We start from the raw sequence: 56448 nt of genomic DNA on the forward strand, positions 1-56448 counted from the left end.
CGCAGCAGCAAGCTAGACAACATATGTCATCACCACAAAAATATAATACATTGGCACACTATTGAGTTCTCAAACAACATTCGCACACCTCTTAGCAGCTGATCTTGGAGAAGATCTTGCCTCAAAGCGACTTTATTGAACTTACCTTAGCGACTTGATCGAGTCAAATCGTGGCTGTGAAGTTCTTATTTCGTTCCCTGCCTGGCAACCTTGCGGGAACCGTCTTGGCAACGCTGATTACTATACGAACACCACGACCTAAAAGACAAATCCGCTGTTCATCGACACTTTTTAGCGATACAAACCGCGACTTTCAGCGACTGCATCGATCAGTGAATGGACTGCCGTGCGAGATAAGTCCAGTTTGACCACCTCGTCGATCAACGGCACAAGATAGTCCTCAGCCAGCCTCGCCATCCGCTGAGAGATGATCTGCTCTCGTGCGCCGGCAGCCACGAACATCCCAATGCCTCGTTGCTTGCAGACAATCCCCGACTCCGTGAGCATTCCGATTCCCTTGAGCGCGGTCGCTGGGTTAATCGAATGGAAGGCAGCTAGCTCTGTAGTAGAGGGCACGCGATCACCCACTGCAAGCGAGCCCTCCAGGATGGAGTCCTCCACCAACGTGGCTATCTGGTGAAACAGTGGCGCAGCGGAGTTGTCCACGAGCTTCCTTAGCTATTCAAGAGTCCAGTTAGTTGGTCTACTAACAGACCATAGAGGCTTGAGAGACTTCCGACAATCCCCGAAAAGACGAGCACTTCCACTGCGACCAGCAGTCCCCTAGAAAGAGCGCGGTCCGGCGTCGACGCCCTGAGCCGGCTTAAGGCATGCTAGTAGGGAAGAAAACAAATTAGATACCTCAACAGATACGGAAATTAGGAGCCATGCTTGAGCGCACACTCGTCTTGGTCGACACCTCTTATCTCATTGCGAGTTTTTATAACTCCTGGGAGATGGGAGCTCGATCCCAGTTAGAGATTGATCTACCAGAAGTAGTCAATGTTCTAGGTTCCATGATTCAGGACCAATTAGGGCAACCCATCCATCGACAGCTCTGGTACGACGGCATCCCCGATTCTGGCCCTCACCGCTACCAACGTGCCCTTCGCACTTGCGATGGAGTCCAACTACGAGCTGGCCAACTTATCGAATGGGGAGAACGCCGGACGCAGAAGGCGGTAGACACCCGGTTGGTCGCAGATATGGTTTCTGCCGCCATCCGGCAGCAATTCACCGACATGGTCTTGGTATCCGGAGATGCTGACATGATTCCCGGCGTCCAGGAGGCAACCGGTAGCGGAGTCCGAGTCCACCTTTACGGGTTTGGCTGGGACTCTATGTCTTCTGCCCTGCGCCACGTATGCGATTCGACCACCATCTTGGATCCCCGGGAAGACTTCGCCGAAGCCATGCAGTTGCAGGTTCTCGAAGGCCCCCTTCCCCCAGTGGTTCGGTCGAAACCACTAGGAGTGGTCGAACCCCTCGAGGAACCCGGGATGACTGCAGTCCCCAACGGAGAGATCTTTTCTCCGGAACCCTCTGCCTCTAATAGAGCGAAGAGCTCTCCGGAACCTGAAATCCCCAGCGAACCACAACTGAAGCAGGAGGAAGAGACTCACCCGGAACAGGATGAGACGTCGATAAGCGAGCCAAGCGCACCGGCGACGCCGACCTCACAGGCAGAGTTTCTGCCTGAAGAATCCGTGTTGGAGGAGACCGCTGCAGAAGATCTAGAAGATTCCAACCCAGCGCCTCCCAAGCCTTCGATGATGGCGCCTCGGCGGAAACTGCGTTCGCGCTATGTGCCGCTACCAGAGGAAATGTGGTCTACCGCTGGGTTCCAGACCCCGTTCGATGTCGGCCAGCAATATGCCACGTGGTGGTTCGAAAATGCCGCGACCAAGGATCAACGAGACCAATCGCATCTGCTCTCCGGTGGCGGACTGCCCCCCGAGATCGATCGTCCGTTGCTGCAATTTGCCTGCGAGACTCTCCACGAGTACACCCTGAGCGAGACTCAGCGGGTCAACCTCCGCGACGGGTTTCATTCAGGAATTCGCGGGGTGCTGACCAACTACCGTATGCAGCCTTAACCTAACAACACCCCGGCAGACTAAGCCTCAGGTTTGCCGGGCTCTTGTGGTTGCTCCTTTTCCACAGAGTCCTCGGCGACCGGAGGATTCTCGGATTCTTCTCCGGCGTTGAGTTCGCCCTTGCTCGGACTCTCCATTTCGGCACGGATCTCGGCGAGCCGACTAGATGCCTTCAGATCCGCGCCAGACTGGGTGATCTCTGTCATCTGGGCATTTACTGAGTTCTGGGTAAGCTCCTGCGCACCGAGTGCACTGGCATAGCGACGTTCGATCTTTTCCCGCACCGAGTCCAGCGTCGGGACGTCCTGATCTGGTTGGTTGACGTTCAGCGAATCCATGGCATTGGTCGTTGCCTCTTGCATGGCTGCTTGATCCACCTGGGAGCGCAGTTGATCAATTTGGGTCAGCTGCTCTTTGAGCCGCAACTCAGACTCTTTTTGCCGCTGGCGGGCTTGTTCAGCAGCTTGGCTAGACTGCTCGTGCAATTTCTGGTTTTCCTCGATCTGCTGTTCCACAGCCACCAATTGGGAAGCGAACACCTCAGCAGTTTCATTGAACTGCTGGGCTTTATCCGCCGATCCTTCTGTGGCAGCTTCATCGGCTGCTTGGAGTGCCGCGAGAGTCTGCTTTTGGTGCTCATCCCGAGATGCCAGAAGGCGATTGAGCTTTATCTCTAGCTGTTTTTGATTGCCGATGACGGTGCTGGCTTGCTCCGTGATCTGTTGATGCTGTTGCTTACTGGCCTCAACTGCCTGCTCAATCTGAACCTTCGGATCAGCACTCTCATCGATTTTGGCGTCGGCGGCGGCCATGAGGTACTTCCAGCCTTTACTGAACGGATTAGCCATATCAGGAGTCTCGCCTTCTGGATTTTTGTACACGGATCAACTGGTTTTCCACTTCATACTTTACGTAGAAACCGAGCCAGCCGCTTAGCCCAAGCACACTAAAGACACACCTAAAGACGCAGAAAAGCCCACCTCCCACCCCCACTAGTTGGGGGAGAATCAGGTGGGCAGCACATCCCGGAAACCCGAGATTGAGGTTTTAGGCCTCCGGCTTAGCATCGCGCTCAGCGTTGGCTTCAGCCACCTGGCGGTGAACATCCGCCATATCTAGCCCCTTGACCTGTCCGATGAGGTCCTCCAGCGCAGCCGGGGGCAGTGCTCCAGCTTCGCGGTAGACCATGACGCCTTCGCGGAAGATCATCAGAGTGGGGATCGACTGGATTTCTAGGGCAGCAGCGAGATTCTGGTTAGCTTCGGTATCTAGCTTCCCAAATACCGCATCTGGGTGCTCCTCAGAAGCCTTCTCATAGGTCGGGGCGAAAGAGCGGCAGGGGCCGCACCAAGATGCCCACGCGTCAACGAGGACGATGCCGTCGCCGATGACGGTCTTCTCGAAAGTAGATTCAGTAAGGTCGATGGTTGCCAAGGTTATCTCCTGACTAGTGGTTTTGTATGGTCATATAGAGGACCATCGTTATCTGGTCTCGTTTTTCACAACTCTACCCGGCCTCTCCCTATTCCATCTGGATCTTGGGGCCGTCGGAAGAAAGGAACCACCATGATCAAACACTATGTCGTCGACGGTATGACATGTGCTCACTGCAAGGCCTCGGTAGAAGAGGAAATCAACGAGATTCCCGGCGCGCAAGGTGTCGATGCCGACTTCGAGTCCGGTCGCGTAGTTGTCACCGGTGAGATGTTCAGCGACTCTGACGTCGCCTTCGCTGTCGAAAACGCTGGATTCACTCTGCGTCAAGACGAAGAAGATGAGGCGACGTCTCAGGTCTAAACAACCTGGATCGCCTGATGGCCAACCCGACCGAAGACCTCGCCTCCAGCGAGGCTCGGAGGGTCATTTTTTATGTCTTGAACTGCCCCTCCTTTGCTCTCCTATACCCCATAGGGGTATAGGATTGGGACCACAAAGCCTTAGCGTTGCTATAGGAGGCAATCCCATGGTCCAGCAAAATCCCGCCCTCGATGTGCAACAAATTGATCTCGGCATAACCGGAATGACCTGTACTTCCTGCTCTGCCCGAGTTGAGCGCAAACTCAACAAGGTCGACGGAGTCCAAGCCACCGTCAACTACGCCACTGAATCTGCCAGCATCAATTTCAATCCGGCCACGACGAATACAGACGAGTTACTCGAGGTCGTCCGCGCTGCTGGCTATGATGCCTTTTCCCTCGCCACCGGCACCAGCAAAATAGCAGGTACCCAGAACGAGAGTCTTGAGAGTTCACCTCCCACTGCCGATAGGGAAATCAGTCCACAGGAGAGCGCTCGGCAAGGAAAGACTCAACAGCTACGCAATAGACTGATCATCTCTGCCCTGTTGACCATTCCCGTTGTCGTGTTGAGCATGATCCCAGTGCTTCAGTTCACCAATTGGCAATGGGTAGCCCTCCTGCTGACCACACCAGTGTTTTTCTGGTGCGGAGCCCCCTTCCATCGAGCCAGCGTGACCAATCTGCGCCACGGCTCATTCACCATGGATACGCTCATCACACTCGGCACCGGCGCCGCCTACACGTGGAGCCTATGGGCGCTACTTTTCGGCACCGCGGGCACCTCCGGAATGACGATGGAGATGTCGCTGTTCTCAGGCAGCTCAGGAGCAGATGAAATCTATCTAGAAACCACGGCGGTGGTCATTACCTTCCTATTATTGGGACGCTGGTTCGAGACCAGAGCCAAAGGACGCTCTTCTGAAGCGCTACGGGCGCTACTGGAGATGGGGGCCAAAGAAGCCTCGGTACTCCGCGATGGCCTAGAGATTCGTGTCCCCGTCGATCAGGTGCAGGTCGGTGACACAGTTATTACCTACCCAGGCGAGAAGATCGCTGCCGATGGCCGCGTCATCGATGGCCGATCTGCCGTTGATGAGTCGATGCTCACCGGCGAGTCAGTCCCAGTCGAGGTCTCCCCCGGCGCGACGGTTACGGGGGCGACTCTCAACACTTCCAGCCGGCTCCTGATCGAGGTCACCCGGATCGGCGCTGAATCAACGCTGGCTCAGATGGCAAAATTGGTCACTGACGCCCAAGCCAAAAAGGCTCCCGTTCAACGACTAGTCGACAAAATCTCCCAGATATTCGTCCCCGTAGTCATCATCGTTGCAGCGATCACTCTGATCACGCATCTGCTCTTGGGACAAAGCTTGGCTGCAGCCTTTACCGCCGCGGTGGCGGTCTTGATCATCGCCTGCCCCTGCGCCTTAGGCTTGGCTACCCCGACCGCTCTGTTAGTGGGAACCGGCAAAGGTGCCCAACTCGGCCTACTGATTAAGGGACCAGAAGTTCTCGAATCCACTCGGCGCGTAGACACCATGGTGATGGATAAAACCGGCACTGTTACCGAGGGCGACATGTCAGTCACCGAGATGATCCTTGCTGAAGGCTTCGCTACCACCAGGGTTTTAGCTCTAGCAGCGGCAGTGGAATCTTCTTCCGAGCATCCCATCGCCCGGGCAATCGTGGCTCGGGCCCAGACCACCGGGACTATCCCAGCTGTCTCTGAGTTTCTCAATCAGCCAGGCATTGGAGTCAGCGGCACCGTCGACGGCCACAGAGTTATGGTCGGCCGACCACACACCGCGTTGCCCTACGACTTGGAAACTGCCTTTAGTCGAGAACAAGACCAGGGGTCCAGCCCCATCCTCGTGCTTATCGACGACGTCCCTGCCGCAATCATCTCCGTTCGCGACACCCTTAAACCCACCTCTGCCGAGGCAGTCTCAGAGCTTAAGAAGCTGGGGCTGACCCCGATGCTGCTCACCGGAGACAATGCCGGAGCCGCGCACCTGATCGCTAAAGAGGTAGGGATTTCCCCAGACAATGTCATCGCCGAAGTCATGCCCGAGGACAAGGTCTCAGCGATCGAGCGTCTACAGGCACAGGGACATCACGTTGCCATGGTCGGCGACGGAGTAAACGATGCAGCGGCACTTGCTCGAGCCGATCTGGGACTAGCTATGGGATCTGGCACCGATGTCGCGATCGAAGCTGCCGACATCACCTTGATGAACAATGATCTGCGATCAACCGTTGATGCCATTCGGTTAGCTAGACGCACCCTGCGGATTATTCGCATCAACCTGTTCTGGGCGTTTTCCTACAACGTAGTCCTCATTCCGATCGCCGCGATAGGATTGCTCAATCCAATGCTCGCGGGTATCGCCATGGCAATGTCTTCGGTATTGGTTGTCTCCAACTCATTGCGCTTGCGCAGTTTTCGCTCCTTGCACCAAACAGGCTAAGACTGCGAGAGCGCACTTCACCTCAACTAACAACATCACCACCCAAAATCTAGAAGGACGTTGATGAGTGCACCGCTGAGCAGAAACCAACGGCTGGACCGACTACCGGTCACTAGGAAACACCGTCGTCTACTGCTTGGATCAGGCATCGGCTGGGCGCTAGATGCAATGGACGTCGGTTTGATTTCGTTTATCATGGCCGCACTCACCGTCCATTGGGGACTAAGCACGACTGAGACTTCCTGGCTGGCTTCTATTGGTTTTGTAGGCATGGCACTCGGTGCCACCTTCGGTGGATTACTGGCCGATCGTTTCGGTCGCCGCCAAGTGTTCGCGGTGACTTTATTGGTTTATGGCTTGGCTACTGGAGCCTCCGCACTGGCTGGTGGACTCGCGGTGCTCATCGTATTGAGATTCATCGTGGGATTGGGCTTAGGCGCTGAGTTACCTGTTGCCTCCACACTGGTCTCTGAGTTTGCTCCACGCCGCATACGAGGCCGGATGGTGGTCTTACTCGAGGCATTCTGGGCGGTTGGCTGGATCGCTGCGGCCATGATCGGTGCCTTCGTGGTCACCGCTTCCGATAGTGGCTGGCGCTGGGCCCTAGCGCTGGGCATTATTCCCACCTTCTATGGCCTCTACGTCCGGAGGAAGCTTCCCGAATCGGTACGCTTTCTCGAGCAGAAGGGACGCCATGAGGAGGCAGAGGCGGTCGTCGTTAGTTTCGAGTCTCAGGTGCCTGCGCATGAGCTTGCGCGTATCGACGCCGCCCCAAAGGTCGCCACTCCACGTGAGGATTTCAGCGAGTCGAGATCGATCTGGGCACAGGGCCTACGCCGCCGCACCGCCGCCCTCTGGACCGTGTGGTTTTGCGTGAACCTTGCCTACTATGGCGCCTTTATCTGGATCCCATCGCTACTGGTGGCCGATGGTTTTACCCTAGTGAGATCATTTACCTTCACCCTGATCATCACCTTGGCACAGCTGCCCGGCTATGCCGCGGCCGCCTGGTTGATCGAAGTATGGGGGCGTCGAATAACGCTCACCACGTTCCTCATTGGCTCGGCTGTGTCCGCCATGTTCTTTGGGACCGCCAGCTCGGCAACGATGATCCTGCTCGCCGGCTGTCTGTTGTCCTTTTTCAATCTCGGAGCTTGGGGTGCGCTCTACGCGATCGGCCCGGAGCTCTATCCCTCGCGTATTCGCGGGGCAGGCACCGGTGCAGCTGCCGGCTTCGGCCGCCTGGCTTCAATCATGATGCCGCTGCTAGTACCGCCACTGCTGTTTCTGGGCGGTACAGATCTCTTATTCGGAGTATTCGCCTTAGCGTTTGCCCTAGCCGCGGTAGCAACGCTGGCGCTGCCAGAGCAGCGGGGCAAAATTATCGACGACTAGGATCCACTAAGTGCCGGCAAGGATCAGCTGAAAGAGAACAGCTTGGCGAGACGACTGGCGAGGGTGGGCTTGCCCTCTACCGCGAAGGCATCGAGCTGGCGCGGAACATTGAGAATGACTGCCCGATCCGTGCGCTCAACGGAGACATGATCGGAAAATGCCACGGTCCTAGGGTTAAAGGTTCGACAAGTCATGGTTGCCTCCTTGATGCGATGGATTCCCACTGCTGTTGCTGGGATAGTGGGTCCAACCCTAAGCAGTTTTCCCAGCTCAAGCACCCTTGGTAAGGCATTCCTTGGTAAAGCAAGCCTAAAATAGGTAGCCCTAAGACCATTAAAACCGCAGGAAATGACTCCCCAAAATAGTGACCCCAGTCACTGATGGACAATTGTCGGGCAGATCTCCCACAATTGCCTGCCCCATTTCAGGGGTAGCCAGTTCTCAGCGTGCCCCCATTCATTCTCCTCGGAAAAGCTTCTCGCAGCCTCAAATCCTAAGAATTCGTCAACTCCTAGGTCAAACTTCACGTAGCGTGTGCCGATAGTCACAAAGTCGCCCGTGGGTTGAAAGGAATGCCATGAAGTCTAAGAGCTGGTTGGGCGTGGGGCTAGGCATGTTCATCATTGCCTTCGGTGCCAACCTTTTCGCTCCGCTGCTACCCGCATACCGAGTAGTAGCAAGTTTGAGTCAAGCCCAAGTGACTTTTCTCCTCGCTATTTACGTCGCCGGGCTCATCCCCGCACTACTGATCGGAGGACCGCTATCGGATACCCGCGGTCGGCGAGCGATGGTCCGACCCGCGTTGATTCTCTCTGGAATCGGATCACTGATCTTGGTCATGGGAGTGACGGGGTCTTTCGCCGTGCTCTCGGTGGGACGTTTTGTTGCCGGCTTAGCAGCCGGACTAGTCATGGCAGCTGGCGCAGCTTGGCTACAGGAACTCACGGTTGGACCTGCATATCTCGGCGCCCGCAGAGCGACAATATTTCTCTCCGCAGGGTTTGGACTCGGCCCGCTCGCCAGCGGCCTAGTGGCCGAATTCCTTCCCTGGCCAGACCTCCTGCCCTATCTGCTGCATCTAGTATTACTAGCGATAATCGCACCATTAGCGTGGCGAACCGGAGGGGGCGGTCCACGTCCAGGTGCAGTCCGAAGAAAGTGGTTTCCTCGAAGCGTCCTATCTCGCAGATTCCTCTGGTCAGTGGCCGCGTGGGCCCCGTGGGGCTTCGGAGTAACCACCACAGCTTTCGCTACTCTTACTTCCCTGGTCATCGATCAGGTGCAATGGCCCATCGCCTATAGCGGAGCAATCGCAGCAGTGACGATGCTGACCGGTGCCTTCATTCAGCCGCTAGCCACCCGATTTGGCAGCAATCTGGTCCCGCCCGCCATATTGGGGCTAGGACTGGTGGTCGCTGGCATGCTCGCCTCAGTTGCCGTGGCCGTGACACTATCCCCGTGGCTAGTAGTTCCCGCGGGAATCCTACTCGGGGCCAGCTACGGAGTCATGATGGTCTCCGGGCTGCGAGAGGTCCGAGCGATAGCTCCCCCGGAGGACCTTGGCGCAGCAACCGGCATCTTCTATTCCTTGACCTACGTGGGCTTTTTCGCCCCGTTTGCCATCGCCCTCATCGGGCCGATCATCGGCTACTCCACGATCTTTATCATCGGTGCTGTGATTGCAGCGGCCTCGATAGTCCCGGTTGCCAAGATCGCTGCCCAGGTAGATACCGAGAACCAACCGTAGGACTAGCCTCGGGCCAGATCCACAAACCTGGAGTAGTGAAGCTGATGGGCAACAGTGACATTGTCGATTGGCCCGCCACGGTGCTTGGCCAGAATAATATCGGCTTCTCCAGCGCGCTCGTTTTCCTTATCCTGGGAATCCGGGCGGTAGAGCAACATGACCATATCCGCGTCCTGCTCGAGGGAACCTGACTCACGAAGGTCTGACAGCTGTGGTCTCTTATCGGTCCTGGCTTCTGGGCCACGGTTGAGCTGAGAGATCGCGATCAGCGGAACATCAAGTTCCTTGGCCAGCAGTTTGAGCTGACGGGAGAATTCCGACACCTCCTGCTGGCGTGACTCAACCTTTTTGCCTGAGCTCATCAGCTGCAGATAGTCCAGCACGATCAACTTGAGATCATGCTTTTGCTTGAGCCGACGCGCCTTGGAGCGAATCTCCATCATGGTCAGGTTCGGGGAGTCATCGATAAACAACGGAGCCTCGGAAATCTGCCCAACTCGGCTAGCCAACTTGGTCCACTGCTCATCCGTCATCCGCCCCGAACGCATGTCGGTGAGTTTGATCTCCGTCTCCGCCGACATCAGTCGCATGACGATCTCTGATTTACTCATTTCCAAAGAGAAGATCGCCGAGGCTTTGTTGTTGCGAATAGACGCCGAGCGCATGAAATCCAGGGCCAGAGTAGATTTACCGACACCGGGGCGGGCCGCCACGATGATCATCTGGCCACCGTGGAGACCATTGGTGAGATTGTCTAGATCAATGAACCCGGTGGGGATTCCATGCGCGAGACCGCCAGTATTGGCAATGCTATCGAGTTCCTCCATCGTCGGCTCAATCATGTCTTTCAATTGGGCGTAGTCTTCGGTCTCGGTGCGCTGAGCAACAGCGAAAACCTCTTGCTGAGCCATGTCCAACACGGTCTCAACCTCGGCGCCCTCTGTTCCTTCATAGCCGAGCTGTACCACTCGGGTACCTGCTTCGACTAGGCGCCGAAGAATTGCCTTTTCTGCAACAATTTCTGCGTAGTAGCGAGCATTAGCCGCAGTCGGCACCGATGAGATGAGGGTATGTAGGTAAGTCGCTCCACCGATTCGCTCGCTCTCGTTGCGGCGATCCAAGTGAGCAGCAACGATCACCGGATCGATGTCTTTACTCTCACCAAATAAGTCGATCATCGCTGAGAAAATCAGCTGATGGGCTGGATGATAGAAGTCCGTGGGATCTAAGTCCCCGATGATTTCCACCACGGTGTTTGGGCTAAGCAGCATTGCGCCCAGCACACCCTGCTCCGCATCACGATCATGGGGTGGTTGGCGAAACTCCCCGAACCGAGCCGGAGCATTGTCGTTGTCCCTGGAACGACGGGAACCGCCACGACCAGAAGAAGCTTGAGCAACTGGTACGGGAGCCTCCTCCGGCGGTGGCGGATCTGCGGGGGGCACATAGTCGTCGTTGAAGCTAGCCCCACTGGATTCTGAGGTCATAGACACCGCCATTTCGTATTCATCAGGATCTTCCATCTGCTCTCCGGCAGTTTAGTCGTCGAATGCCTCTGTAGTGGTGGGGGCGACTAGGTCTCAGTGAGCGCTCCTTAGCCAACATTGCTCGTAGCAATCAGCTCTTTACACAGCATCAGCGAGCAAGTTATCCACAACCCTTGTGGACAAGTCCAGGTTAACGGCCGTCTTTTCCACTTTCCAGCACGCTTAGTTGTGGAATTCTTGTGGATAATCTTCATTCAGAAACCTCACAGAACCAGCATTCGCCCAGGTCAGGGCATTTAAACAGGCTGTGCACAAGTCTCTTAGCCCCGTGAATAACCTACCCAACCAGCGGGTTTGACAGGTGCATTTCAAGCGGCTAGGCACCCTATTCAAGAAGTACCTCGAGGAACGTGGGGGGAAAATCTAAGTGAACTACCCCCAGTTGTCCACATTTATCCACAGGAGAGCCTGTCGGAGACAGACCAACGGCCCCGACGGGGTCCGCGACTAAAAGTCACGAACACCCGGCGGGGCCGCCGGCCTGCTGTTGTCGTTGGGCCGGACCTCCCATTGAGGGATCCCAGCCGCCGTCTGTCGCGTATTTACGCGGCGACGACCTCAAAGTTGATCTTTGCTGCCACGTCGGCGTGCAGCTGAACCTTGACCTGGTAGGTGCCGGTCTTCTTCACGAGGCCCTTAGGGACCTCGATGGCACGCTTGTCAAGGGTTGCGCCGCCTGCCTGCTTCACAGCAGCGGCGATGTCATCGGCCTTCACAGAGCCGAAGAGCTTACCCTGGCCGGAGCTGCGAACAGCAACGGAGACGCCGGTAAGGGCCTCCAGCTGATCGCGAACTTCGCGGGCGTGATCGAGGTCGCGGATTGCGCGAACCTCTTGGGCACGCTTGATGCCCTCGATCTGCTTCTCGGCACCACGGGTGGCCACGATGGCCAGGCCGCGGGGAAGCAGAAAATTGCGTCCGTAACCGTTCTTAACCTCGACAATGTCGCCTGCGACTCCGAGGTTTTCAACGGCAGCGGTGAGGATCAGCTTCATGATCCCTGCCTTTCGTTGTGGGTCCCGCCAGTGTGCGGCCTTTTCGGGGCGCTAGGCGGGAAAGTCTGATGTGTGGGAAAATCTGCTCGATCAGAAGGGAGGGTCGTCATTGCCCGCATTGCCAAAACCACCGGCTGCCGGGGCTGAGCCCCATGGGTCGTTGGTTGGGGCTTGATTAGCCTGGTTTCCACCGAAGCCACCCTGCTGGGACTGTCCTTGGTTGCCGAAGCCACCTTGGTTGCCTTGAGGCTGAGCTTGGTTTCCACCGAAGCCACCCTGGGATTGGCCCTGAGGCTGTCCCTGGGACTGACGTTGGTTTTGACCACCGCCGCCAAAGTTTCCGCCGCCCTCGCGGGGGTTGCGGTTAACCTGTGCGGATGCGTACTTGAGGGAGGGGCCAACTTCGTCGACCTCGATCTCGTAGACCGTCCGGTTCTCGCCTTCTTTGGTCTGGTAAGACCGCTGACGGAGACGACCGGTCACGATGATGCGCATACCCTTAGAGATCGTCTCAGCGACGTTCTCTGCGGCTTGGCGCCACACATTGCACGTGAGAAACAGCGCTTCGCCGTCCTCCCACTGGTTCGTCTGTGAGTTGAACCGACGGGGAGTGGAGGCGATACGGAAGTTTGCTACCGCAGCACCCGAGGGGGTGAAGCGGAGTTCCGGGTCGTTGACAGCATTGCCAACGACCGTGATGTTCGTGTCTCCCTGTGCCATGTGTTCTTAAACCTTCCTGGTACGCGGTGGTTTTCCTGCAGTGACGTGCCCATTGCCAAAGGGGCAGCGATTGCTTCCCCTCTAGTATCCGCTCTTAAGCGTCGGTGCGCAGCACCTTGGTGCGCAGGACGGTGTCGTTCAGGTTCAGAACGCGATCGAGTTCGAGGACAGTCGCGGACTCGCAGTCGAGTTCGATGACGGCGTAAACGCCCTCTTCTTTCTTGTTGATTGGGTAAGCAAGACGACGCTTGCCCCACACATCAACCTTCACAACCTTGCCGTTATCCTTGCGGACGATCTCGAGGAACTTGTCCAGGGACGGGGCTACAGTGCGCTCATCCTGGTTAGGATCCAGGATGACCATGATTTCGTAGTGACGCACGGACCTCATCACCTCCTGTGGTCTAGTAATTTGAATCGGCCACACCCAGGTTGGGCATGGCAGGAGGGTCTGTTGCGTCAAGCAACCTTACTAAGGTACCGCACCCATGAGCATTCCCGAAATCACAGCGGCACTCTTAGCCAGTCATGATCCCCCGATGGTTCAACAAATAGGAACGCCAAACCTTTAGCGCCGCCTACTACCCTGAAATCGATCGAGGATCAGCCGGTGCTGTAGCAAAAAACACAGCCAAAAATACCGGCAGAACAGTGACAAAAATGAGGGCAGCAATACCCAGAACCACCGATAGCGCAACTGGCTTTTTATACATGTAGGAGGCAAAAGCCCCGGCTATACAAAGAAACCCAATGAAGATCGAGGCAATGCCGAGAACAGTCGGAATGGTCATAGTTTCATCATTGCGTATGAGAGGGCTCGACCGGAAACGCCAGGGGATCTTGACCGTCATGCGCTTCAAGTACTTTGTCCGGAAGCTTCCCCAACATCTGCCCCACTACGAGAACAACCATGGCAATGAGGAGAGCTAGGCGGGCGATCAGCACGACGTCGAGAAGCTCTCCAGGAATCCCCTTGTTTTCTACTCCGAGCATGTGCCACATGAGAAACGGCCATACGAGCGCATCGATGCTCATCCAGGTCAACAACAAGCGCCAACGCGGCAAAGCCAACACCGCGGGGACTACTAACCACAGTGAGTATTGAGGCGACCAAACCTTGTTGAAGATCAAAAACGCCACCAGAATAAGAAATACCAATTCAGCCACCCGAGGGCGCCGCTGGACCCGGAGACCAAAGATTCCAATGGCAACACATGAGCCAGCGAAGAGAGCGAAACTCACTGCATTGAGGATGGTCGGGGTAGCCCCGGAGGGGTCGAACCCGGACCACCCCGTGGACCTGCTGAACATCGCATAAATGGTTGTCCACTCCCAGCCACGTTCCCGGTTCAGGCGCAGGAACTCATTCCATGCCTCTGGGAAAACGAGCATGACCGGAAGATTGATCAGTAGCCACGTACCTGCGGAGGTAGCAAGCATGAGCAAAAATGGCCGATATTTGGAACTGCGAATCGCCAGCACAAGATAAGCACCCAGCAAGAAAAGCGGCCACAGTTTAAGAGCCACTCCCAGGCCAATAAACATCCCAGCTAAGCCGGGACGGCCACGACTAAAGGCATACATTGCAGCTACGGCTGCGGCAATCGCCGGGATGTCCCAGTTGGTAAATGCGTGAACGATGATCAAGGGAGAGGCCGCGACCAAGACGGTGTCCCAAATGCGGTTTCCAGCCAGCTCAGCGACCATTCGGATGGTGAGCACCCACAGTGCCGACAACGCCAAGGCCGTCAGCGCGAAGTACCAAGAAGCTTCAGGAATCGGTAATGACAGGGCTTCAACGATGGGGTAGGTCAAACGCGTCAGCCAACCCATATTGCCCTGGAACAGACCGGTCAAAACCGGGTATTCCAAATACCGAGTCAAGTCACCTTCGACCCAAGAATAGGCATAGGGAAAGCCGTCGCCGTCAAGACCTCGGCCCCCGTAGAGCGGCACGATGTCGTTGTAGCAAGCGGAGACGTATTGCCGATTCCCAGACCAATCGAGATTGATGACGCCGTCATCGCCTGGTGAACCCGCCAAGCAGTTGGCTTTAGACAAAAAACCAAAGGACAGAAACACCAACGCAATAGATACCAGCGTTCGCACTGGCGTCCACCATCGCTGGCGGCCAACCGCCGCGAACCTACCTACTGGCCCGCCAAGAAAATCCCCGAATCCGCGTGCTATCGATTCAGTTTCAATCGGAGACACCCTGGACGGGCGAGCATGCAGAGACGGGTCACTAGAGGTGTTGCTCATTCGGGTGAAGATCCTAACCAGTTAAGAAATCAGGAATGACCAAGCCAGGTGCGATCTCAATTCCTCCACCTTCGGGCTCGTCTGGAGTGGGAACCTCAGGTACTACGACCTCTGGGGCGGGCGCGGGCTCTTCTTCTACGGGCTCCGGCTCTGACGCCTCTTCCTCAGTGGGCTCGGCCTCCGCGGGTGTGGTGTAAGCTGGCGGGGTATAAGCGGGAACCGGGTCGTAGTAGAGCTGATTCGGCGCGCTGCCGAAGTTGATCTGACCGGGAGAATCGAATTCGAGGACTTCCTGCCCTTCCAAGGCGCCGTCGAGAGTGGACTTCCAAATGGCAGAAGGGGCGTTGGAACCGAACATGTTTCCGCCCCATTCATTGAAGATGGCAGAAGTGTTATCCGCTGTTCCAACCCACACGGCCGTAGATAGCTGAGGCGTCGCGCCAATCATCCAGGCATCTTTATTCTGTCCGGTATCGCCCAGCTGTGCAGTTCCGGTTTTAGCTGCTGATGTGCGTCCTTCAGCTAGCGCGCTACTGGAGTAACCAGCTATCGGTTCCATAGCGCTAAGCAGATTGGCGGCGACTAGCTCGGAAACCCGGCGCTCACCTTCGCCCACCTCATGCTCGTAGAGAACCTCTCCATCGCTGGTCTCGACTCGCTCAACGAAGTGGGTCTCATGCCATACGCCACCGTTGGCCACGGTAGCCAACGCCGTAGACATGTCGATGGCTCGGGACTGATACTGACCAAGGATGATGCCCTCATAAGGCTGGCCACCATTTTCGGTGAGAGTAGCTGGAACACCCGGTAGCGATCGCGCTACACCAAGAGCATGCGCCATATCTGCGGTGTCCTGGGTGGTGTTGTACAGATCATCTTGGAGGCGGATGAAGCTAGTGTTGTAGGACCTCTTCAACGCTTCCGCAATGGTGGTGTATCCGGAGTCGGAATTGTCCCAGTTGTTGACCACGATGTCACCGGGGAGGCTGACTGGCGATGAGTCATACATGGCCGACAGGGGGATTCCCTGCTGGAGTGCTGCGGCTAGGCCGAAGATCTTGAAGGTAGAACCAGTCTGCAAACCAGCGTTGGCATAGTCCCAACCAGTCGCGTCATCTCCACCGAAATAGGAACGAACCGCGCCGGTGCCCGGCTCGATGGACACGACAGCTGCGCGCGCGTCCTCCTGTAGGCCGGCTAGCTCGGCTTCTACTGAATCAAGGGTCGCCTCTTGTGTCTTCGTATCAATCGTCGTAGTGATCTGCAGACCGCGGGTGGTCATGTCCTCTTCAGTAATGCCCACCTCTCCTAGCTCTGCAATGACATTGTTCTTGATCATGCCGTTGGTTCCGGTGGCCTCGGTGTAGGCCGAGTATTCCGCCGGATCGCGGGTCTCGGGGAAGACCATGCCTTCGCGCTCTTCCGCGGAGAGCTCGCCCATCTCGACCATGCCGTCAAGGACGTAGTTCCATCGCGTCTCTGCACCGACTGGGTCATTCCAGGGATCAAGCTGGCTGGGCAGCTGGATAATCGCAGCCAGCAATGCGCCTTCCTCGACGGTGAGCTCAGAGACTGGCTTGTCGAAGTAGGCATGCGAGGCGGCTTCTATGCCATAGGCATTGCGGCCCAAGTAGACCGTGTTGAGGTAGGCCGCGAGGATATCTTCCTTGCTCCATTCGTTGGTCATTTTCACCGAATAGACCAGCTCACGAGCCTTGCGTACGTAGGAATAATCATCGCCCACCAGTGAGTTCTTCACATACTGCTGGGTGATGGTGGAACCGCCACCGGCCGAACCGTCACCGGTGAGTTGGCCGACAACTGCACGGCCAAAACCGGTCACAGAGAAACCAATATTGGTCCAAAACTCTCGGTCCTCGGCCGCTAGCACGGCATTTTGCACATGCTCGGGGACTTCCTCAAGCTCAACCTGTCGACGGTTGCCTTCTGGCGGCACGATCCGTGCCAATTCAGTCTCAGCATCCGAAGCATAAATCGAGGAAACCTGCTTCGAGGTCACTTCCTCTGGTTCCGGAACGTCATAGGTGGCGTAGGCGACTACAAACACTCCGAGCGGGATAAGAATCGCTGCCAAGAGCACTCCCAGCAGCACAATGCCCACGGAGCGACGGCGACTCGGCTTTTTCGAGTCGCTCGATTTATCCTTGTTCTTCGTGTCCTTAGTGGACTCGTTTTTCTCTTCAGACAATTGTCGTCCCCGCTGCTATCGCCGATCACTCCGTTATCACAGTGAACACTACTTCTTTATTATGCGATGAGGGAACCACTTAATGCCCGTGTCCTCGCATAGTTACTCTGCAACAGCAGTAACAGCCTTGAGCAGGTGATTCCATCTGCACTCCGGGCAAACCTCAACTGTGTGTACAGTCACCTCCCGGCCGGTAGCAGCGATTTTGGCAATCTCTTGATCACTTCGAGCGGTTCCAGACATTCGACCTAGCTGCTCCCCATGGATCCACTGGACCACGCGCAGCCCGTCGGCTCCACACACCGGACACACCCGGGGGGCTGGCGTGCCGTGGTATTTCGCAGCGGTCATAAGAAGGAATTCCGCATCGCAGATTTCCTCCCGGCGGATCTCACCCTTCTGCCACTTCCGGAGCAGACTCTGGCGCTGCCACAGATGGGACACTTCATTGCGATAAACAACCACGAGGCCGATCCTATCGCTTCGCGCTACTGAATCGATACCGTCAGTCGATAGGCGAAGTTTCCTTCATTTTCCGGTTTAGGATGGGCTTTCCAACATGGGAGTCTTTGCTCCACCGTCGGCGACGAGGCCCGAAGCCTGCGCCTGATTCTTGAGAAATGAAGGTTTTAATGAGCAAGGTTCGCGTAGCGATTGTCGGAGTCGGCAACTGCGCCAGCTCCCTGGTCCAAGGTGTCGAGTTCTACCGACATACCCCCGCCGAGGAAAAGGTTCCGGGGCTGATGCATGTCACTTTCGGCGATTATCATGTCAGCGACGTCGAGTTCGTAGCCGCGTTCGATGTCGATGCAGCAAAGGTGGGACATGATCTGGCCGAGGCCATTGATGCCTCCAATAACTGCACCATCAAGATCGCAGATGTTCCCGCTACCGGAATTAGTGTCCAGCGCGGGCCGACCATCGATGGCCTAGGCACCCACTACCGAGATTCTGTCGAGGAGTCTTCCGCCGAGCCAGTCGATGTAGCTCAGGCATTCCGCGAGGCCAACGTCGACGTTGTCGTGTCCTATCTTCCCGTCGGCTCCGAACAAGCCGATAAATTCTATGCTCAAGCTGCGATCGATGCTGGCTGTGCCTTCGTCAACGCACTGCCCGTCTTTATTGCCTCTGATCCGGTGTGGGCACAGAAATTTATCGACGCCGGATTGCCCATCGTCGGCGATGACATTAAGTCTCAGGTCGGCGCGACCATCACCCACCGGGTGATGGCCAAACTCTTCGAAGATCGCGGGGTACGCCTAGATCGGACGATGCAGCTCAATGTCGGTGGCAACATGGACTTTAAAAATATGCTCGACCGGGATCGTCTCGAATCGAAGAAGATCTCCAAAACTCAGGCTGTCACCTCCAATCTGCACGAGGGCCCCTTGGCTGGCAAGGTCCAAGACCGCAATGTCCACATCGGCCCCTCGGACTATGTCGAATGGCTTGATGACCGCAAATGGGCCTATGTCCGCCTCGAGGGCACTGCCTTCGGCGAAGTACCGCTCAATCTTGAGTACAAGCTCGAGGTCTGGGATTCTCCCAACTCTGCCGGAATCATCATCGACGCCGTCCGAGCCGCCAAGATTGCCCTCGACCGGAAAGTCTCTGGCCCAGTCCTGCCCGCCAGTGCTTACCTGATGAAGTCGCCTCCTGTTCAGCTGGGCGATGATGAGGCCCGTACCCAACTAGAAGCCTTCATCATCGGTGCTGCGGAGTAGTACTGAGTAATCAGTTTGCAAGAGCAGATTCGTTTGTCGGGCTAACCTGTCTATCATAGGAAATATGACCAACCCGACTCCCGAGGATTTAGCTGCCCGAATCCGCCCGGCTCTGACCAAGCTCTATGTGATGCACTTCCGGATCGCTGAACAATCAGATCTCACCGGACCACAGCTATCGATTCTGGCCCGTCTCAACGAAAACGGCCCTTCCCGTATCAGCCACATCGCGCGAGAAGAGGGAATCAGGATGCCCACCGCATCCAACGCGCTGCACCAATTGGAGCAGCGTGAATTGGTAGAGAGAATCCGGGACGAGACAGACCGCCGAGGGGTACGCGTCGCGCTAACTCAACTAGGCCGCAACGAGCTCCTGCGTGTGGGAGAAGAACGTAACAAGTACTTGTCAGAGATGTTCAGCACTCTCAGCGACGAAGATCTCACACGGGCAATCGAGCTCAGCGACATTATTAATAAACTCGCTGATAGCTACGGGGTAGAGAAAATTGACACTAAGGAGGGCTAAAAGGGGATAATGGGCTAGATAGACCATTTTTACCTCCTCCAACCCTCGTTAGTTGAATGGCATCTACTTTCACTTCCTCAATTTCCGAGTTCGATTCCCTATCCACTCCTTTGCGGGTGTTAGTCGCGTGGCGTCCAGACTCCCCTGGCCCTGAAGCGCTGGAGTTTGCAGCTTGGCTCAGCCGTACCACTGACGTGCGAATTCGCGTAGTCAGTACTTTCGTGCGCCCCTGGCCTGCCACCTCGCTGAGCAAACTAGGTGGCAAGTATCAGCGTTGGTTTCATCGGGAGGCCGAGCTCAGCGAGAAATCAGTCAAACAAGCGCTATCCGATGTTGGGGTGGCTCGCAGCTCCTGGGATAAAGAAATTTCAGTATTCGCTGATGGCCCCTCAGAGGCCATCCTCTTGACCGAGGCTGCCGATGATTTCGACGCTGACCTAATCATTCTTGGTTCGAATGCTGCCGCAGCCAAGGGACGTTTCCTCGCCGGATCCACGGCCGATGCGCTCCTGCATTCTTCTCCCCGCCCGTTGGGCTTGGCACCACGGGCGACCAAATTGTCCAAACGCGGAGTCACTCGCCTTAATTTCGCCTTCCTGGATAGCCACGGCGATGAAAACGATACTTCCCTACGCTTTGCCGCACAGAGAGCTGATGCGTTAGGGGTCCCACTTCGAGTCCTAGCATTTTCGCCTTCCGGAATCGCAGATTCGCCAGTAAACAAGAAGCTCGATTTCACCAGGGAACTGGTTGATGAATGGCGTGAGCATTCCTTAGCGATGCTGGATCGTGCACACGATATCGTCCATGACGCTTATCCCGAGCTATCCGTCGAATCCGAAATCGGTTCTGGATCAGGGTGGGCCGGGGCCATCGATGCCCTTAAATGGAAGAAGGGTGACCTGCTCATTATGGGCTCTAATCCAGTAGGTCCAATCGCACGAGTCTTCCTCGGTTCTACCGCGACGGAGTTTCTCCGACACGTCCGTGTCCCCGTGGTTATCCATCCCGTCCCAAGTCCTTAGCCCACGAGGCTAGAGTGGTCCACATGAGCGAACAACCACCGGATAAGGAGCAACCGACCTCTCGGGGCCGGGGTTGGCGGGGATTTCTCGAACACCCTGAAAATGACCTGACTACAGATGCCGACTTCGCAAATCTCCGTCCCCCATCACCACAGACTGCCGAAGATCTAGCGTCTTCCATTGATCCTGCGGTCCAAGCCGAGCGCAACCGTCAATCCAGCCGGCAGGCAATGATCTGGTTGGCGGCTATCCCCGGTATTACTTTCGGGATGGGTTTCCTGCTGCTGCTGATCACTCGGATGATCGGTGGACCAGAATGTACCACTGGTGAAGCCACCTGGCTATGTACCCGTAGCTCCCAAATTTGGTGGCCGATTGTCACCAGTATCGTGCCAATCGTTGGCGTATTCGGCACCGCGATCATCATGAACCGGAAGCTAAAATCCTATACCCGCTGGCGTACTTGGATGGGTGTGTTCTGGTTCATGGTCCCGTTTTGCATGATGTGGATGCTGACCGTGGGCCAGGTCCTGATCACTGCGTTAATGCCTTAATCGCAACCTCGGCGCAGTCAGCTCGCCCACAGTGCCTAGTTTCTGGCTGAGCGAAGCACTCAGCACAAATGAGCACTTGCCTCCGGCAGGTATCTTCGTTGACGCAATTGACGAAAGTATCCGTGGGCTTTTCGCAGTGGACACACTTTCCCAAGCGTTTGTGATCTTCTCCAAACTCCACGTGCATCCGTCGATCGAAGACGTAGAGAGATCCTTCCCAGAGGCCAGCGTTGCCGTACTTTTCGCCGTAGCGAACAATGCCGCCGTCGACTTGATAGACCTCGGAGAATCCACGGTTTTTCATCACTGATGACAACACTTCACAGCGCACCCCACCGGTGCAATAGGTCACCACTGGCCGGTCTTTCATCCAGTCATATTTGCCTGATTCGATCTCATCGATGAAATCATGAGTGGTGTCAACCTCTGGGACCACCGCATCACGGAAGCGCCCGATTTGCGCCTCCATCGCATTACGTCCATCAAAGAAGACGACATCGTCTCCGCGAGTGTCGACAAGCTCGTTGACTTCCTCCGGCGCTAGATGCACACCGCCGCCGATGACTCCATCCTCATCGACTTTGAGCTCACCCGGCGCGCCGAAGGAGACGATCTCATCGCGAACCTTGACCGAAAGTTTGGGAAAGTCCTCCGCTCCTCCCTCTGACCACTTGAACTCCATGTCATGGAATCCGGGGTATTCACGAGTTTTGCGGCGATAGCGTTTACAAGCGGCAATGTCACCGCCGACAGTGCCGTTAATACCGTGCTCTGAGACAAGGATGCGTCCGCGTAGCCCCAGCAGCTCGCAGAGGTCACGCTGCCAGAGCATGACCGCCTTCGGGTCCGCGATGGGGGTGAAGCGGTAGTACAGGAGGATTTTGCTGATGGACACGCTTCCAATTCTAACGGTCTCGCCCTAGCGCTAAGGCGACAAGGCTCCCCTGCGATTGCGAGAAATCTCTGCGTATCTCTGCGATTGGCTCAACCTGACTGCCCAGCCTTAAACAAACTCGACGGCCCGACGTAGTGACCCCGAGCTTGGATGACTAACGCTTGCGATACAGGCGCTTGCGCCAATACTCCGGCTCTGAGGTAACCAAGACACCAAGGTTGCGGAAAATGCTCTCATCCACCGAACCCAGGATGGTAGTGGTGTGCACCTCGCAGCCGCGGAGGTTTTTCAATTCAGCCAGCGCCCGACGAGCAGACTCGGATCCTGCTGCGGAAACCGATAGTGCAATCAGCACCTCATCGGTGTGTAGCCGAGGATTGCGAGATCCCAGGTGTTCGGTCTTGAGCGTCTGGATCGGCTCAATCGATTCTGGCGATAGCAAGTGTTCTTGGGGTTCAAGACCAGCCAGGTTTTTTAACGCATTGAGCAACATCGCCGCGGAACAACCAAAAAGCTCGGAAGTCTTGCCGGTAATGATAGATCTATCTGCCAGCTCGATTGCGCAGCCAGGCTCACCAGTTGACTCAGATACCGCCAAGGCCGGTGCCACCACTCGGCGATCATCTACTCGACAACCAGCTTTGCTCATGACCATGGCCACCCGAGAAGAGAGCATGTCATCTTGTTCTTCTCGGCGTTCCTCGACCAATGCCTTGAAATAGCGGCGGATGATCTCTTGGCGTGATGCCTCTCGGCAGACCTGATCACTAGAGATGCAGTAACCAGCCATGTTCACCCCCATTTCCGTGGGTGAAGCATAGGGGCTCTCCCCTGCCAACGTCTCAAAGAGTGTCTTTAATAGCGGGAAAACTTCAACGTCACGGTTATAGCTTGTAACTTGCTCGCCATAGGCAGCCAGGTGGAAGGGGTCAATAAGATTGATGTCATCTAGGTCCACGGTTGCGGCTTCATAAGCCAAGTTAACTGGGTGTTCTAAGGGGAGATTCCAGATCGGGAAGGTCTCAAATTTGGCATAGCCTGCCACTGTTCCCCGTTGATAGTCGTGGTAAATCTGCGAGAGGCAGGTGGCCAGCTTCCCCGAGCCTGGGCCAGGCGCGGTCACCACTACTAGGTCTCGGGAGGTCTCTACATACTCGTTGATGCCGAATCCCTCTTCGGAGACGATCCGGCGAGTATCGGTGGGGTACCCCGGGATCACCCGGTGGCGAGAGACCTTCAGGCCCAATCGTTCCAGCCGGTCGATGAAGCTCTCAGCGATCGAGTTATCGAAGGTCAACTGGGTGAGCACGACGTGTTCAACAAGGAAGCCGCGCTCGCGGAAGACATCGATGAGCCGCAAAGCGTCTTCTTCATAGGGAATACCCAAATCAGCACGAATCTTCTGCCGTTGAAGATCCTTGGCATTGAGGCAAACGACAATCTCGACGTCATCCTTGATACGTTCGAGCATCGCGATCTTGTTATCCGGGGTAAATCCTGGAAGCACCCGGGAGGCGTGCAGATCATCGAAGAGTTTGCCGCCCATTTCGAGGTAGAGTTTGCCGCCGATTTCTCGACGCCGAGCGTTAATGTGCTCCGACTGCAACTCGATGTATTTCTCGCGGTCAAAGCCGATCGTATGCGGCATGCTCTTGTGTCCTTCGATATGGCCCGAATATGACTTCCATCGACTCTACCGCGTGCTGTTCACTCTCTCAGGAAGTGCTTAACGACGCCGCCGATGAGCTGCTGGGCACTCACGTTCAGGTCTGCTGTGGCTAACTCGTTAGACTCTCCCCTATGCCTGAAGGTCATGTCATTCACCGTCTCGCGGAGACGCTCAACAATAGCTATCGCGGGCGAGATTTGTCAGTGAGTTCACCGCAGGGTCGCTTTGCGGCCCAGGCAGCAGTATTAGATCAACATCAGATAGACAAAGCAGAAGCTGTGGGCAAACACTTGTTCATTGACTTTGATGCACCCAGTTTGACGCATATTGTGCACATTCATCTCGGATTGATTGGCAAACTACAATTCGAGCCGGTCTCTGATCTGCATGGCCAGATCCGCTTGCACCTGGATAACGGCACGGAGGCCGCCAATCTTCGGGGACCGCAGTGGTGTCGGCTCATCACCGACGGTGAGTATGCGGCTGCGGTGGCCAAACTGGGCGAAGACCCGCTCCGCGGCGATGCATACCCGGCACGGCTGTGGAAGTCAGTATCTAGGTCTAGAAGATCGATCGGCTCTTTGTTAATGGATCAGAAGCTCTTTGCTGGCGTAGGCAATATCTATCGCGCTGAGACGCTTTTTCGGTTGGGCATCTCGCCTTTTCGGGCTGGCAATGAACTCACCAAAGCAGAGTTCGACAGCATCTGGTTGGACCTAGTGGGGCTGATGGCAGAGGGAGTTCGCCTCGGCAGGATCGACACCGTCCGACCTGAGCACACTCCCGAGGCGATGGGCCGCAGCCCGCGCAAAGATGACCACGGTGGCGAAGTCTATGTCTACCGCCGGCTCGGAATGCCGTGCTACGTGTGTGGAGCACCGATTGTGGAGCAAGTCATGGAGGGGCGCAATCTATTTTGGTGCCCGAGCTGCCAAAAGAACTAGTACTAGCGTTGCTTTCGGTCTCTCCTCGAGAGCTAGATTTCAGCGAACGCCTCAGGCCCTAGCTAGCTAATTACAAGACTCCGAATTCCGTTACCTCTTGTTCAAGCAATGTTCCATATGCGTATCAGCAGTCTCGTATTTCTATTTCACTTGCGTGCGGTCTAGTAGTGATGTCCCCAGAAAACGCCATGTCTTGGGCTATCGCACTGAACGACATGACCCTTGCATTGTCAGAAAGAAGCTGTTTTGCGTTCGCATACTATGCACAAAGTCACTGCTATCACTACCACCGCTGTTGTCCTTGGTCTCGGACTTACTGCTTGCTCCGCAGATTCCTCTGAGACAAACGCTCAAGATAACGATGTCATCCGTTTCGCCACCCTTCCGCTGACCGATGACCCGACCACTGAGACACCGGTTGAAGCCATCCAAGAGCTTCTGGAAGAAGAAACTGGCTATCGCGTTGAAGTCACAGATGTCCCGAATTACTCCGCCGTCATTGAAGCGATTCGCGCTGGCCACGAAGACATCGGGATGATGTCCGGCTTCCCCTCCGCGCTGGCAGTTAATACCGGCGAAGTTGATGCGCTAGTGGCTTGGCCAGGCGATGGAGAGCCGGTCTCCAACTGCATTGTCTTGGATGATTCCCCGCTGCAAGACCTCAATGACATCACGGCGGACACCACCATCGCCTTCGCTGATCCGGCATCAAGCTCCGGTTATTTCATGCCTATCCACATGCTCGACCAAGCCGGATTAACGATGGATGAGGACTACACGGTCCTACTCTCCGGCGGCCACGACCGTAGCTTCATGGCCTTGGAAAGCGGACAGGCTGACGTGGCCTGCACCTCGAATATCTTCATTGATATGGCCGGCCAAGATAACCCAATGTTCCCATTTGACGAGGGTGAGATCCGTTCCTTGGGTCAGTCCATTTCTATGCCGGTCTCCCTCGCGATCCTTGGCAATCAGGATATGAGCGAAGAAAAGCGCGACGCTCTCATTGAGGCGTTGCCCAAGGTCTATAGCCAGGAAAACGCCGATCGCCTCGGTGTGTACGCCGAGGGGATCCCCGAAGGCGTCGATCCAATCATCGAACCCGAAGCCGAGATTTTCCAGCCCTTCGTCGACATTGCAGCGGTTGCCGATGTCGATATCTCGGATCTTGGGTAAGGGGATATTCAACCATGAATTCTGCGATGAATACTCTTGAAAAGGTCTCTCCTAGGTCTACCAAGACTGTCAGGTCTACCAACCCTGTTTCTGCGGCTGAATCTTCTTTGATCCACATCCGTCAATTGCACGTTCGCTACAGCGCAGATAGCCCCATCGTCCTTGCCGGAGTAGACCTTGACCTCTATCAAGGCGAGGTTGTGGCGCTTCTTGGCTCATCAGGTTCAGGAAAATCCACCTTAATGAAGGCCTTAACCGGTTTCGCACCGATTACTTCAGGCACAGTCCAAGCCGGTCGTTTCGATGTAGCCCATGTTAAAAACCGGGAGCTCCGCGCCCTCCGTTCCGAGGTCGGCCAGGTTTTTCAGCAATTCAACCTAGTTGGACGCTTGTCAGTTCTGACCAATGTTCTTATGGGAAGCCTTCACGGCGCTGGAGCTCTCAACCGGATCGGCACCTTTCGATCAGCAGATCGTCAGCGAGCCTATGACTTGCTTGATCGAGTCGGCATTGCCCACAAAGCTCTAGAACCGGCTAGGTCGCTTTCCGGTGGCCAACAACAACGAGTTGCCATTGCACGGGCGCTCATGCAAAACCCCAAGTTCATTCTCGCTGATGAACCGGTGGCCTCTCTGGATCCACGGATGAGCGAGACTGTCCTGCACTTGCTCACTGATATCGCTCGCGATGAAAACATACCGGTATTGGTCAGCCTGCATGTGTTGCAGCTTGCTTTGGAACATTCAGACCGAATAGTTGGGCTCCGCCATGGATCCATTGTCATCGAGGGAAAAACTAAGAACCTGACTGCCGAAGACCTCTCCCCCGTATACGACATTGAGCAGGAAGCAGAGGCGGACTAATGAGCATCATCAATGCTCGCTCAACCAAACAAGAGCCCCAACAAAACGACAAGCAGCAGGCAGAGATCGAGCGTCAACTACAAGCATTCCGGGTCCCACGTGCCCGCGTGGCTACGGGATTGCTGATTGCCATTGGCTTCTTTTTCTGGTCCACCAACGGTGCACAGTTCAACTTCCTCATGCTGGGTGAAGGCGCCACCAATATGGTCGACTTTATTGGCCGGCTTTTTCCACCAGATTTCTCCCAGTTTGCACTCATCGTTGATCTATTAATTGAGACTCTCCAGATGGCCATCGTCGGCACCGTCCTTGGAGCTGTCTTAGCTCTAATCGCGGCTTTCGGTGCGTCGAGCAATATCGCCCCTAACTGGCTCTACTATCCCTGCCGTTGGATGATGAATATCATTCGTTCGCTGCCAGATCTGGTCATCGCTTTGATGTTTGTCTCTGCCGTCGGGCTTGGCCCCTTCGCTGGCATTCTCGCAATGACCGTCGGGTCTATCGGGTCAATCGGCAAAGTGTTCGCCGAAGCTATGGAATCCGTCGACCGTGGCCCAATAACTGCGTTGGAATCCGTGGGAGCCTCGAAACGACAAGTAGTGCAATACGCAATTCTCCCCCAGGCAATGCCGATGCTGACTAGCTATACCCTGCTGCTTTTCGAGGGCAATATTCGCGGTGCCACCATCCTGGGATTGGTCGGTGCTGGTGGCATCGGCTTAGAACTGACCACCGCTATGAATCGGTATGAATATGGGCATCTCAGCGCAATGGTCATCTGCATCATTGTCCTTGTCACCATCATCGATCAATTCAGCGCCATTATCCGAAAGAGGATCCAATAATGACCATGACCATTCCATCCATCACCCCATCCCCGTTGGCGAACCTCCGGGACTTAGGCGGTATCAAGGCTGCCGCAGGGCGCATCCGGCCAGGAGTCATTTGGCGTTCCGATGACATCTCTCTTATTGATGAGGATTCGGCACTCTCACTCGTAGATAATGGCCTACATTCCGTGATCGATCTGCGTTCGTTCGCAGAGGTCAATATGACTGGTCGAGGTGTATTGGGGACTCATCCCGTGAGCTACCACCATATTCCGTTCATGGCTTCGGTAAAGCAGTCGGTCACTTCACTCGAGGAAGTACTCAATCAGCCACGTTTCGAACAGATGTATATCCGCATTTTCGAGAATGCAGCTCCCCAAATCGTCACCTCCTTGGCCATCATCGCGCACTCCCCAGGCACGGTCGCGTTTCATTGTGCCGCCGGCCAGGATCGCACCGGTGTGCTCGCCGCTGCACTATTGCTCAGTGTCGGAGTAGAAGAACAAGACATCGTGGCTGATTATGCGCTGACTGGCCACAACTCAGCTGCCATCCGGGATAGATTGGCTCCCATAATGGGACCACTAATGACAGAGATGGGCATCAACCTCGATCAGGCTGCCCGCGCAGCTTTGCGCACAGAATTCTCTCCCGCGCCCATGATCGGTTTGATGAGCTACCTTCGCCGGACGTACTCAGATCCGCTCGTCCCGCTCAAGCGAGCAGGTTTGAGCGATTCTCTCATCGCTCAGCTAGGTGCAAAAGTGGTTATCTAATGCCCCTTATTAAGGAAAACCCACTGGGTCCTGGACGACCTCGCGTACAAGGGCATGATGAGCGGATTATCGCTGCTGCACTGCTGCTTATTGACAGCAATCAGAGAGTCTCTATCAGCGCACTAGTAAAAGAAAGCGGGGTCTCACGAGCAGCCATCTATCGCCGATGGCCTTCCTTGGCCGACTTGATCGCAGCAGCTCTAGATCAAGGGCGCAACTACCCAAAGGTCGATACCACTGGGGACATAAAAGAGACCTTGTTCACTATGATGTTCACCCATGGTGAAGAATCTCGCGGCAAAACCTATTCGCTAAGGCGCTTTCGCAAACGCCTCGAGTTGAGCTTGGCAGACCCTGATCTGCAGAGAGCCTATTGGAACTCCCATGTAAAGAAGCGCCGAGATAACCTGCTTGCCGCTCTTGAAACCGCCAAAAGACGAGATGAAATCAGAGCAGATGTCAATATCGAGGCTGCCCTCGATATGCTCTTAGGCGTGTTCTACTACCAACTAGTCGTCCGTGGCTCGAGTATGGACGATAGCGAGACTAAGCAGCGATGCATCGACGGTTTCGAGTTGGTATGGAAAGGCATGAAGTAGCTGGCGGATCCGTGTTGGTGTCAACGGTCCTCCTAAAGCTGCTGCCTAGTTAGAGAAATCCTGATCGGAGTAATCAAGTCTAGGCAGCTCATCTCTGGGGCCTAGTTCCACGGCCTCTCGTGGTCGCTCCGCCAATAGGTGCTGAGCTGCTTCGATCATGGATACCGCCCCGTTTGCATCGATGCGAACAGTAATAAAACCGGCGACCACTAACCCGGTGACCGCGTCAGTAAGCAATAGCGCTTGCTTGCCACGAAACCCATATGCCTGGACTCCCCTGCTCATGGCTTCATGGAGTTCGCTCCGATAGTCCACCAACACCTGCGCCATGACAGTGTCTCTGGCGATGGGTGCACTGGCTGCATTAAGTAGCAAGCAGCCATTGGCAGCAGCGATGGAATCCTGACCTGAAAATGCCTCAGCCAGCCCGTCAAGGTAGTTAGCCAGCGCGTTGTCAGTGACTATTTTTCGCTGCAATGGGGCCAATCGGGTACGAATAATGTCGCACACATAGCTGGCGACGGCGGCGTCGAATAGCCCCTTCTTTGAGCCAAAACTGTTGTAGATACTGGATCTGCTCAGCCCCGTGGCCCGCTCCAAGGCTGGCACGGATGTTGCTTCGTAGCCGGTCTCCCAAAACTGCGTTCGGGCCGCGGCTATGACGGCCTCTCGATCGAACTCTTGGGCGCGTGCCACGTGATCCTCCTTTGACTTTTTGGAATACTTGTTTCAGAATAGCTTGTAACGGTCGTTACAGAAAGTCCGTACCACATCCGCCCGGAGGCACTCATGATCATCGCTGGACTCGTTCTCACCGGAATCGCAGCATTGCTACACGTCTTCATCTTCTACATCCAGGCCATCGCGTGGACCGGAGAACGAGCCCGCTCCGTATTCAACAATTCCGAGCAAGAAGCACTCGCCACCAAAGAAATGGCCTTTAACCAGGGCTTCTACAATCTCTTCCTGGCCATTGCCATCTTTTCCGGCATCATTGCCTTCGCGCTCGGCAATACTGCAATCGGCGCTACCCTCGTGTTCACCGGTGCCGGTTCGATGGCCGCCGCAGCAACTGTCCTGCTGATCACCAGCCCGGACAAGCGTTCAGCGGCCCTCAAACAGGGGGTCATTCCCGCACTCGGCGTCATCGCGCTCGCCATCGGCTTAGCCAGTTAACTGGCCCACGCAATCTTTTAGTTCACCTCTCCACAGAAAGCAGGCACCACATGTCCAACGCTATCGCCACCCACATCCAACTCGCTTCCCGCCCCACCGGCTGGCCTACTCAGGACAACTTCCGCAGCGAGCAGATCACCTACCCCGAGCCCCAGGCCGGCCAGGTACGGGTCCGCAATGAGTTCATCTCCGTTGATCCCTATATGCGTGGCCGGATGAGCGAATCTCGCTCCTACGTCGCCCCCTACCAGATCGGCGAGACCATCGCCGGTGGCGCCATTGGTCGAGTTATCGAATCTGCTGCCGAAGAAATCCCGGTTGGCTCAGTAGTCCTTCACCAGCACGGATGGAGCGATATCGTCCAAGGCGAGGCTGCTGACTTCCGCGTTGTCCCAGAAATCCCGGGCCTGCCACTATCGGTGCGTCTACACATCATGGGTATGACCGGAATGACCGCTTATGTCGGACTGACTGCCGTGGCACAGATGAAGCAAGGAGATACCGTGTTCATCTCCGGCGCTGCCGGAGCCGTGGGCACCGCAGCTGGACAGATCGCGAAGCTGCTCGGCGCCTCCCGTGTCATCGGCTCCGCAGGATCCGATGAGAAGGTTGCACTGTTGACTGAAAAGTACGGCTATGACGCCGCTTTCAACTACAAGGACGCTCCCGTTCGCGAACAGCTGGCAGCAGCCGCACCCGAAGGAATCGACGTCTACTTCGACAATGTCGGTGGTGACCACCTCGAGGCTGCACTCGACGCCCTCAACACCGGTGGACGTGCGGCACTGTGCGGAGCGATTTCCGGCTACAACTCCACCGAACGGGCCGTTGGCCCTGACAACATGGTCAACATGATCACCCGCGGCTTGGAGCTCAAGGGCTTCACCTTGGGCAGCTACCTACACTTGGCACCTGAGTTCACCGAAAAGATGACCGGCTGGTTCAGCCAGGGTCAGATCGCCTATGACGAGACCATTGTCGAAGGAATCGATCACACCGTGGATGCATTCCTCGACATGATGAATGGCGCTAACACCGGAAAGATGCTGGTTAAGGTCAGCTAGTTAGCAGACGTTAGACCGTCACCGATAGGCCGGCTTTTAGGAGTCGGCCTATCGGCATAGTGCCATCCCTATGGAGTTGAGGTTCAAAAGAGCACAGAGTGGGGCCTCAGAGCTACCGCAACGAGGCCACCCATATTGCCCAACTCTCTGATCATTTTCTCCGGACATAGGCTTCATCGGTGCACACTATTTCAATCAATGACGATTCTAGGATGAACACTTTTCTGCACATTCAGGACTGGGGCTTGGCTATTACTAGCTGGCACCCACCCTGAATTAGAATATGTAGTTAATCTAAAGCAATGAGCCACTTCTACCCTGTTACCCGGATTCGCGCCTGTGAACAGTTGCTACTCGATGCCCAGACGGAGCCAGATCAGCTCATGAGGCAGGCGGCACATGCCGTGGCAGTAGCCGCTGCAGCCATGCTCGATGACTCCACCTCCGGACCAGTATTGCTACTGGTAGGTGCAGGTGGCAATGGTGGGGATGCTCTCTATGCCGGTGCTGAGCTGCTAGCAACCACCAGCGTGGATGCGGTTCTGCTCGGACGCGATGGGCGAGTTCATCCCCAGGCCCTTGCCGCGTTCAAACAGCAAGGCGGGCGTCTCCTGAGTGATCTTCCCACCTATCCAAGCTCCTATCCCCTCATCATTGATGGTGTACTCGGTATCGGCGGCCACGGTGGAATCTCGACCGATCTCCAGGAGTGGCTAGGAACAGTCCATTCTCGAGACACGCGGATCTTGTCAGTTGATGTGCCCTCAGGCGTAAATGCCGACACTGGTGCGCTGCCGACGCAGTCGGGATACGTCATTGCTGATGTCACAGTGACGTTTGGTGGCCTCCGCCCAGCCCATGGACTCTCCGCCAGTTGCGGAGAGGTCCTTCTGGCCGATATTGGCCTCAAAAAATCTAGTTTGGCTGCAAATCTACTCAAAGACGACGCTGGTTCCCCCGCTAGATGGACTGCCCGAGCGCTGACTAGCGATCATCGCCAATGGCCAGAACCACTCACATCTGTGGCACCTCTCGCCTACCGACATTCCCTAGAACCAGGTCCAGATGAGGACAAATACTCCGGCGGAGTGCTTGGTGTCTGCGCTGGCAGCTCGGCTTATCCGGGTGCAGCCGTATTGGCTACCGCCGCTGCCGTGCGCGCCACCAGCTCCATGGTCCGCTATGTAGGAAGTCAGAAGCTCGAGGTTGTTCGAGCGCTGCCTGAGGTGGTCATTTCCGATTCAGTCGCCGAAACCGGCCGAGTACAGGCCTGGGTAGTAGGCCCAGGCAGAGGAACCGGAGCAGCGGCCCGACGAGAATTGGAAGAGCTGCTCCACCGTCCGGAGCCACTACTGATCGATGCGGACGCCCTCAGCATCCTCGCCGACAACACCAGTATGCGCACTATTTTGCGCAATCGACGCGGCATTACCCTTTTGACTCCGCATGCCGGAGAGTTCCGCCGGCTCTCAGCAGCGCTCGATACATCAATCCCCGATCCCAGTTCGGACCGAATCGGAGCCGTACTAGCCCTAGCCCGAGATCTCTCCTGCGACGTGCTACTCAAAGGCCGCCACACGGTCATCACTACTGGAGAGGATGTCATTACAGTGGACGCAGGCTCATCATGGGCAGCAACTCCCGGCTCAGGAGATGTGCTCGCTGGGATCATCGGAGCATGGCTAGCGCGATCAGCCGCCAGGACAGAATCCGGGGCAGTACCACTAGCTGTCCAGATACATGCAACCGCCGCTTGGCTGGCTGCTCAGACCCCGGACGGACCTGCACCCACCTCCGCTTTCCGCATCGCGGAGGCAGTTCCACAAGCCACTGCCCGGATAACATCTGCATAGTTTTTTAAGATATCAGCAGCTTAGAAACTCGGTAGATTAAATGATTGATTAATACAATCATTTAACTGATCTACTTAGCCCCGCCAGTGACCTTTCCACCAGACACAGTAAACGCCCAACTCAATCCATTTTTCGTCAGCACCGATGGCCGGTGTTCATCAGCCAAAATCAATGACTTATCACCGTAACCCAGCAGAATCTCATCGAAGGCAGGGAGTGTGAACTGGCGATCAATAGCGTCCTGGAGCTCTGCCTCGGTGACATCCTCTTGCCACTTAGCCATCCAATAGGTTTGCCCAGAGACCTCAAAGGAGCAGACTTCTTCGGCCAGACTAGCCGCCTGCCTTACCTGTGCCATCTTCAATCCAGACCACCAGGCGAGGTCTTTAATCGAGGCTGGTCCATGAGAACGGAAATACCTAGTACCTAACTCCGCCAGCGCCTCATCACCAGAGAACTCTCGTTGCCGTGTGGGAAGACGATCCACGTGGAGGAAGCTCTCTTGAGCGCCAACCTTGGGTCCTTGAATCAGATCACCCTGGCTGCCGAAGTACCGCATCAGGTGTGCTCCACGGTTGTCACCGGGATCCACGCCAGACTCACGCAGCACCTGATAGATCGAACTGCGGGGGAGTGGGTCACTATGTCCACGCTCAAGCAGAGCACCGTAGAGCTCAGTTCTCGCGGCATCGACCAAATCCTCCGTCAACCCAATCAGTGGCCAACGCCTCGACTGGGCACGTTCGATCCGCGGAAAACACAGACGCATCATCCAGCGGACATCCTCTGCCGGCATGAAGTGCAGGGTGCCGCGCTGCGGCCAGCCGCGCACAATCTCATAGTCAGCCACTGCCTGCAAGACGTCTTCATCGCTTTTGCCACAGCGCAAACCGATCGCCCTAATGCCGCCAGGGTAGGACTGACCTTGCAGTGCCAACAGGTGGCGGGCCACCGTAGCCGGGTCAGACAACCCGGCAGGATGGGCGGCCGAGAAAGCCAAACCTTGGGCAATCATCCGCCGGGCGCGCAGTTCGCTCAGTTCATCCATAGCCAGCCATTCTGCCTTATCGAACCAACATGAGGCTGGACCAACTTATTAGCGGCTCAAAGGACGTGAACTTCCCACACTCACTCGGCCGTCGCGCACCTCGAGCACCGAGTCGAAGGCATCAAGAAGTGAACGGTCATGGGTGACCATGACCGTCGCCACTCCGGTGTCATCGGTGAGTTCTCGGAGAAGGTCGACGATCTCGCACGAAAGCTGCCTATCAAGCGAGGCGGTAGGTTCATCAGCTAGCACTAGTACAGGTTCGCCCATGAGCGCTCGGGCGATATTGACGCGTTGCCGCTGTCCACCTGAGAGCTGATTGATTTTCCGTTCACCAAGACCTGCCAGACCCACCCTTTCCAGCAACTCTTCGGCGTGGGTGTGGCGTTGGCGCAGGGCTTTGCCTCGCAGACCGCGAAGGTGATCGGTGATGAGTAGCTGATCACGTACTTTTAGCGATCCGAGCAGGTTGGCCTGTTGGAACACGATGCCAATGCGTTCTCTCCTGATTCGGCACCGCTGCGCCTCCGTGGCATCGTGGAACGCCATTCCAGCAATCCTCACTGAGCCGGAGGTAGGGGAGAGCAGGCCGGCAGCCACCGACAACAAGGAAGATTTACCGGAGCCAGATTCACCGACCACGGCAATCATCTGCCCGGATTCGGCTTTCATATTTACGTGATCGAGGGCAGTAACGTGGCCATCCCCATCGGGGTAGATCAGCTGAGTGTTGGTGAGCTCAAGAACAGTAGTCATATTAGGCATTTCCTCCGAGTGCACTTAGCGGATCGACTGAGGCGACTTGCCAGGTGGCGATGAATGCCCCCACCACACCGAGCAACCAGATTCCGACGGCGGGAGCGATCACAGTGACTGGAGACAAAGCAATGGGGACAGCTTGGGCGGCAAAAACGCCCAGCCCCCAACCGACTACAGATCCCGCCGTGACCCCGAGGCCAAGAATCAAGGCCCCCTGGCCAAGCGAATCAGTCATCAAATAGCGGGTTGAGGCACCCAGTGCCCGAAGGATTGCCAGGTCACGAGTGCGCTGGATCGTCCACACAGCCAGGAAAGACACGGTCACCAATGCGGAGATTCCATAGAGAAAGCCCTGCATCGCACGCAGCGAACCTTGCTCTGATTGGTAGGAAGCCAGCCCGGAAAAGGACTCCTGAACGGTGGCCACCACCGTGCCGGTTTGTGACGACGCCTCCGTCCACTCACTGTCGGTGAGCTCACCATCGATGGCCAGCACCGTTCCTACTGCTTCTTCATCGACATGCGACACCGCCTGCCAGGTGGCGGTGTCTGCCCATACAACCGGAACATGGGAATAGAACTCATCGGGCGCATTTGAGAGCAGTTCTACCTCGACACCGCCCAGGGTGATGGAGTCTCCTGGCCGGGTACCGGCGGCGTCGATAAGCGAGGAAGAAACCACCACACCACCCGCAGGTATCTGCCCGCCACCGGGCAATGAGTCTCCGGCAGGTAGCCCGATGACAGCGACCGAGGCGGCAGAACTCGCCTCCAACCGCGTCATGGTCAAGCCCACCGGGGATACCGAAGCAATCCCCGCAGTGTTTTCCCAAGCCTCAACGTTGTCAACCGTCACGGCAGAATCGGTGAAGGAAATTTGCGCATCCTCACCTTCCGTAACGGGGGCAAAGGCAAAGCGATCAGGGCCCAATGTCGACAGCGCTGAGGTGCTTTGTGCACCAAGCCCGCTGGTCAGGCCGGTCAACATGACTAGTAGGAGAGTAATCAGTGCGACTACCGCACCGATGAGAGCAAATCGGCCACGGGCATGGACGATATCCCGGATTCCGAGGAACATATGCTGGTCCTTTCTTAGGGCAACATCTTCGATCCTGGTCTGGTTATCGCAAGAATCCATCAGCCGGGACGTTGAACTCTGGATCAACCAGTCGGTTGATGTTTCGGCAGATAACCAGCGACTAGGGTTCGTTGGAATGAACACCTCTTTGGCTTCAACTCAGACTCCGTTGGCGCGGGTGTTGTTGACGATGAGAGTTGGCCTGCACCTGATGTTTGCCTTCTTGCTCCTGCTTGGATTGCTGCGTTTTGTGCTCACCGATCCCACCCATTTGACGCAGACTTCGGTCATACCGCTAGTCATCGCATTGGCGGTGGTCTATCTCTTCGGCACAGTGCAAGAAAGTCGCCGGCCTGCTGGAGGTCCCCGCCCGTTGCCCACCGCGTTGGTCTATGGCTGGCTGGCGATCGTGACGGTGCTCTGGTGCGCCCTGGTGGCAGTAACCATTGACTTCGTTTGGCTATTATTCCCGCTAGTCTTGCTATTTCTGCAGGTCTTGCCCCGAATAGCTGGGCTAGTTGCTGCACTGGCGTTGTGGGCGATCGCAGCCTTCGTACCGGTAGTTTTACACCCAGAAACCTGGTCCGTAGGTTCTGCGGTGGGGCCGGCGATCGGCACCATCCTGGCGGTAGCGATCTACCACACCTATCGCACTCTCAATTTGGAAGTTGCCCATCACCGCGCAGTAGCCCAAGACTTACAAGCCACTCGGGCGGAATTGGCGGCATTTGAGCATCAGTCCGGCCAGCTGGAAGAGCGCGAGCGCCTCTCCCGGGAGATTCATGACACGGTCGCCCAAGGTCTTAGCTCCATCCTGCTGGTGGCTCGTGCCTCCCGTGGCAGCCTGGGCCGTGGTGACTACGACGCGGTGGCGACCCAATTGGACACCATCGAAGAGCAGGCAGCAGACAATCTCTCGGAGGCCCGCCATTTCGTTCAAGATCTAGCATCATCACCAATCGAGGAGTCGCTACCGGTAGGCCTGCGCCGGATTATCGGACGGATCAGTGCTAGACAAACCGCTCTCAATAGTCCGCTAGAGCTCTCGTTGGAGCTGTCCGAGCACGTGGACTATCTGCTGCCGGAACCGCTCTGCCAGGTGATCTTGCGAGCAGCTCAAGAAGCCTTGGCCAATGTGGTTCGGCATTCTGGGGCGACGCGAGCAGTAGTCACCCTGGCAGTATGGGACAACGAAATCAGCCTCGATGTCGTTGACGACGGGTGTGGCTTTGATGGCCACCACGGATACGGCCTAGCAGGGTTGGCCACGCGGGTTGAGTCAGTCGGTGGGGGATTGGTCATCGAAACCTCCCCTGGACATGGCACAGCCTTAGCGGTGCGAATCCCCTTGATCTATCAGGAAAAGAATTAGCCATGGCAATCCGAGTAATGCTCATCGATGATCATCCGGTCGTCCGCGCTGGATTGCGCACCATCCTCAATGGTTTCGAAGACATCAACGTAGTAGCTGAAGGGTCGGATGGCACCGCTGCCTTGGCAGCTGGAGTCCTTGACCAGGTTGAGGTGGTGGTCTGCGATATCCAGATGCCGGTGATGGATGGGATCACTCTTACCCGCAAGCTGCGGATCGCGGGAGGGCCTCCCGTGCTCATCCTCAGCACCTATGACACTGAAGCCGACATCGTCGCAGCTGTGGAAGCAGGTGCTCTGGGGTACTTGCTCAAAGATGCCCCAGAACAGACGCTGCACGAGGCTATCGTGGCTACCGCCGAGGGTCGGCGCACCTTAGCGCCAGCAGTTGCTGCGGCTCTCGCCCAGCGCATCGGGCAACCCCAGCAGGCTCTTAGCTCCCGCGAAATCGAAATCCTGCAAGCTCTGGAATCTGGTGCGGGCAATCGAGAGTTGGCTCACCGTCTCTTCATCTCGGAAGCAACCGTCAAGACTCATCTGGTGCATATTTATCAAAAGCTCGAAGTGGAAAACCGTACTGCGGCAATAACCGTGGCTAAAAGGCGTCGATTGATCTAAGCAGAGCAATCGAGCTACTACGTCAGTTTTGCAGCTATATAGCTGCAATGGTGTCCAGGAGGCAGACAGCATCCCATGCATCCCGTGCATCCTTCGCTCAAGCTATCTGCGACCTCTAGAATTGAAGCTATGTCTCATAGCGTTTTCGCCGGACACCACGAAGCCATCATTATCGGTGGCGGCCAAGCCAGTCTGGCCACTGCCTACTACCTGCGCAAGGCTGGGGTGGACTTTCTCATCGTGGACGATCAACCCTCACCGGGTGGCTCTTGGCAGCAGATGTGGCCCTCGCTGACGCTGTTTTCCACCCATGATTCTTCGAATCTTCCCGGCTGGCCGATGCCTGCCTATGATGGCTTTCCGCCAGCTCAACACGTGGTGGACTATCTCACGCGCTATGAGCAACGCTATGACCTTCCGGTGCAACGCCCAGTCCGAGTCGAGCGAGTCGAATTCGATGGGCAGCACTATCTGCTCCACGCTGGAGAGCGTTTTTGGAGCGCCAATTATGTAGTTTCAGCCACCGGCACGTGGGGCGCTCCGTTCGTGCCTACCTATCCGGGATCTTTCGATGGCACCATGTGGCACTCCACCAATTACCCCGGACCAGAGCCTTTCCGTGGCGCCCGGGTGGCGGTAGTCGGGGGAGCGAACTCTGGGGCGCAGATCGCCGCAGAGCTTAGCGAAACCTCGGAGGTGACCTGGTACACCCGTGGCCAACCACAGTGGATGCCAGATGAGGTTGATGGCCGAGTGCTTTTCCGCCGTAATCGGCTGCGCGCGTTGGCAGTGCAAAAAGGTGAGCCCGATCCTGGTGCGGATTCAGATCTGGGCGATATCGTCATGGTCCCAGAAGTCTTGACAGCCCGAAATGCTGGTCGATTAGTGGCCACCCCGATGTTCACATCGCTAGATGAGCTCGACTGCGATCATCTGATTTGGTGCACCGGTTTCCGCCCGGATCTGCGGCCGGTGCGCTCAGAGCTCGATGACCGTCTGCCGAAGCATCCTGGTCTGTATTTGGTCGGTTATGGCGATTGGGTGGGTCCTGGTTCTGCGACCATTACTGGGGTAGGGCCCTATGCCCGCGACACTGCCCGGGAGATTGCTCAGGCCTTGGGGAAATCCCTGCGCTGAAGGATCAACGAATCAGCCGGTGGCCAATCCGCTGAGCATCAATAGCACCACCAGTGCAGCGGCTCCGCCAAATACCCATGATGCATAGCTTCGCAATTCAGCCCGCATGCTTACCGCTGCCCATCCGCCAAGCCCCGCGCCGAGCGTGTTCCACAGCAGATCATCTACATCGGTGTAGCCAAGGGCGAACACAAATTGAGTGATCTCAATCGTCAGGCTCAGCACGGCACCGGCAGCAAGGGCTCCAAAAACGCCAATGATCAGCGCCCCTAGCCGATCTCGAATTCTCCCACCGGCAGCAAAGGATCCTTGTCCGGCCAGGCGTGTGCTCAGCACAATGGCGAGAAAGCCCACCGGGACAAACATCACGACATTGCCCAAGCTGTTGAGAATTGGCCCGTACCAAATCGGGGCATCGCTGAAACCGTTAAAAAGAACCAGGTCCACGCTGCGTAGGTTGTGTGTCGATGGATCCCACAGTCCGCCAATGCTAAAAAATCCCTTGAGCAAGGTCAGGGAGATTACGGCGCCAGCTACCAGTACCGCGGTCACCAGGTGAGGCAACCGGGTCCGAGTATCGGGAGATAGGTACATGCTCATCTGAGCGAGAGTACCGAGGCTTCCTTGGAATAAGCCGAGAGACAGATTTTTCACTACCGTGGGCCACATGCAACGCAGCCTTCTAGTAACTCTGGCCGATGATAACCATCCCGATGCAAGCGTAGAGCTGGTCGATCAGCTCTATTTGGGGGAGGGCGAGCTGCTGATAGATGTTGCTTTTTCCTCCCTGAACTACAAGGACGCCATGGCACTGAGCGGTAACCGCGGGGTCATGCGCACCAACCCGTTGGTGCCCGGCATTGACGCCGTGGGCACCGTGGTTGAGTCCAGCTCCGATCGCTTCACCCCTGGAGATTCAGTGACGGTTAACGGTGCCGGACTGGGGGAGTTTCGCCAGGGCGGATACACCACCTCTCAACGTATCCCGGCTGGATCAACTGTTGCTGTCCCCAAGGCCTTCACCCTCGAACAGGCCGCGGCCATCGGTACTGCCGGTTTCACCGCTGCGTTGAGCGTCGATGCCCTGCGCGAACAAGGGGTGTCCCCGGAAGACGGCGAAATCCTAGTCACCGGAGCCACCGGCGGAGTCGGTTCCGTGGCTATCCATCTATTAGACAAGCTTGGGTTTAACGTCGTCGCTGCCACCGGACGGGTGGCCGAGCATGGCGATTATTTGCGCGGTCTTGGTGCTAATGAAGTGATCGACCGCGCAGAACTATCCGAACAAGGACGTCCCATGCAAAAGACGCGTTGGGCCGGAGTGGTGGATGCCGTGGGCTCGCACACGTTGGTCAACGCGCTGGCGCAGACCCAGTGGGGAGGAACCGTGACCTGTTGTGGTGTTGCCCAAGGTCCTGATCTTCCTGCAACGGTCTTGCCGTTTATCCTCCGCGGCGTCAAGCTCGTGGGTATCAACTCAGTGGATGCTCCTTTGGCGCTGCGTGAGCAAGCCTGGGCGACTCTTGCGGAGCATTTGGACACTGACGTCCTCGACGGATTGGCCTCCACGATCGCACTTTCTGAAGTCGCGCAGGCTGGTGAGGCGCTACTAATGGGGCGTCGACACGGTCGTGCGGTTGTCGACGTGCAGCGCTAGGAACAGAAAACCCCGCAGGAGTCACGCTCGTTCATATGCGTGGCTCCGGCGGGATTTAGGCCGGGATAAGTGCTGGCAGATCAATATCGACTGCCTCAGAAGTCCGGAAAACCGGAATCCAGGAAGCGTCGATCGACGTTCTAGGCCTTAACGGAAGCCTCAGCTGGGGCAGCAGCCTGCTCACGCTGGGCACGAGCGAAAGCGCTGACGCCTGAGAGCTGGTTACGAAAGAGCGTCACTGCCAGTCCGAGGGTCATCAAAGCCACGACAGCCACTACCGCCAAGTAGAGGTAGTACGCGGCGGAGAAGGCTTCAATTAGACCGTTGTTGACCAGGCCGACCTTGAGGAAGAACATCGACAAAACACTGAGCGCGACGCCGGGGCAGACCAGGGTGAAAGCCGCCGGTGAGGCAGTCTCACGACCGAAAACGAATTCACGGTAGAAGCCATTGCGACGCATCACCATGTGGCCCAGGCCAAGGAAGGCCAGCTGGCTCATGATGACCGCACCCAAGATTGCCATGACATAGACCGAGGTAGAAGCATGCTCTTGGGCTCCGGCCGGGCCTAGATCAGCGAGTGTCTGCAGTCCGTGGCGGTCACGCAGGAAGGTGATTGCCAGCAGGGTCATCATTGGAACTGGCAGCCACAAAGTGGCGGAGTTCTGCATCGAGAGGCCGTAACGCATCATGCTCAGAGCGCCGATCGGCATGAAGATCGACAGCAGCAGGACAGAGATGATCCCGAAGAAGAGAGAGCCCAGTAGACCAACGAGAACGATCCAGGTCTCGGTGCTCATTGCGGCCGGTGCGGCAAATCCGACGGCGACCATGGCGAAGGAGAAGGCTGCGAGCAGCTGGTTCATGCCGCCGTTAGCCTTGAAATCAAAGCCGGCAGCGATAACGCGACGCAAGTAGATCGTCATGAAGTAGATAGCCAAGACACCAACGGAGCCGTAGGCGAGCAAGGCAACCGGCATAAGCGCGGGCAAAATAGTGCTCAAACCTGGGATCATTGCCATCGCGGCAACAAAGAGGCCATTGATGCTCATGCCTAAGGTCAGCGGGATCGCCATCATCGTGACCTCGGCGTTCGAGGAACGCAAAGCTTGATAAGCCTTGGTGCCACGGTAGATCTTCAGTTCGCGGAGGTTCCAGAATAGGAGAGCGAAGTGAATGAGCAGCATCAGGCTCATCCCGATGTACCCGACGACAATCGCGGTTCGGATAAACGCGCTGCCGGTGACATAGGCATCGCGGATCGTCTCATAAGAGGGCATGATTTGGCCCGGGTGTGGGGTGATGTGCATAAAGACCATGAAGAAGAACACGGACATGCCACCGAAACCCAGGGCTGCGAGGAAATAGAGGGGCGAGTACTTCTCGCCGAGATTCTTGATCATCGAGGTCTCTCTTTCTAAGGGGGGATCTCCGGCTATTTCATACCCTAGGGGGTATGCCCAAAAGAGCATAGGGCCTCAGAACGGCAAGATCTACCCACATACCCCCGGGGGGCACTGTGTGGAGCTCGCTCCTCCACTGCCCAGTTCACCCCTTACCCCCAGGTAAACGCCGTCCCTCACCGAGAGCTCACTCCCCAAGATCCCAAAAAGTGCCGCTGAGCAGTTCAATTGCTCAGCGGCGTCGATCAGGCGAGTGTGCCAAAGTGAGTCGGCGTCCTCGGGTAGTGCTATTTGACGACCAGGTTAACCATCCGCCCGGGCACCACGATCTGCTTGACCAGGTTCTTGCCTTCCAAATGGGACTCAACATTCGGCTCGGCGAGCGCCTGAGCGATGATCGCGTCCTTATCCGCATCGGCTGGGACCATAATGCGGGCGCGGACCTTGCCATTGATCTGCACGGGCAGCTCGATCTCATCATCAACCAGCCACTTGTCCTCGTAAGTGGGGAAGGGGGCGAAGGTGATGGTCTCGTCGTGTCCTAACCGCTTCCACAGCTCTTCGGCAATGTGTGGGGCCACCGGTGCCGCCATGATCGTCAGCGGCTCTACCGCGGCCAACGGGACCTGCTTGGGATAGGTCTTGGTCAGATAGTTGACGTACTCGATGAGCTTGGCCACCACGGTGTTAACTCGGAGGTTGTTGTAATCATCGCGCACGCCTTCGATGGTGCGGTGCAGGTGCTTATTGTCCTCATCACTGAGTGCTGCATCGGTGGTAACCACCTCACCGGTTTCCTCATCGACGATCAGGCGCCACATTCGCTGCAGGAAGCGCTGGGCACCAACAACATCCTTGGTGGCCCAAGGCCGCGAGGTATCCAACGGACCCATTGACATCTCATAGACACGCAGGGTATCAGCGCCGTAGTTGTCGCAAATATCATCCGGAGCCACGGCATTTTTCAGGGATTTGCCCATCTTGCCGTACTCCTGGGTGACCTCTTCGCCCTCGTAGTAGAACTTTCCGTCCAGCTCTTCTACCTGCTCGGCCGCAACGTAAACGCCTCGGGAGTCGGTGTAGGCGAAGGCCTGGATGTAGCCCTGGTTGTACAGGCGACGGTAGGGCTCTACCGAGCTCACGTGTCCGAGATCAAAGAGCACTTTGTGCCAAAAACGCGCGTAAAGCAGGTGCAGCACGGCATGCTCCACGCCACCGACGTAGAGGTCGACGCCGCCGCAATCGCCGTCGAACTGCGGGCCGGTCCAATAGCGCTCGTTTTCAATGTCACAGAGGGCGTCTTCATTGGTCGGGTCAACGTAGCGCAGCTGGTACCAGGAGGAACCTGCCCACTGCGGCATGACGTTGGTATCGCGGGTATACATCTGGGGGCCATCGCCCAGGTCAAGCTCGACCTCAACCCACTCGCGGGCCTTGGCCAGCGGCGGCTCCGGCCGAGAATCTGCATCCTCCGGGTCATGGGAGACCGGCTGGTAGTCGGCTACCTCCGGCAGCTCAACGGGGAGCATCGATTCCGGCAGTGCGTGCGCGCGACCCTGAGCGTCATAGACGATCGGGAAAGGCTCGCCCCAGTAGCGCTGACGAGCAAAGAGCCAATCGCGCAGTTTGTATTGGATCTTCTCCTGGCCCAATTCGGCAGCGACTAGCCACTCGATGGTCTTCTCGATGGCCTCCGTCTTAGCGAGGCCATTGATATCCAGACCCTCCGCATTCGCCGAGTTCACGGTCAAACCAGAGTCGGTATAGGCCGCCTCGGAAACGTCTCCTCCGGCCACGACCTCAATGATGGGCAGTCCGAAGGCCGTGGCGAACTCGTGGTCACGAGTGTCGTGCGCAGGCACTGCCATGATCGCGCCAGTGCCATAACCGGTGAGTACATAGTCGGCGATGAAGATCGGTATCTGGGCGCCATTGACTGGATTGGTGGCATAAGCGCCAAGGAATACGCCAGTCTTGTCCTTGTTTTCCTGGCGTTCCAGATCGGACTTGGCGGCAATCGATGCCCGGTAGGCAGCTACCGCCTCGGCCGGAGTGGAACCGGCACCCTGCCAGCGCTTATCGACGCCGTCGTAGGAACCGCTGCCGCCGGCCACGAGGGTGTCGACAAGCTCATGCTCCGGAGCCAGGACCATGTAGGTGGCGCCAAAAAGCGTGTCGGGGCGGGTGGTAAAGACGGTGAGCGCGTGTCCCTGGGCATTGAAATCAACCTCTGCGCCACGGGAACGACCAATCCAGTTGCGCTGCATGGCCTTGACCTTCTCCGGCCAATCCAGCAGCTCAAGGTCATCGATGAGGCGGTCCGAGTAGGCGGTAATGCGCATCATCCACTGCGAGAGCTGCTTGCGGAAGACAGGGAAGTTGCCGCGCTCCGAGCGTCCGTTGGAGGTGACCTCTTCATTGGCCAACACCGTGCCCAAACCGGGGCACCAGTTGACCATGGAATAAGAGCGATACACCAGGCGGAAATCGTTGACGGCTGCTTGCTTATCGACGTCGTCTAGCTCCCGGTAGTCCAACCCGTCCTTCGTGGACATCTCGCCGGCTTCTAGCAGCTCGATCAGCTCGGCGATGGGGCGAGCCTTCTGAGCCTGCTCATCGAACCAGGAATTATAGATCTGCAAGAAAATCCACTGAGTCCAGCGGTAATACTCCGGATCGGTGGTAGCTACCGAACGTCGGCTATCGTGCCCCAAACCCAGAGCACCCAACTGGCGGCGCATGTTCTCGATATTGGCCATCGTGGTGGTGCGCGGGTGAGTACCGGTCTGGATGGCGTACTGCTCGGCCGGCAGGCCGAAAGAGTCATAGCCCAACGTGTGCAGGACGTTTTTACCCAGCATCCGGTTATAGCGGGCATAGACATCGGTGGCGATATAACCCAGTGGGTGGCCAACATGCAGGCCGGCACCAGAAGGGTAGGGGAACATATCTTGAACGAAGAGCTTGTCCTCCGGCAGCGTCTCGCCATCAGCAGGAGCAAGATCGCCGACTGGGTTCGCGGCGTTGAACGTGCCGTTATCTACCCAGTGCTGCTGCCAAGTCTTCTCGAGCTGATTGGCCAACTGCGGGGTATAGCGGAAGGCGGGGGAGGAGGAGTCAGTCGTCGGGGTCGTCATGGTTAGCCAGTCTAGTAGGAGCCCGCTCAAACTCCCGGGTCAGGATCGCGGGCGAGGATGACCAAAGATGGCGGCCAGGGCAACCCACAGGGTGGAAGGCCAAATAACCAGTCGCTCAAGCAGTCCGTCATAGGCCTGGGTGCCCGCATAGAGGGCCAACCAGAGCCCGGCACAGAGCCCAATAATCGCAAAACCGTAGCCGACCCGCGACACCCAACCCTGTAATTGGATAGCGCCGGCTAGTACCGCCAAGGGCATCGAAAGATACAACGGCGTGGTGACAAATAGGTGCCATTCAGGACTGACATCCAAGGGGATGAGTCCACTGGCCATCGTGCTCATCCCGGTTACGAACCACAACAGACTGGCCCAATAGGAAAAACCCTTCGTAAACCGACCGACCAGAGCAATGCCCAGCATCGCCATCCCAGAGACAACCAGCGAACTATTGAGTAGCAGGTGCTCAGGAGAGCAGACTGGGACCACGTCAAGGGGATAGACGATTGAGGTGCAGGTGGTCGCTCCCAAATGACTAATGGTGTTGCCCACCCAGTCATAGGCCGGAGTGAAACTGGCAGCAGCAATAAACTCCCCGACGACGGCGAAGAACATCAGTAGGGAAAAGCCGAAAAGTGTCATTCGGATAATGGTGGGATTCATGGCTGCCTCACCCGAGCGGAATCAATTAGTACACTGGACAATACTATAATTGGCTACTTATGCATATCCCAGACAATAGTGAAATCATATCGGATTGATTTAATTCCGCAGACAATCACCGACACATCTACACCGAATGCCTAGCACTCCACCATGACCCTAATAGTTCTACAACTTTCGACGTAGTCTGAAGATGTGCTCAAGTCACTGCTCATTGTCGGCGGCTCGCTGAGCTTCATCCTCGGCGCCGTGGGAATAGTGCTGCCCATCTTGCCCACCACCCCGTTTTTCCTCCTCAGCGCCTACTGCTTCGCGCGAAGCTCAGAGCGCCTGTTTAATTATCTAATCAACCACCGAGTTTTCGGCAGCTACATCTCGAACTACTACCACCACGCCATGACGAAAACGGACAAGATCCGCACCCTCAGCCTCCTGTGGTTAGGGATGGGGCTGTCCATCCTGCTGATCGGGCAGCTCATCCCTGCCCTGATCCTGCCGCTCATTGCCGCGGCGGTCACCGTCCACATTCTGCGCCTGACGCCTCGACCAGAGAAGATGCCCGACACTGGCCCGGACACCGCCGACCCGGCACTCTCCACGCCTGCCGCAACGACCGCGCACACGACGCTCCTCAAGTCCGAAACAGGGAGTTAGGCGCCCACCAGAACCCCAACTAGACAGCATGGTCTACTTGAGGTAGTATTGCTTCTTAGATCCAGAAGATCAGCGTTTTAAAGCCCCCTGACTTGCTGACTGGCAACCGTGTCTCGCACAACGGTGCCCTCAGGGGAAGATCTGCTCCACCGAGACCTTGGTGGAGAAAGATGCGATACCCAGGAGATAGCTTCCACTATGCGCCCAGACTGCATCCGGTACACACCCGGACATAATATTCACTGGATCCAAGCCTTTTCCATGCACAAAAAAGCTGGATGGATCAAACATGTGGAGATTCTCACTGTTGAGCCCCACTGGCTGACCGTTCTCATCGACGGAAAAATCCAACGTGGCTGGGTTCATGATGATGACCATCTCCAGCGGTTTTACCGCATTTGGCGACAGACGATTGCGGTTAATCCTGATCCCGAGCTTGCCGATCCAGAGTTCTTCTTAGCTATCGAAGACCCCCGCGAACGCTTCCGCTACCTGCATGCGCCATCAGCGTACGGTCTGGTGCTCCAGCATTCCAATGGCCTCCTAGCTTTCAGCCACTCTGGCGCTCGCAGATGCCTGTACCCAAACTGGAATGGCCCCGATCGGTGTACCACCAAAGAGCAAGCCGCCCAACGTGTCAGCATGAAGGAACTCGGCGACGGAATGATTCGATTCTCGCCCAAAACTAGGCCCGCAGAATAGAAAAGCCCACCCCACGCCAGTCAATGACTATGCGTGGCGCAGCTGGGGGAGCGCGTGAATAAGCGGGGTGTTAGAACTCCTCCGCAACGCCCATAGCTCCCCAGAAGATCAGCGTTTCTTATAAAAGCCCCCTGCTTGGCACCCGCGTCTCATACCACCGCGTCCCATACAACGGTGTCCTCAGGGGAAGATCTGCTCCGCCGAAACCTCGGCGGAGAAAGATCCGATACCCAGGAGATAGCTTCCGACCATGCACCCAAACTGCATCCTTTACACACCCGGACACCATGTTCACTGGCTCCAAGCCAATGCCACGTACAAATATTCTCGATGGATCAAACAAGTAGAGATTGTCGCTGCTGAGCCCCACTGGCTGACCGTTCTCATCGACGAAAAAATCCAACGTGGCTGGGTTCATGATGATGACCATCTTCAGCGGTTCTACCGCATGTGGCGACAGGCGACAGCGTTTAATAGCATTCCCGAGCCAGCTAATCCGGAGCTCTTCCTAGCCATCGAAGACCCCCACGAACGCTTCCGCTACCTGCAGGCGCCAACAACCATCGGGCGAGTGCTCCAGCATTCCAATGGCGCTCTATCGCTCAGCCACCCTGGCGCTCTGAGCTACCTCTACCCAAACTGGGATGGTCCCGATCCCTGCCTCACCAAAGAACAAGCCGCCACAAAGCAGCAGAATGAAGCAGCCGAAAGCTAAGCCCACAGAATAGAAACAACCCGCCCCACACGAGTCAAAGACTGTGCGGGGCGGGGTGGGGGCGCGTCGATAAGCGGCGGTTTAATCCTTCTCCGCAGTGCCCATAGCGGCATCGAGATCGATGCGCTCATCGTCATCTTCCGCGACGGTGGCCGGGATCTTGCCTTTGGCAAACTTGTTGACGATCAAAGCGATGGCACCATCACCGGTGACATTGGCAGCGGTACCGAATGAGTCAATCGCGATATAGGCGGCGATCATCAAGGCCACCTGACTGTCATCAAATCCCAGCATGGAGCTGAGCAGACCAACGGCCGCCATGATGGCGCCACCAGGGACACCCGGCGCGGCGATCATGGTCACACCGAGCATGAGGATAAAGCCGATAGCTAGGGCGGGGGAGACCTCGATGCCTGCCATAAAGACGATGGCGAAGGCGAAAAGCCCGATCTTCATCATCGAACCGGCCAAGTGGATCGTGGCACCGAGCGGGACTACGAAACCTGCCACATTGGGCTCCACGCCATTGCGCCGTGCGCAGGCATAGGTGACCGGAATCGTGGCGGCGGAAGAGGACGTGCCCAATGCGGTGGCATAGGCAGGAAGCATGTTTTTGAAGGAGACGAAGGGGTTTTTCCCAGAGATTGCACCAGCCACGGTGAACTGGAAAGCGATGAATAGGAAGGTCATGATCACTGCCAAGATCAGCACCTTGCCAAAGGCTAGGGTCGTCTCCGCAAGATTGCCGTTCATCCCCAGCGATAGGAACATGCCGAAAATGAACACCGGCAGGAGCGGGATAATGAAGGCGGCAATGACTTTCATAATGACCCGTTCGAGGTCGCGAGAAGCTTTGTAGATGGTGTCAGATTTAACCGTTGTCATGGCCAAACCAACGGAGAAAGCCAGCAGCAGGGCCGTCATGACTTCAAAGGGCGGCGGCATCTGGATCTCGAAGTAGGGCGTAAGCGCACCTTCTCCAATATCAACAGCATCGACCATGGATTGATCAGCCAGCAACCAGGGGTAGACCGCAGTAGCGACACCGTAGGCAACCAGACCAGAGAGAATCGTAGAAGTGTAGGCAATTCCGGTAGTAATACCGAGCCACTTTCCAGCCCCGCGCCCCAGTCCGGCGATGGCCGGCGTGATCAAAGCGAAGATCAGGATCGGTACGAAAAACCCGAGAAAATTGCCGAAGAGACCGTTGAAAGTGGCGAATACCCGTCCTAACCAATCCGGGAAGAAAAAACTGCAGATGATGCCAAGGATGATCGCGATGAGCACCCTAAATAACAACGACGATGAAAGACGCTTGAGGTCCATGGGGCCTCTTTCCTGTGTGCTGGGATCTGTCAGAAATCAGGGTACTCCCAGGCTCAGCCCGGTCAGGGCTAAGTGCTAAAAACCATCGGGTTAGACTAAACACATGACCATGATCGGCATTATTCTGCTTATTCTCGCCGCGGGCCTACTCGTCCTCGGCGCCCTAGCTTCGACGAAGAAGCTGCCTGGCAACCCCGTGGTGGGATTGCGAGTACCGGAGGTCCGGAAGTCTCGAGAAGCTTGGGATACTGCCCATGCCGTCGCCGGTCCCTTCTGGCTGGTGGCGGGAATGGCGCTCGTGTTCGGTGGGTTCTTTGCCTTCATCGCCAGCGGTTGGTTGTGGGTGCTGCCAGCCGTCAGCCTGCTCTTCGCGGTTGTGGCTGTGAGCTTCGGCGCCAATACCGGAGCCCGGATGGCGGTGCTCTATGACAGCCAGGCGGCCGAGGAAGCTGAAGGATGTGGCGACAGCTGTAATTGTGGCGGCGAGGAACCAGAGCAGGCCCCAGCACCACAGGTCGACCTGGAAGCACTTCGCCGGGCTGCCGATGCAGCAGACCGCCCCTAAGAGGTGCCCCTGTAAGTTGCACTTCCCGTATTCCGGGATTAACGTTTCACTTTGTGAACAACTCTCCTTCCTCCCGAAGCACCAATTGGTGGTGGCGCGCTTAACTGGCGTGCCACGTTTGTTGCAACAACCTCGGCCCGCCAGCTTCTTTCCGAAGCGCCGCGGGCCTTTTTTGACGGTCCACACCCCAGGAGTGCACAGCCCCTGGAACCGGCGCAGAGGATTTAAGGCACTAAAGCCGATCATCATGCCCGCTTCCCAGGAAAGGCCAGCACACCTCGATGAGCTCCCCGACCGTTATCACCCGGCAGGTCCGGTATCACGCCGATGCCTCCGGACTGTTCGCCCACATCGGTGGCACGGCCGCACAGGATTCCGTGCTGCTCGAGTCCGCCGACATCACCACTCGCTCCGGTATCTCCTCCGTAGCCGTTCTCGCGGCTTCTTTGCGGCTAAGCTGCAGCGGCCAGAGTGCCACCGCCCAGCCGCTGACCGAGTCGGGTGAGATCTTCACCCAGCGGTTGAACCACCAACTAGCGCAGTACTCAGAAGGCGAGAATTCTTTCACCTTTCCGGTCTCTGATGCCGTCGATGAACGTGAACGTCTCACCGCGATTAGCTCAATTGAACCGCTGCGGGCGTTGACCCGGGATGCTGGCTATGAAGACCCCACTCATATTCTTCCGATGCTCACAGGCGGCATCGCCTTCGATTTTCTAGAGACTTTCGAGCAGCTGCCCGAGGTGGCACCGGGGATTAATTCCTACCCGGATTATCAGTTCATCCTCGCGGAAATCGTGCTGACGATTCACCATCAATCGCAGACCGCCACTCTCACCGGAGTCACCGCTACCGACCCGGCTGAGCTCGAGGAGCAACTAGAAAAACTCAGTGAGCTTATCGACGCCGCCGAGCCCGATAGCAAACATGCCTACCGAGCCACGGAACACCCGGGGGAGACCTTGGAGGTAGTCGCCGATATTCCCGATGAGAAATTCCGCCGACAGGTCGGAGAGCTCAAGAGCCATATCTATAACGGCGATATCTACCAAGTTGTCCCGGCTCGCACATTTACCACCGAATGCCTCGATGCCTTCGCTGCCTACCGCCAGCTGCGTGAGACTAATCCGAGTCCGTATATGTTCTACCAACGCGGTCTCGATGCCGAGGGGAGAACTTATGAGCTCTTCGGTGCTTCACCCGAATCCAATCTCAAATTCGACTCCGCCTCCCGCACCGTCGAGCTCTACCCGATCGCCGGTACTCGCCCCAGGGGATTGAACCCAGATGGCACTGTCAATCACGAGCTCGACATTCGCTCGGAATTAGAACTGCGCACCGATGCCAAAGAGATCGCCGAGCACACCATGCTGGTAGATCTTGCTCGCAATGATCTCGCCCGAGTGGCGGTGCCTGCTACCCGCCGGGTAGCCGATCTACTACAAGTTGATCGCTACTCACGCGTCATGCACTTGGTCTCTCGAGTCACTGCCACTCTCGACCCAGAGTTGGACGCCCTCGATGCCTACCGGGCATGCATGAACATGGGCACCCTCAGTGGGGCGCCGAAGCTGCGCGCGATGGAGCTGCTGCGCGGCGTCGAAAAGCAACGCCGCGGATCCTACGGGGGAGCGATCGGTTACCTCCGAGGCAACGGAGATATGGACAACTGCATCGTCATCCGCTCGGCATTTGTGCGCGATGGGGTAGCGGCAGTCCAAGCCGGTGCAGGCGTAGTCCGTGATTCCAATCCGCAGGCTGAGGCCGACGAGACTCTGCACAAGGCCTACGCCGTGCTCAATGCCATCGCGTTGGCCGCCAATTCCACCCTGGAGGTCATCCGATGACTCACATCGTGCTCATCGACAACCATGACAGCTTCGTCTACAACTTGGTCGATGCCTTCGCTGAAGCGGGCTACCAATGCACGGTATTCCGCAATACCGTGGCCATCGAGGAAGTGCTGGCCGCGCAGCCGGACTTGATCTGTCTATCACCTGGCCCCGGCCACCCACGAGATGCAGGCACCATGATGGATCTCATCGAGCAGACGTTGGGGGAGATCCCACTGCTGGGAATCTGCCTTGGCTTCCAAGCTCTGCTGGCGCATCACGGTGGCACCGTCGAACCTTGCGGGCCGGTGCATGGCGTATCCGTACCGATGGAGCTGACCGAGGCTGGTGCCCAGCATCCCATCTTCGATGGCCTCACCGTGGATGCTGGGCCGGATCTTCCCGGAGTGACCGGACACTTGGTTCCGGTGGCGCGCTACCACTCTCTGGGCTGCGTTTCGACGCCGCTCGAATTTGTCTCCTTGGCGACCACCTCGACCGAAATTGGCGACGTCGTGATGGCTGCAGAGACTGCCCAAGGCACTGCGATCGGCCTACAGTTTCACCCAGAGAGCGTTCTTAGCCCCAAAGGCCCGGTCATGCTCAGCCGATGTATTCAGCAATTGCTGACCTCCACAGAAGAGAAGAAAGGCGCCAACTAATGACTAGCTCCGACACCCTCACTACCCTGATCCGCTACCTGGATAATCCCACTCCAACTGTGGAGGAGGCCGTCGAGGTCTTCACTCCAATGACCATCGGCGACTATGACGACGTCCATATCGCCGCGCTGCTGGCGACCATCCGTACCCGTGGTGAAACCTTCGCTGATATCGCTGGCGCCGCTCAAGCCTTCCTCAATGCCGGACGCCCCTTCCCGGTCTCGGGCAAGGGTGTGCTCGATACCGCTGGCACTGGTGGCGACGGCGCAAATACCATCAACATCACCACTGGAGCTTCCCTCGTGGTCGCCGCTGGGGGACTGCGAGTGGTCAAGCATGGCAACCGTTCGGTCTCCTCCAAGTCCGGCTCGGCCGATGTGCTCGAGGCCCTGAATATCCCATTGGATCTGGATCCCGAGCGGGCTGTTCGCCAGGTCGAGGCTTCTGGTTTTACGTTCCTATTTGCACCGGCTTATAACCCAGCGATCGCTCACGCGCAGCCGGTGCGCAAGGCGTTGAAGGTACCCACGCTGTTCAATGTGCTCGGCCCATTGCTGTCGCCGGTGCGTCCTGAGTTTCAGATTATGGGTGTCGCTAACCCGCAACAGGGCCAGATGATTGCCGAGGTATTCCGGCAACTGGGCCGTTCGCGGGCACTAGTAGTCCACGGCTCCGGCACTGATGAGATCGCCGTCCATGGACCCACCATCTTCTGGGAGCTCACCGAGGATGGGTCGATTGAAACCTATGAGCTGACCCCCGCGGAACTCGGTGTCGAGCAGTGGGATCTGGCCGATCTGGCCGGCGGCGACGGGCAGGACAACGCCCGTCATATGCGCGCTATCTTTGATGGCACCGGACCACAGGCACACCGCGATGCTGTCGCGGTTAATGCCGGAGCAATGTTCTACATCAGCTCTCAGGTAGCGACCCTCCGAGAGGGCACGGAGCTAGCGCTCAAGCTCATCAATGACGGCACCGTCAAGCAGTGGTTGGCCAAACATGAGGGGATTGATTATGGCAAATAGCAACCTGCCGACCGTCCTAGAAGGAATCGTCGAAGGCCGTCGTGGGCACCTGGCCGAGATCCGGGCACGGATCGCGCATGTGGACACCGAAGCACTTGAGCCATCGACCCGCTCACTCTATGACTCCCTCAGCCAACAGGGGAGGGGAGGCAATAACTTCATCATGGAGTGCAAGTCCTCTTCCCCCTCGCTCGGGATGATCCGAGAGCACTATGAGCCAGGCGCCATCGCGCGGGTCTACTCTCGCTATGCCGCGGGCATTTCCGTGCTCTGCGAACTCGATAGATTCGGCGGCGACTATGACCATCTGGCCACTGTTGCCTCCTCGACCCATCTGCCGGTTCTGTGCAAAGACTTCATTATCGACGCCGTCCAAATCCACGCCGCCCGCTACTTCGGCGCCGATGCGATCCTGCTCATGCTCTCAGTACTCGATGATCTCGAGTACGCCGCGCTAGCTCAGGTGGCCGCCGAACATGGTCTCGATGTCCTTACGGAAGTAATCGATAAGGAAGAGCTCGAGCGCGCTCTCCGGCTTGGAGCTCACATCATCGGTGTTAACCATCGCAATCTCCATGACTTGAGCATCGATCTTGGGCGCTCGGGGCGGTTGGCGGCCTTGGCCCCGGAGGACACCGTGGTGATTTCCGAGTCCGGCATTCGGGACAACGAGACGGTCCGACAGCTCGGTAGACATTCCAATGGCTTCCTTGTGGGTTCACAGTTGACCAGCCAACCGGACGTCGACGCCGCCGCCCGCCGCTTGGTCTTTGGGCCCAATAAGGTGTGCGGGTTGGGCTCAGCGAGCGCCGCGCAGAGCGCTCGGGCAGCGGGAGCTACCTATGGTGGACTCATCTTTGAAGAGGGTTCTCCGCGCAATGTTTCACGTGAAACCGCGCAGAAGATCATCGCGCACGAACCAGATTTGAACTACGTCGCGGTTTCCCGCCGAACCTCCGGCTACTCCGAGCTCATGCTCGAAGGAGTGACTGCGGTCCAAATTCACTCCTCCTACCAAGGTTCTGTGGAAGCTGAACTCGAGCTGATTTCCGCAGTGCGCGCTGAGCTTCCCGAAGATATCGACGTGTGGCGTGCGGTCTCCATGACTACAGAACACGGCCCGGCACTAGCCGAAGCTCTCATCGCCCAAGGCTCGGTAGATCTCCTCGTACTCGATGCTGGCGACGGCGGAACCGGCACATCCTTCGACTGGTCACGGATCCCCAACGCCGTCAAACAGCAGAGCCTGCTGGCCGGCGGGTTGGGTCCGGATAACCTCGAGAAGGCGCTCGCCGTCGGCTGCCACGGCCTTGATCTCAATTCTGGAGTGGAGTACCCCTCGAGTGCCGGGCAGTGGGCTAGGCGTAAAGACGCCGGGTCACTACGCCGAGCCTTCGAAACCATCCGCCGCTACAGCTACTGACAACATCCACCAAAGGATAAATCTCATGACTGACAACCAAGCCCGCGACGGGGGAGCGACCCTCCTTCCGGCCTACTTCGGTGAATTCGGCGGCCAGTTCGTTCCCGAATCATTGATCCCTGCGCTCGACCAACTTGAGCAAGCCTTCGTCGATGCCCAGAATGATCCTGCCTTCCGCGAGGAGCTGGCCGGCTATCTCCGCGATTATCTCGGCCGACCAACGCCGCTTACCGAATGCGCCAACCTCCCCGAGGCTGGCCAAGGAAAGGGCTTCGCACGCATCTTCCTCAAGCGCGAGGACCTCGTGCACGGTGGCGCACACAAGACCAACCAGGTTATTGGCCAGGCCCTGTTGGCCAAGCGGATGGGTAAAACCCGCATTATCGCCGAGACTGGCGCTGGCCAACACGGCACTGCGACCGCACTGGCGTGCTCCTTGCTCGGCCTGGACTGCGTGATCTACATGGGCGCCAAAGACGTCGAGCGCCAGCAGCCCAACGTCTACCGAATGAAGCTCATGGGGGCCACGGTGATCCCGGTTGATTCCGGTTCCGGCACCCTCAAGGACGCTGTCAATGAGGCATTGCGCGATTGGACTGCTACCTTCCACGAGTCGCACTATTTGCTCGGTACGGCAGCTGGCCCGCACCCCTTCCCGACGATTGTGCGCGAGTTCCACAAGGTCATCTCCGAAGAAGCCAAAGCCCAGATGCTCGAAAGAACCGGCGGTTTGCCGGATCTAGTCGTAGCCTGCGTTGGTGGCGGATCCAATGCCATCGGCATGTTCGCTGACTTCTTAGGTGATGAAAGCGTCGAGCTCGTCGGCGCGGAGCCCGCCGGTCTGGGGATGGATTCCGGCAAGCACGGAGCGACCATCAGCAACGGCCAAGTAGGCATTCTGCACGGAGCCCGGAGCTATCTCATGCGTACTGCCGAAGGGCAGGTTGAAGAATCCTATTCCATCTCAGCTGGCCTCGACTACCCGGGCGTTGGGCCCCAACATGCCTATCTCCATGACACTGGTCGTGCCACCTATGTCGGGATTACCGATGCTGAAGCACTCGAAGCCTTCCAGCTACTTTCTCTTCGGGAAGGCATCATTCCCGCACTCGAGTCCTCACATGCCTTGGCTTATGCCCTCAAGCGTGCCAAGACAGCAGAAGAAGACGGCGAGCACATGACTATTCTCGTATCCCTCTCCGGACGGGGCGACAAGGACGTCGACCATGTCCGCCGCACTCTCTCGGAGCATCCCGAGCTCAAGCTGAAGGAAGACAACTAGCCATGACTCAACGCTATGAAAAGCTATTTGCCACCCTCTCCTCCCGCAACGAAGGTGCCTTCGTACCCTTCATCATGCTCGGAGATCCGACCCCCGCCGATGCGCTAGAGATCATCACCGCGGCTGTCGCAGCTGGTGCCGACGCTCTCGAACTAGGCGTGCCATTCTCCGACCCGGTGGCCGATGGCCCTACCATTCAGAAGTCACATATCCGGGCCTTGGACAGTGGGGTCACCGTAGACGATGCGCTCGCTCAGATCAGAGTTATTCGCGAGGCATACCCAGACCTGCCCATCGGCTTGCTGATCTATGGCAACGTGCCCTTTGCCAGGGGAGTGGACACCTTCTATCGCGAGTTTGCGGAGGCAGGGGCCGACTCAATCTTGATTCCCGATGTTCCAGTTCGGGAAGGCGCTCCCTTCGCGGCCGCAGCCGAAGCAGCGGGAGTCGACCCGATCTTCATTGCCCCGGCACAGGCC

The 56448-nt window shown here is 57.0% G+C and carries 55 protein-coding genes and 1 riboswitch (1 of these 56 only partly in view); of the genes, 32 read left to right on the forward strand and 23 right to left on the reverse strand.

Features of this window, described 5'->3' with window-relative positions:
* Positions 1-291: 291 nt before the first annotated feature.
* Positions 292-666 carry a GntR family transcriptional regulator gene (locus C5L39_RS09265; protein ID WP_123048638.1) on the reverse strand — a complete coding sequence of 125 codons (375 nt, stop codon included), beginning with the start codon at positions 664-666 and terminating at the stop codon, positions 292-294.
* A gap of 221 nt (positions 667-887) precedes the next feature.
* Here C5L39_RS09265 and C5L39_RS09270 point away from each other — a divergent pair, with 221 nt between their 5' ends.
* Positions 888-2096 carry an NYN domain-containing protein gene (locus tag C5L39_RS09270; RefSeq protein ID WP_123048639.1) on the forward strand — a complete coding sequence of 403 codons (1209 nt, stop codon included), beginning with the start codon at positions 888-890 and terminating at the stop codon, positions 2094-2096.
* A 20-nt stretch (positions 2097-2116) separates the two neighbouring features.
* On the opposite strand, the gene C5L39_RS09275 is transcribed toward C5L39_RS09270, so the two are convergent.
* Together C5L39_RS09275 and trxA are read right to left on the reverse strand one after the other, a co-directional pair.
* Positions 2117-2944 (reverse strand): PspA/IM30 family protein, encoded by an 828-nt coding sequence (locus C5L39_RS09275; protein WP_123048837.1) that lies wholly within the window; start codon positions 2942-2944, stop codon positions 2117-2119.
* 199 nt (positions 2945-3143) lie between these two features.
* On the reverse strand, positions 3144-3530 hold the full coding sequence (trxA, locus tag C5L39_RS09280; RefSeq protein WP_123048640.1) for a thioredoxin: 387 nt from the start codon (positions 3528-3530) through the stop codon (positions 3144-3146).
* A 132-nt stretch (positions 3531-3662) separates the two neighbouring features.
* Between trxA and C5L39_RS09285 the strand changes: the two genes are divergently transcribed.
* The 3 genes from C5L39_RS09285 to C5L39_RS09295 all read left to right on the forward strand — a co-directional run bounded on the left by C5L39_RS09285 (position 3663) and on the right by C5L39_RS09295 (position 7758).
* The gene (locus C5L39_RS09285) at positions 3663-3893 is read left to right on the forward strand and encodes a heavy-metal-associated domain-containing protein (protein WP_123048641.1); all 231 of its coding nucleotides are present in this window, start codon (positions 3663-3665) and stop codon (positions 3891-3893) included.
* Between the two features lie 166 nt (positions 3894-4059).
* Positions 4060-6363 carry a heavy metal translocating P-type ATPase gene (locus C5L39_RS09290; protein ID WP_123048642.1) on the forward strand — a complete coding sequence of 768 codons (2304 nt, stop codon included), beginning with the start codon at positions 4060-4062 and terminating at the stop codon, positions 6361-6363.
* Positions 6364-6426: 63 nt separating this feature from the next.
* Positions 6427-7758, forward strand: coding sequence for an MFS transporter (locus tag C5L39_RS09295; RefSeq protein ID WP_123048643.1), 1332 nt, complete (start codon positions 6427-6429; stop codon positions 7756-7758).
* 23 nt (positions 7759-7781) lie between these two features.
* Here the strand turns inward: C5L39_RS09295 and C5L39_RS10740 are convergent, their stop codons facing one another.
* Positions 7782-7952, reverse strand: coding sequence for a hypothetical protein (locus tag C5L39_RS10740; protein ID WP_165858026.1), 171 nt, complete (start codon positions 7950-7952; stop codon positions 7782-7784).
* A gap of 383 nt (positions 7953-8335) precedes the next feature.
* Here C5L39_RS10740 and C5L39_RS09305 point away from each other — a divergent pair, with 383 nt between their 5' ends.
* A complete protein-coding gene (locus tag C5L39_RS09305; RefSeq protein ID WP_245974962.1) occupies positions 8336-9505 on the forward strand; it encodes an MFS transporter in 1170 nt (389 codons plus the stop codon).
* 2 nt (positions 9506-9507) lie between these two features.
* Here C5L39_RS09305 and dnaB read toward each other — a convergent pair whose 3' ends face one another.
* From dnaB to C5L39_RS09345, 8 genes are all read right to left on the reverse strand, one after another.
* A complete protein-coding gene (gene dnaB, locus C5L39_RS09310) occupies positions 9508-11028 on the reverse strand; it encodes a replicative DNA helicase (protein ID WP_425453880.1) in 1521 nt (506 codons plus the stop codon).
* Between the two features lie 566 nt (positions 11029-11594).
* Positions 11595-12047, reverse strand: a complete 453-nt coding sequence (gene rplI, locus C5L39_RS09315) for a 50S ribosomal protein L9 (protein WP_123048645.1) — start codon at positions 12045-12047, stop codon at positions 11595-11597.
* A 90-nt stretch (positions 12048-12137) separates the two neighbouring features.
* Positions 12138-12767, reverse strand: a complete 630-nt coding sequence (locus C5L39_RS09320) for a single-stranded DNA-binding protein (protein ID WP_123048646.1) — start codon at positions 12765-12767, stop codon at positions 12138-12140.
* Positions 12768-12861: 94 nt separating this feature from the next.
* The gene (gene rpsF, locus C5L39_RS09325) at positions 12862-13149 is read right to left on the reverse strand and encodes a 30S ribosomal protein S6 (protein WP_123048647.1); all 288 of its coding nucleotides are present in this window, start codon (positions 13147-13149) and stop codon (positions 12862-12864) included.
* A 199-nt stretch (positions 13150-13348) separates the two neighbouring features.
* Complete coding sequence (locus C5L39_RS09330) at positions 13349-13558, reverse strand: hypothetical protein (protein ID WP_123048648.1); 210 nt, start codon at positions 13556-13558, stop codon at positions 13349-13351.
* A 7-nt stretch (positions 13559-13565) separates the two neighbouring features.
* Positions 13566-15029 (reverse strand): glycosyltransferase family 87 protein, encoded by a 1464-nt coding sequence (locus C5L39_RS09335; protein WP_123048649.1) that lies wholly within the window; start codon positions 15027-15029, stop codon positions 13566-13568.
* Positions 15030-15042: 13 nt separating this feature from the next.
* On the reverse strand, positions 15043-17238 hold the full coding sequence (locus tag C5L39_RS09340) for a transglycosylase domain-containing protein (RefSeq protein WP_123048650.1): 2196 nt from the start codon (positions 17236-17238) through the stop codon (positions 15043-15045).
* A 102-nt stretch (positions 17239-17340) separates the two neighbouring features.
* Complete coding sequence (locus C5L39_RS09345) at positions 17341-17703, reverse strand: DUF5318 family protein (protein ID WP_123048651.1); 363 nt, start codon at positions 17701-17703, stop codon at positions 17341-17343.
* Between the two features lie 167 nt (positions 17704-17870).
* Here C5L39_RS09345 and C5L39_RS09350 point away from each other — a divergent pair, with 167 nt between their 5' ends.
* The 4 genes from C5L39_RS09350 (at position 17871) to C5L39_RS09365 (ending at position 21067) form a co-directional block, all read left to right on the forward strand.
* Positions 17871-18962: an inositol-3-phosphate synthase gene (locus C5L39_RS09350; protein ID WP_165858028.1), complete on the forward strand. Its 1092-nt coding sequence runs from the start codon at positions 17871-17873 to the stop codon at positions 18960-18962.
* 64 nt (positions 18963-19026) lie between these two features.
* Positions 19027-19488 carry a MarR family winged helix-turn-helix transcriptional regulator gene (locus tag C5L39_RS09355; RefSeq protein WP_123048653.1) on the forward strand — a complete coding sequence of 154 codons (462 nt, stop codon included), beginning with the start codon at positions 19027-19029 and terminating at the stop codon, positions 19486-19488.
* Positions 19489-19544: 56 nt separating this feature from the next.
* Entirely contained in the window at positions 19545-20513 is a 969-nt protein-coding gene (locus tag C5L39_RS09360; RefSeq protein WP_123048654.1) for a universal stress protein, read from the forward strand.
* A gap of 23 nt (positions 20514-20536) precedes the next feature.
* Positions 20537-21067, forward strand: a complete 531-nt coding sequence (locus tag C5L39_RS09365; RefSeq protein WP_245974963.1) for a hypothetical protein — start codon at positions 20537-20539, stop codon at positions 21065-21067.
* On the opposite strand, the gene trhO is transcribed toward C5L39_RS09365, so the two are convergent.
* Together trhO and C5L39_RS09375 are read right to left on the reverse strand one after the other, a co-directional pair.
* Positions 21048-21962, reverse strand: coding sequence for an oxygen-dependent tRNA uridine(34) hydroxylase TrhO (gene trhO / locus C5L39_RS09370; protein ID WP_123048655.1), 915 nt, complete (start codon positions 21960-21962; stop codon positions 21048-21050). The two genes, C5L39_RS09365 and trhO, sit on opposite strands and share 20 nt — an antisense overlap.
* Before the next feature lie 154 nt (positions 21963-22116).
* Positions 22117-23610, reverse strand: coding sequence for a DUF1846 domain-containing protein (locus C5L39_RS09375; protein WP_123048656.1), 1494 nt, complete (start codon positions 23608-23610; stop codon positions 22117-22119).
* 152 nt (positions 23611-23762) lie between these two features.
* Between C5L39_RS09375 and C5L39_RS09380 the strand changes: the two genes are divergently transcribed.
* The 6 genes from C5L39_RS09380 (at position 23763) to C5L39_RS09405 (ending at position 28819) form a co-directional block, all read left to right on the forward strand.
* Entirely contained in the window at positions 23763-24575 is an 813-nt protein-coding gene (locus tag C5L39_RS09380; RefSeq protein WP_123048657.1) for an Fpg/Nei family DNA glycosylase, read from the forward strand.
* A 246-nt stretch (positions 24576-24821) separates the two neighbouring features.
* Entirely contained in the window at positions 24822-25751 is a 930-nt protein-coding gene (gene phnD, locus C5L39_RS09385; RefSeq protein ID WP_245974964.1) for a phosphate/phosphite/phosphonate ABC transporter substrate-binding protein, read from the forward strand.
* A gap of 14 nt (positions 25752-25765) precedes the next feature.
* Positions 25766-26614, forward strand: coding sequence for a phosphonate ABC transporter ATP-binding protein (locus C5L39_RS09390; RefSeq protein ID WP_245974965.1), 849 nt, complete (start codon positions 25766-25768; stop codon positions 26612-26614).
* Entirely contained in the window at positions 26614-27459 is an 846-nt protein-coding gene (gene phnE / locus C5L39_RS09395) for a phosphonate ABC transporter, permease protein PhnE (protein ID WP_123048659.1), read from the forward strand. The genes C5L39_RS09390 and phnE overlap by 1 nt, the downstream gene beginning before the upstream one ends.
* Before the next feature lie 5 nt (positions 27460-27464).
* A complete protein-coding gene (locus C5L39_RS09400) occupies positions 27465-28220 on the forward strand; it encodes a tyrosine-protein phosphatase (protein WP_245974966.1) in 756 nt (251 codons plus the stop codon).
* Entirely contained in the window at positions 28220-28819 is a 600-nt protein-coding gene (locus C5L39_RS09405; RefSeq protein ID WP_123048661.1) for a TetR/AcrR family transcriptional regulator, read from the forward strand. Before C5L39_RS09400 ends, C5L39_RS09405 begins: the two co-directional genes overlap by 1 nt.
* Positions 28820-28864: 45 nt before the next feature.
* Here C5L39_RS09405 and C5L39_RS09410 read toward each other — a convergent pair whose 3' ends face one another.
* Positions 28865-29515: a TetR/AcrR family transcriptional regulator gene (locus tag C5L39_RS09410; RefSeq protein WP_123048662.1), complete on the reverse strand. Its 651-nt coding sequence runs from the start codon at positions 29513-29515 to the stop codon at positions 28865-28867.
* 93 nt (positions 29516-29608) lie between these two features.
* On the opposite strand from C5L39_RS09410, the gene C5L39_RS09415 reads away from it, so the two are divergent.
* From C5L39_RS09415 to C5L39_RS09425, 3 genes are all read left to right on the forward strand, one after another.
* Positions 29609-29995: a DUF1304 domain-containing protein gene (locus tag C5L39_RS09415; RefSeq protein ID WP_123048663.1), complete on the forward strand. Its 387-nt coding sequence runs from the start codon at positions 29609-29611 to the stop codon at positions 29993-29995.
* A gap of 50 nt (positions 29996-30045) precedes the next feature.
* Entirely contained in the window at positions 30046-31059 is a 1014-nt protein-coding gene (locus C5L39_RS09420; RefSeq protein ID WP_123048664.1) for an NADP-dependent oxidoreductase, read from the forward strand.
* A 302-nt stretch (positions 31060-31361) separates the two neighbouring features.
* The gene (locus C5L39_RS09425) at positions 31362-32912 is read left to right on the forward strand and encodes a bifunctional ADP-dependent NAD(P)H-hydrate dehydratase/NAD(P)H-hydrate epimerase (RefSeq protein WP_123048665.1); all 1551 of its coding nucleotides are present in this window, start codon (positions 31362-31364) and stop codon (positions 32910-32912) included.
* Between the two features lie 70 nt (positions 32913-32982).
* On the opposite strand, the gene C5L39_RS09430 is transcribed toward C5L39_RS09425, so the two are convergent.
* Genes C5L39_RS09430 through C5L39_RS09440 form a run of 3 tightly spaced genes read right to left on the reverse strand, consistent with a single transcriptional unit; the run spans position 32983 to position 35797 of the window.
* Positions 32983-33960 (reverse strand): winged helix DNA-binding domain-containing protein, encoded by a 978-nt coding sequence (locus C5L39_RS09430; protein ID WP_123048666.1) that lies wholly within the window; start codon positions 33958-33960, stop codon positions 32983-32985.
* Positions 33961-34008: 48 nt separating this feature from the next.
* On the reverse strand, positions 34009-34716 hold the full coding sequence (locus tag C5L39_RS09435) for an ABC transporter ATP-binding protein (RefSeq protein ID WP_245974967.1): 708 nt from the start codon (positions 34714-34716) through the stop codon (positions 34009-34011).
* Position 34717: 1 nt separating this feature from the next.
* Positions 34718-35797 (reverse strand): ABC transporter permease, encoded by a 1080-nt coding sequence (locus C5L39_RS09440; protein WP_123048668.1) that lies wholly within the window; start codon positions 35795-35797, stop codon positions 34718-34720.
* A gap of 136 nt (positions 35798-35933) precedes the next feature.
* Between C5L39_RS09440 and C5L39_RS09445 the strand changes: the two genes are divergently transcribed.
* From C5L39_RS09445 to C5L39_RS09455, 3 genes are all read left to right on the forward strand, one after another.
* A complete protein-coding gene (locus C5L39_RS09445) occupies positions 35934-37169 on the forward strand; it encodes a sensor histidine kinase (protein ID WP_245974968.1) in 1236 nt (411 codons plus the stop codon).
* 2 nt (positions 37170-37171) lie between these two features.
* Positions 37172-37786 carry a response regulator transcription factor gene (locus C5L39_RS09450; protein WP_123048669.1) on the forward strand — a complete coding sequence of 205 codons (615 nt, stop codon included), beginning with the start codon at positions 37172-37174 and terminating at the stop codon, positions 37784-37786.
* Between the two features lie 129 nt (positions 37787-37915).
* Positions 37916-38923 carry an ArsO family NAD(P)H-dependent flavin-containing monooxygenase gene (locus C5L39_RS09455; RefSeq protein WP_123048843.1) on the forward strand — a complete coding sequence of 336 codons (1008 nt, stop codon included), beginning with the start codon at positions 37916-37918 and terminating at the stop codon, positions 38921-38923.
* A 12-nt stretch (positions 38924-38935) separates the two neighbouring features.
* Here the strand turns inward: C5L39_RS09455 and C5L39_RS09460 are convergent, their stop codons facing one another.
* Positions 38936-39523, reverse strand: a complete 588-nt coding sequence (locus C5L39_RS09460) for a VanZ family protein (RefSeq protein WP_165858029.1) — start codon at positions 39521-39523, stop codon at positions 38936-38938.
* Positions 39524-39590: 67 nt separating this feature from the next.
* Here C5L39_RS09460 and C5L39_RS09465 point away from each other — a divergent pair, with 67 nt between their 5' ends.
* A complete protein-coding gene (locus C5L39_RS09465) occupies positions 39591-40580 on the forward strand; it encodes an MDR family oxidoreductase (RefSeq protein WP_123048671.1) in 990 nt (329 codons plus the stop codon).
* 140 nt (positions 40581-40720) lie between these two features.
* On the opposite strand, the gene C5L39_RS09470 is transcribed toward C5L39_RS09465, so the two are convergent.
* The 3 genes from C5L39_RS09470 to C5L39_RS09480 form a co-directional block, all read right to left on the reverse strand.
* Complete coding sequence (locus tag C5L39_RS09470; RefSeq protein ID WP_123048672.1) at positions 40721-41983, reverse strand: TsoY family (seleno)protein; 1263 nt, start codon at positions 41981-41983, stop codon at positions 40721-40723.
* Positions 41984-42270: 287 nt separating this feature from the next.
* Positions 42271-45120: a leucine--tRNA ligase gene (leuS, locus tag C5L39_RS09475; RefSeq protein WP_123048673.1), complete on the reverse strand. Its 2850-nt coding sequence runs from the start codon at positions 45118-45120 to the stop codon at positions 42271-42273.
* Positions 45121-45159: 39 nt separating this feature from the next.
* Positions 45160-45780 carry a DUF998 domain-containing protein gene (locus C5L39_RS09480; RefSeq protein ID WP_123048674.1) on the reverse strand — a complete coding sequence of 207 codons (621 nt, stop codon included), beginning with the start codon at positions 45778-45780 and terminating at the stop codon, positions 45160-45162.
* A 195-nt stretch (positions 45781-45975) separates the two neighbouring features.
* Between C5L39_RS09480 and C5L39_RS09485 the strand changes: the two genes are divergently transcribed.
* From C5L39_RS09485 to C5L39_RS09495, 3 genes are all read left to right on the forward strand, one after another.
* Complete coding sequence (locus C5L39_RS09485) at positions 45976-46434, forward strand: YbaN family protein (protein ID WP_123048675.1); 459 nt, start codon at positions 45976-45978, stop codon at positions 46432-46434.
* Positions 46435-46492: 58 nt separating this feature from the next.
* Positions 46493-46611, forward strand: a riboswitch (SAM riboswitch).
* A 114-nt stretch (positions 46612-46725) separates the two neighbouring features.
* Entirely contained in the window at positions 46726-47136 is a 411-nt protein-coding gene (locus tag C5L39_RS09490) for a hypothetical protein (RefSeq protein WP_126268753.1), read from the forward strand.
* A 250-nt stretch (positions 47137-47386) separates the two neighbouring features.
* Positions 47387-47851, forward strand: coding sequence for a hypothetical protein (locus tag C5L39_RS09495; RefSeq protein ID WP_123048677.1), 465 nt, complete (start codon positions 47387-47389; stop codon positions 47849-47851).
* Between the two features lie 81 nt (positions 47852-47932).
* On the opposite strand, the gene C5L39_RS09500 is transcribed toward C5L39_RS09495, so the two are convergent.
* On the reverse strand, positions 47933-49177 hold the full coding sequence (locus C5L39_RS09500; RefSeq protein ID WP_123048678.1) for a dicarboxylate/amino acid:cation symporter: 1245 nt from the start codon (positions 49175-49177) through the stop codon (positions 47933-47935).
* A 103-nt stretch (positions 49178-49280) separates the two neighbouring features.
* Here C5L39_RS09500 and C5L39_RS09505 point away from each other — a divergent pair, with 103 nt between their 5' ends.
* The 7 genes from C5L39_RS09505 to trpA all read left to right on the forward strand — a co-directional run.
* A complete protein-coding gene (locus C5L39_RS09505) occupies positions 49281-49742 on the forward strand; it encodes an SdpI family protein (RefSeq protein ID WP_123048679.1) in 462 nt (153 codons plus the stop codon).
* A gap of 281 nt (positions 49743-50023) precedes the next feature.
* On the forward strand, positions 50024-51589 hold the full coding sequence (locus C5L39_RS09510; protein ID WP_123048680.1) for an anthranilate synthase component 1: 1566 nt from the start codon (positions 50024-50026) through the stop codon (positions 51587-51589).
* On the forward strand, positions 51586-52236 hold the full coding sequence (locus C5L39_RS09515) for an anthranilate synthase component II (RefSeq protein ID WP_123048681.1): 651 nt from the start codon (positions 51586-51588) through the stop codon (positions 52234-52236). The genes C5L39_RS09510 and C5L39_RS09515 overlap by 4 nt, the downstream gene beginning before the upstream one ends.
* Complete coding sequence (gene trpD / locus C5L39_RS09520; protein WP_123048682.1) at positions 52236-53264, forward strand: anthranilate phosphoribosyltransferase; 1029 nt, start codon at positions 52236-52238, stop codon at positions 53262-53264. Before C5L39_RS09515 ends, trpD begins: the two co-directional genes overlap by 1 nt.
* Positions 53254-54687, forward strand: a complete 1434-nt coding sequence (trpCF, locus tag C5L39_RS09525; RefSeq protein ID WP_123048683.1) for a bifunctional indole-3-glycerol-phosphate synthase TrpC/phosphoribosylanthranilate isomerase TrpF — start codon at positions 53254-53256, stop codon at positions 54685-54687. The genes trpD and trpCF overlap by 11 nt, the downstream gene beginning before the upstream one ends.
* A gap of 25 nt (positions 54688-54712) precedes the next feature.
* Positions 54713-55969 carry a tryptophan synthase subunit beta gene (trpB, locus tag C5L39_RS09530; RefSeq protein ID WP_123048684.1) on the forward strand — a complete coding sequence of 419 codons (1257 nt, stop codon included), beginning with the start codon at positions 54713-54715 and terminating at the stop codon, positions 55967-55969.
* Between the two features lie 2 nt (positions 55970-55971).
* Positions 55972-56448: the 5' portion of a tryptophan synthase subunit alpha gene (gene trpA / locus C5L39_RS09535; protein WP_123048685.1), read on the forward strand. Its footprint extends 363 nt past the window's final position; the window shows 477 of its 840 coding nt (coding positions 1-477); it begins with the start codon at positions 55972-55974; its stop codon lies off the right edge, out of view.

The organism is Corynebacterium alimapuense (assembly GCF_003716585.1).
Lineage (GTDB): Bacteria > Actinomycetota > Actinomycetes > Mycobacteriales > Mycobacteriaceae > Corynebacterium > Corynebacterium alimapuense.

What these genes read in the sequence shown, in the direction of transcription:
- C5L39_RS09270 (WP_123048639.1), top strand. Translation starts at nt 888, where the DNA reads ATGCTTGAGCGCACACTCGTCTTGGTCGACACCTCTTATCTCATTGCG.
- C5L39_RS09275 (WP_123048837.1), bottom strand. Translation starts at nt 2,944, where the DNA reads ATGGCTAATCCGTTCAGTAAAGGCTGGAAGTACCTCATGGCCGCCGCC.
- C5L39_RS09285 (WP_123048641.1), top strand. Translation starts at nt 3,663, where the DNA reads ATGATCAAACACTATGTCGTCGACGGTATGACATGTGCTCACTGCAAG.
- C5L39_RS09290 (WP_123048642.1), top strand. Translation starts at nt 4,060, where the DNA reads ATGGTCCAGCAAAATCCCGCCCTCGATGTGCAACAAATTGATCTCGGC.
- C5L39_RS09295 (WP_123048643.1), top strand. Translation starts at nt 6,427, where the DNA reads ATGAGTGCACCGCTGAGCAGAAACCAACGGCTGGACCGACTACCGGTC.
- C5L39_RS10740 (WP_165858026.1), bottom strand. Translation starts at nt 7,952, where the DNA reads ATGACTTGTCGAACCTTTAACCCTAGGACCGTGGCATTTTCCGATCAT.
- C5L39_RS09305 (WP_245974962.1), top strand. Translation starts at nt 8,336, where the DNA reads ATGAAGTCTAAGAGCTGGTTGGGCGTGGGGCTAGGCATGTTCATCATT.
- dnaB (WP_425453880.1), bottom strand. Translation starts at nt 11,028, where the DNA reads ATGGAAGATCCTGATGAATACGAAATGGCGGTGTCTATGACCTCAGAA.
- rplI (WP_123048645.1), bottom strand. Translation starts at nt 12,047, where the DNA reads ATGAAGCTGATCCTCACCGCTGCCGTTGAAAACCTCGGAGTCGCAGGC.
- C5L39_RS09320 (WP_123048646.1), bottom strand. Translation starts at nt 12,767, where the DNA reads ATGGCACAGGGAGACACGAACATCACGGTCGTTGGCAATGCTGTCAAC.
- C5L39_RS09330 (WP_123048648.1), bottom strand. Translation starts at nt 13,558, where the DNA reads ATGACCATTCCGACTGTTCTCGGCATTGCCTCGATCTTCATTGGGTTT.
- C5L39_RS09335 (WP_123048649.1), bottom strand. Translation starts at nt 15,029, where the DNA reads ATGAGCAACACCTCTAGTGACCCGTCTCTGCATGCTCGCCCGTCCAGG.
- C5L39_RS09350 (WP_165858028.1), top strand. Translation starts at nt 17,871, where the DNA reads ATGAGCAAGGTTCGCGTAGCGATTGTCGGAGTCGGCAACTGCGCCAGC.
- C5L39_RS09355 (WP_123048653.1), top strand. Translation starts at nt 19,027, where the DNA reads ATGACCAACCCGACTCCCGAGGATTTAGCTGCCCGAATCCGCCCGGCT.
- C5L39_RS09360 (WP_123048654.1), top strand. Translation starts at nt 19,545, where the DNA reads ATGGCATCTACTTTCACTTCCTCAATTTCCGAGTTCGATTCCCTATCC.
- C5L39_RS09365 (WP_245974963.1), top strand. Translation starts at nt 20,537, where the DNA reads ATGAGCGAACAACCACCGGATAAGGAGCAACCGACCTCTCGGGGCCGG.
- C5L39_RS09375 (WP_123048656.1), bottom strand. Translation starts at nt 23,610, where the DNA reads ATGCCGCATACGATCGGCTTTGACCGCGAGAAATACATCGAGTTGCAG.
- C5L39_RS09380 (WP_123048657.1), top strand. Translation starts at nt 23,763, where the DNA reads ATGCCTGAAGGTCATGTCATTCACCGTCTCGCGGAGACGCTCAACAAT.
- C5L39_RS09390 (WP_245974965.1), top strand. Translation starts at nt 25,766, where the DNA reads ATGAATTCTGCGATGAATACTCTTGAAAAGGTCTCTCCTAGGTCTACC.
- phnE (WP_123048659.1), top strand. Translation starts at nt 26,614, where the DNA reads ATGAGCATCATCAATGCTCGCTCAACCAAACAAGAGCCCCAACAAAAC.
- C5L39_RS09400 (WP_245974966.1), top strand. Translation starts at nt 27,465, where the DNA reads ATGACCATTCCATCCATCACCCCATCCCCGTTGGCGAACCTCCGGGAC.
- C5L39_RS09405 (WP_123048661.1), top strand. Translation starts at nt 28,220, where the DNA reads ATGCCCCTTATTAAGGAAAACCCACTGGGTCCTGGACGACCTCGCGTA.
- C5L39_RS09415 (WP_123048663.1), top strand. Translation starts at nt 29,609, where the DNA reads ATGATCATCGCTGGACTCGTTCTCACCGGAATCGCAGCATTGCTACAC.
- C5L39_RS09420 (WP_123048664.1), top strand. Translation starts at nt 30,046, where the DNA reads ATGTCCAACGCTATCGCCACCCACATCCAACTCGCTTCCCGCCCCACC.
- C5L39_RS09425 (WP_123048665.1), top strand. Translation starts at nt 31,362, where the DNA reads ATGAGCCACTTCTACCCTGTTACCCGGATTCGCGCCTGTGAACAGTTG.
- C5L39_RS09430 (WP_123048666.1), bottom strand. Translation starts at nt 33,960, where the DNA reads ATGGATGAACTGAGCGAACTGCGCGCCCGGCGGATGATTGCCCAAGGT.
- C5L39_RS09435 (WP_245974967.1), bottom strand. Translation starts at nt 34,716, where the DNA reads ATGACTACTGTTCTTGAGCTCACCAACACTCAGCTGATCTACCCCGAT.
- C5L39_RS09440 (WP_123048668.1), bottom strand. Translation starts at nt 35,797, where the DNA reads ATGTTCCTCGGAATCCGGGATATCGTCCATGCCCGTGGCCGATTTGCT.
- C5L39_RS09445 (WP_245974968.1), top strand. Translation starts at nt 35,934, where the DNA reads ATGAACACCTCTTTGGCTTCAACTCAGACTCCGTTGGCGCGGGTGTTG.
- C5L39_RS09450 (WP_123048669.1), top strand. Translation starts at nt 37,172, where the DNA reads ATGGCAATCCGAGTAATGCTCATCGATGATCATCCGGTCGTCCGCGCT.
- C5L39_RS09455 (WP_123048843.1), top strand. Translation starts at nt 37,916, where the DNA reads ATGTCTCATAGCGTTTTCGCCGGACACCACGAAGCCATCATTATCGGT.
- C5L39_RS09460 (WP_165858029.1), bottom strand. Translation starts at nt 39,523, where the DNA reads ATGAGCATGTACCTATCTCCCGATACTCGGACCCGGTTGCCTCACCTG.
- C5L39_RS09465 (WP_123048671.1), top strand. Translation starts at nt 39,591, where the DNA reads ATGCAACGCAGCCTTCTAGTAACTCTGGCCGATGATAACCATCCCGAT.
- C5L39_RS09470 (WP_123048672.1), bottom strand. Translation starts at nt 41,983, where the DNA reads ATGATCAAGAATCTCGGCGAGAAGTACTCGCCCCTCTATTTCCTCGCA.
- leuS (WP_123048673.1), bottom strand. Translation starts at nt 45,120, where the DNA reads ATGACGACCCCGACGACTGACTCCTCCTCCCCCGCCTTCCGCTATACC.
- C5L39_RS09480 (WP_123048674.1), bottom strand. Translation starts at nt 45,780, where the DNA reads ATGAATCCCACCATTATCCGAATGACACTTTTCGGCTTTTCCCTACTG.
- C5L39_RS09495 (WP_123048677.1), top strand. Translation starts at nt 47,387, where the DNA reads ATGCACCCAAACTGCATCCTTTACACACCCGGACACCATGTTCACTGG.
- C5L39_RS09500 (WP_123048678.1), bottom strand. Translation starts at nt 49,177, where the DNA reads ATGGACCTCAAGCGTCTTTCATCGTCGTTGTTATTTAGGGTGCTCATC.
- C5L39_RS09505 (WP_123048679.1), top strand. Translation starts at nt 49,281, where the DNA reads ATGACCATGATCGGCATTATTCTGCTTATTCTCGCCGCGGGCCTACTC.
- C5L39_RS09510 (WP_123048680.1), top strand. Translation starts at nt 50,024, where the DNA reads ATGAGCTCCCCGACCGTTATCACCCGGCAGGTCCGGTATCACGCCGAT.
- C5L39_RS09515 (WP_123048681.1), top strand. Translation starts at nt 51,586, where the DNA reads ATGACTCACATCGTGCTCATCGACAACCATGACAGCTTCGTCTACAAC.
- trpD (WP_123048682.1), top strand. Translation starts at nt 52,236, where the DNA reads ATGACTAGCTCCGACACCCTCACTACCCTGATCCGCTACCTGGATAAT.
- trpCF (WP_123048683.1), top strand. Translation starts at nt 53,254, where the DNA reads ATGGCAAATAGCAACCTGCCGACCGTCCTAGAAGGAATCGTCGAAGGC.
- trpB (WP_123048684.1), top strand. Translation starts at nt 54,713, where the DNA reads ATGACTGACAACCAAGCCCGCGACGGGGGAGCGACCCTCCTTCCGGCC.